Annotated in this window: 47 protein-coding genes and 1 pseudogene (2 of these 48 cut by a window edge); 23 read left to right on the top strand and 25 right to left on the bottom strand. The window is 48.8% G+C overall.

The annotated features are described in order from the left end of the window. Both MNODULE_RS19690 and MNODULE_RS19695 read right to left on the bottom strand, forming a co-directional pair. On the bottom strand, nt 1–1,142 hold the 5' portion of the coding sequence (locus tag MNODULE_RS19690) for an alkaline phosphatase PhoX (RefSeq protein ID WP_168062877.1). It extends 313 nt beyond the left edge of the window; the window shows 1,142 of its 1,455 coding nt (coding positions 1–1,142); it begins with the start codon at nt 1,140–1,142; the stop codon falls past the left edge of the window. 687 nt (nt 1,143–1,829) lie between these two features. Beyond that, nucleotides 1,830–3,773 (bottom strand): PhoX family protein, encoded by a 1,944-nt coding sequence (locus MNODULE_RS19695; protein WP_168062878.1) that lies wholly within the window; start codon nt 3,771–3,773, stop codon nt 1,830–1,832. 609 nt (nt 3,774–4,382) lie between these two features. On the opposite strand from MNODULE_RS19695, the gene MNODULE_RS19700 reads away from it, so the two are divergent. Next, nucleotides 4,383–4,751 carry a hypothetical protein gene (locus tag MNODULE_RS19700; protein ID WP_168062879.1) on the top strand — a complete coding sequence of 123 codons (369 nt, stop codon included), beginning with the start codon at nt 4,383–4,385 and terminating at the stop codon, nt 4,749–4,751. Then, nucleotides 4,717–5,700 carry a diguanylate cyclase gene (locus MNODULE_RS19705; RefSeq protein WP_168062880.1) on the top strand — a complete coding sequence of 328 codons (984 nt, stop codon included), beginning with the start codon at nt 4,717–4,719 and terminating at the stop codon, nt 5,698–5,700. Before MNODULE_RS19700 ends, MNODULE_RS19705 begins: the two co-directional genes overlap by 35 nt. A gap of 19 nt (nt 5,701–5,719) precedes the next feature. On the opposite strand, the gene MNODULE_RS19710 is transcribed toward MNODULE_RS19705, so the two are convergent. Continuing rightward, on the bottom strand, nt 5,720–8,296 hold the full coding sequence (locus MNODULE_RS19710; RefSeq protein ID WP_168062881.1) for an ATP-binding protein: 2,577 nt from the start codon (nt 8,294–8,296) through the stop codon (nt 5,720–5,722). Nucleotides 8,297–8,569: 273 nt separating this feature from the next. On the opposite strand from MNODULE_RS19710, the gene MNODULE_RS19715 reads away from it, so the two are divergent. The 9 genes and pseudogenes from MNODULE_RS19715 to MNODULE_RS19755 all read left to right on the top strand — a co-directional run. Continuing rightward, the gene (locus MNODULE_RS19715; RefSeq protein WP_168062882.1) at nt 8,570–8,842 is read left to right on the top strand and encodes a hypothetical protein; all 273 of its coding nucleotides are present in this window, start codon (nt 8,570–8,572) and stop codon (nt 8,840–8,842) included. A 223-nt stretch (nt 8,843–9,065) separates the two neighbouring features. After that, complete coding sequence (locus tag MNODULE_RS19720; protein WP_168062883.1) at nt 9,066–11,747, top strand: universal stress protein; 2,682 nt, start codon at nt 9,066–9,068, stop codon at nt 11,745–11,747. A 62-nt stretch (nt 11,748–11,809) separates the two neighbouring features. Then, complete coding sequence (locus MNODULE_RS19725; protein ID WP_168062884.1) at nt 11,810–13,207, top strand: radical SAM/SPASM domain-containing protein; 1,398 nt, start codon at nt 11,810–11,812, stop codon at nt 13,205–13,207. A gap of 24 nt (nt 13,208–13,231) precedes the next feature. Further along, a complete protein-coding gene (locus tag MNODULE_RS19730; protein WP_181071123.1) occupies nt 13,232–14,218 on the top strand; it encodes a PCP reductase family protein in 987 nt (328 codons plus the stop codon). 54 nt (nt 14,219–14,272) lie between these two features. Further along, entirely contained in the window at nt 14,273–14,737 is a 465-nt protein-coding gene (locus MNODULE_RS19735; RefSeq protein ID WP_168062886.1) for a hypothetical protein, read from the top strand. 156 nt (nt 14,738–14,893) lie between these two features. Further along, nucleotides 14,894–15,436, top strand: coding sequence for a hypothetical protein (locus MNODULE_RS19740; RefSeq protein WP_168062887.1), 543 nt, complete (start codon nt 14,894–14,896; stop codon nt 15,434–15,436). 400 nt (nt 15,437–15,836) lie between these two features. Further along, nucleotides 15,837–16,193: a PilZ domain-containing protein gene (locus MNODULE_RS19745; RefSeq protein WP_168062888.1), complete on the top strand. Its 357-nt coding sequence runs from the start codon at nt 15,837–15,839 to the stop codon at nt 16,191–16,193. Between the two features lie 106 nt (nt 16,194–16,299). After that, nucleotides 16,300–16,701, top strand: coding sequence for a hypothetical protein (locus MNODULE_RS19750; RefSeq protein ID WP_168062889.1), 402 nt, complete (start codon nt 16,300–16,302; stop codon nt 16,699–16,701). 33 nt (nt 16,702–16,734) lie between these two features. Beyond that, a pseudogene (locus tag MNODULE_RS19755) lies at nt 16,735–17,793 on the top strand (YifB family Mg chelatase-like AAA ATPase); the annotation flags it as partial. Here the strand turns inward: MNODULE_RS19755 and MNODULE_RS19760 are convergent. Both MNODULE_RS19760 and MNODULE_RS19765 read right to left on the bottom strand, forming a co-directional pair. Further along, a complete protein-coding gene (locus MNODULE_RS19760; protein WP_168062891.1) occupies nt 17,759–19,324 on the bottom strand; it encodes a recombinase family protein in 1,566 nt (521 codons plus the stop codon). The pseudogene MNODULE_RS19755 and the gene MNODULE_RS19760 overlap by 35 nt on opposite strands. Before the next feature lie 252 nt (nt 19,325–19,576). Then, nucleotides 19,577–20,500 carry a hypothetical protein gene (locus tag MNODULE_RS19765; RefSeq protein ID WP_168062892.1) on the bottom strand — a complete coding sequence of 308 codons (924 nt, stop codon included), beginning with the start codon at nt 20,498–20,500 and terminating at the stop codon, nt 19,577–19,579. A gap of 659 nt (nt 20,501–21,159) precedes the next feature. On the opposite strand from MNODULE_RS19765, the gene MNODULE_RS19770 reads away from it, so the two are divergent. Continuing rightward, nucleotides 21,160–21,981 (top strand): hypothetical protein, encoded by an 822-nt coding sequence (locus tag MNODULE_RS19770; protein WP_168062893.1) that lies wholly within the window; start codon nt 21,160–21,162, stop codon nt 21,979–21,981. A 123-nt stretch (nt 21,982–22,104) separates the two neighbouring features. Here MNODULE_RS19770 and MNODULE_RS19775 read toward each other — a convergent pair whose 3' ends face one another. The 9 genes from MNODULE_RS19775 to MNODULE_RS19815 form a co-directional block, all read right to left on the bottom strand. Then, nucleotides 22,105–22,554: a crossover junction endodeoxyribonuclease RuvC gene (locus MNODULE_RS19775; protein WP_168062894.1), complete on the bottom strand. Its 450-nt coding sequence runs from the start codon at nt 22,552–22,554 to the stop codon at nt 22,105–22,107. Nucleotides 22,555–22,641: 87 nt separating this feature from the next. After that, nucleotides 22,642–22,977, bottom strand: a complete 336-nt coding sequence (locus tag MNODULE_RS19780) for a helix-turn-helix transcriptional regulator (protein WP_168062895.1) — start codon at nt 22,975–22,977, stop codon at nt 22,642–22,644. 261 nt (nt 22,978–23,238) lie between these two features. Beyond that, a complete protein-coding gene (locus MNODULE_RS19785; RefSeq protein WP_168062896.1) occupies nt 23,239–23,490 on the bottom strand; it encodes a type II toxin-antitoxin system RelE family toxin in 252 nt (83 codons plus the stop codon). After that, a complete protein-coding gene (locus tag MNODULE_RS19790) occupies nt 23,472–23,678 on the bottom strand; it encodes a hypothetical protein (protein ID WP_168062897.1) in 207 nt (68 codons plus the stop codon). Before MNODULE_RS19790 ends, MNODULE_RS19785 begins: the two co-directional genes overlap by 19 nt. A 484-nt stretch (nt 23,679–24,162) precedes the next feature. After that, nucleotides 24,163–25,623 carry a hypothetical protein gene (locus MNODULE_RS19795; RefSeq protein WP_168062898.1) on the bottom strand — a complete coding sequence of 487 codons (1,461 nt, stop codon included), beginning with the start codon at nt 25,621–25,623 and terminating at the stop codon, nt 24,163–24,165. Between the two features lie 295 nt (nt 25,624–25,918). Continuing rightward, nucleotides 25,919–29,647 carry a fibronectin type III domain-containing protein gene (locus MNODULE_RS19800; RefSeq protein ID WP_168062899.1) on the bottom strand — a complete coding sequence of 1,243 codons (3,729 nt, stop codon included), beginning with the start codon at nt 29,645–29,647 and terminating at the stop codon, nt 25,919–25,921. Between the two features lie 66 nt (nt 29,648–29,713). Further along, on the bottom strand, nt 29,714–30,169 hold the full coding sequence (locus MNODULE_RS19805) for a hypothetical protein (protein WP_168062900.1): 456 nt from the start codon (nt 30,167–30,169) through the stop codon (nt 29,714–29,716). A 295-nt stretch (nt 30,170–30,464) separates the two neighbouring features. Beyond that, nucleotides 30,465–30,887, bottom strand: a complete 423-nt coding sequence (locus tag MNODULE_RS19810; RefSeq protein ID WP_168062901.1) for a hypothetical protein — start codon at nt 30,885–30,887, stop codon at nt 30,465–30,467. A gap of 26 nt (nt 30,888–30,913) precedes the next feature. Further along, nucleotides 30,914–32,059 carry a hypothetical protein gene (locus tag MNODULE_RS19815; RefSeq protein WP_168062902.1) on the bottom strand — a complete coding sequence of 382 codons (1,146 nt, stop codon included), beginning with the start codon at nt 32,057–32,059 and terminating at the stop codon, nt 30,914–30,916. Between the two features lie 114 nt (nt 32,060–32,173). On the opposite strand from MNODULE_RS19815, the gene MNODULE_RS19820 reads away from it, so the two are divergent. Then, on the top strand, nt 32,174–32,926 hold the full coding sequence (locus MNODULE_RS19820) for a recombinase family protein (protein WP_168062903.1): 753 nt from the start codon (nt 32,174–32,176) through the stop codon (nt 32,924–32,926). A gap of 30 nt (nt 32,927–32,956) precedes the next feature. Here the strand turns inward: MNODULE_RS19820 and MNODULE_RS19825 are convergent, their stop codons facing one another. From MNODULE_RS19825 to MNODULE_RS19840, 4 genes are all read right to left on the bottom strand, one after another. Further along, nucleotides 32,957–34,834 (bottom strand): EAL domain-containing protein, encoded by a 1,878-nt coding sequence (locus MNODULE_RS19825; RefSeq protein ID WP_168062904.1) that lies wholly within the window; start codon nt 34,832–34,834, stop codon nt 32,957–32,959. A 288-nt stretch (nt 34,835–35,122) separates the two neighbouring features. After that, the gene (locus MNODULE_RS19830; RefSeq protein WP_168062905.1) at nt 35,123–36,340 is read right to left on the bottom strand and encodes a hypothetical protein; all 1,218 of its coding nucleotides are present in this window, start codon (nt 36,338–36,340) and stop codon (nt 35,123–35,125) included. Between the two features lie 27 nt (nt 36,341–36,367). Continuing rightward, nucleotides 36,368–37,243 carry a hypothetical protein gene (locus MNODULE_RS19835; protein WP_168062906.1) on the bottom strand — a complete coding sequence of 292 codons (876 nt, stop codon included), beginning with the start codon at nt 37,241–37,243 and terminating at the stop codon, nt 36,368–36,370. A gap of 5 nt (nt 37,244–37,248) precedes the next feature. Then, the gene (locus MNODULE_RS19840; protein WP_168062907.1) at nt 37,249–37,644 is read right to left on the bottom strand and encodes a hypothetical protein; all 396 of its coding nucleotides are present in this window, start codon (nt 37,642–37,644) and stop codon (nt 37,249–37,251) included. Between the two features lie 457 nt (nt 37,645–38,101). Between MNODULE_RS19840 and MNODULE_RS19845 the strand changes: the two genes are divergently transcribed. Further along, complete coding sequence (locus MNODULE_RS19845; RefSeq protein ID WP_168062908.1) at nt 38,102–39,814, top strand: recombinase family protein; 1,713 nt, start codon at nt 38,102–38,104, stop codon at nt 39,812–39,814. A gap of 57 nt (nt 39,815–39,871) precedes the next feature. Here the strand turns inward: MNODULE_RS19845 and MNODULE_RS19850 are convergent, their stop codons facing one another. After that, the gene (locus MNODULE_RS19850; protein ID WP_168062909.1) at nt 39,872–40,648 is read right to left on the bottom strand and encodes a DUF5677 domain-containing protein; all 777 of its coding nucleotides are present in this window, start codon (nt 40,646–40,648) and stop codon (nt 39,872–39,874) included. An 879-nt stretch (nt 40,649–41,527) separates the two neighbouring features. Between MNODULE_RS19850 and MNODULE_RS19855 the strand changes: the two genes are divergently transcribed. The 3 genes from MNODULE_RS19855 to MNODULE_RS19865 are packed head-to-tail and all read left to right on the top strand — an operon-like array spanning nt 41,528 to nt 44,117. Next, nucleotides 41,528–41,809, top strand: coding sequence for a type II toxin-antitoxin system HigB family toxin (locus MNODULE_RS19855; RefSeq protein ID WP_168062910.1), 282 nt, complete (start codon nt 41,528–41,530; stop codon nt 41,807–41,809). 14 nt (nt 41,810–41,823) lie between these two features. Next, nucleotides 41,824–43,032, top strand: coding sequence for an ImmA/IrrE family metallo-endopeptidase (locus tag MNODULE_RS19860; protein WP_168062911.1), 1,209 nt, complete (start codon nt 41,824–41,826; stop codon nt 43,030–43,032). A gap of 2 nt (nt 43,033–43,034) precedes the next feature. Further along, nucleotides 43,035–44,117, top strand: a complete 1,083-nt coding sequence (locus MNODULE_RS19865) for a beta family protein (RefSeq protein ID WP_168062912.1) — start codon at nt 43,035–43,037, stop codon at nt 44,115–44,117. Here the strand turns inward: MNODULE_RS19865 and MNODULE_RS19870 are convergent. Continuing rightward, nucleotides 44,068–44,682 carry a sce7726 family protein gene (locus MNODULE_RS19870; RefSeq protein WP_168062913.1) on the bottom strand — a complete coding sequence of 205 codons (615 nt, stop codon included), beginning with the start codon at nt 44,680–44,682 and terminating at the stop codon, nt 44,068–44,070. The two genes, MNODULE_RS19865 and MNODULE_RS19870, sit on opposite strands and share 50 nt — an antisense overlap. Before the next feature lie 457 nt (nt 44,683–45,139). Between MNODULE_RS19870 and MNODULE_RS19875 the strand changes: the two genes are divergently transcribed. Beyond that, a complete protein-coding gene (locus MNODULE_RS19875; protein WP_168062914.1) occupies nt 45,140–45,937 on the top strand; it encodes a PD-(D/E)XK nuclease domain-containing protein in 798 nt (265 codons plus the stop codon). 26 nt (nt 45,938–45,963) lie between these two features. On the opposite strand, the gene MNODULE_RS19880 is transcribed toward MNODULE_RS19875, so the two are convergent. The 4 genes from MNODULE_RS19880 to MNODULE_RS19895 all read right to left on the bottom strand — a co-directional run bounded on the left by MNODULE_RS19880 (nt 45,964) and on the right by MNODULE_RS19895 (nt 49,668). Further along, on the bottom strand, nt 45,964–47,493 hold the full coding sequence (locus MNODULE_RS19880; RefSeq protein WP_168062915.1) for a DUF6119 family protein: 1,530 nt from the start codon (nt 47,491–47,493) through the stop codon (nt 45,964–45,966). 202 nt (nt 47,494–47,695) lie between these two features. Further along, nucleotides 47,696–47,851: a hypothetical protein gene (locus tag MNODULE_RS19885; protein WP_168062916.1), complete on the bottom strand. Its 156-nt coding sequence runs from the start codon at nt 47,849–47,851 to the stop codon at nt 47,696–47,698. A 150-nt stretch (nt 47,852–48,001) separates the two neighbouring features. Then, complete coding sequence (locus MNODULE_RS19890; protein WP_168062917.1) at nt 48,002–48,814, bottom strand: RecB family exonuclease; 813 nt, start codon at nt 48,812–48,814, stop codon at nt 48,002–48,004. Continuing rightward, nucleotides 48,811–49,668 carry an SWIM zinc finger family protein gene (locus tag MNODULE_RS19895; protein WP_168062918.1) on the bottom strand — a complete coding sequence of 286 codons (858 nt, stop codon included), beginning with the start codon at nt 49,666–49,668 and terminating at the stop codon, nt 48,811–48,813. Before MNODULE_RS19895 ends, MNODULE_RS19890 begins: the two co-directional genes overlap by 4 nt. Nucleotides 49,669–49,810: 142 nt before the next feature. On the opposite strand from MNODULE_RS19895, the gene MNODULE_RS19900 reads away from it, so the two are divergent. The 4 genes from MNODULE_RS19900 (at nt 49,811) to MNODULE_RS25145 (ending at nt 55,803) form a co-directional block, all read left to right on the top strand. Continuing rightward, complete coding sequence (locus tag MNODULE_RS19900; protein ID WP_168062919.1) at nt 49,811–50,992, top strand: type IV secretory system conjugative DNA transfer family protein; 1,182 nt, start codon at nt 49,811–49,813, stop codon at nt 50,990–50,992. Between the two features lie 339 nt (nt 50,993–51,331). Then, the gene (locus tag MNODULE_RS19905) at nt 51,332–51,853 is read left to right on the top strand and encodes a hypothetical protein (RefSeq protein ID WP_168062920.1); all 522 of its coding nucleotides are present in this window, start codon (nt 51,332–51,334) and stop codon (nt 51,851–51,853) included. Nucleotides 51,854–51,881: 28 nt separating this feature from the next. Further along, nucleotides 51,882–55,142 (top strand): type IV secretory system conjugative DNA transfer family protein, encoded by a 3,261-nt coding sequence (locus MNODULE_RS19910; protein ID WP_168062921.1) that lies wholly within the window; start codon nt 51,882–51,884, stop codon nt 55,140–55,142. A 394-nt stretch (nt 55,143–55,536) separates the two neighbouring features. Beyond that, on the top strand, nt 55,537–55,803 hold the full coding sequence (locus MNODULE_RS25145) for a response regulator transcription factor (protein WP_168062922.1): 267 nt from the start codon (nt 55,537–55,539) through the stop codon (nt 55,801–55,803). A gap of 60 nt (nt 55,804–55,863) precedes the next feature. Here MNODULE_RS25145 and MNODULE_RS19920 read toward each other — a convergent pair whose 3' ends face one another. Next, nucleotides 55,864–56,643: a DNA/RNA non-specific endonuclease gene (locus tag MNODULE_RS19920; protein WP_168062923.1), complete on the bottom strand. Its 780-nt coding sequence runs from the start codon at nt 56,641–56,643 to the stop codon at nt 55,864–55,866. 536 nt (nt 56,644–57,179) lie between these two features. On the opposite strand from MNODULE_RS19920, the gene MNODULE_RS19925 reads away from it, so the two are divergent. Then, a protein-coding gene (locus MNODULE_RS19925; RefSeq protein WP_168062924.1) for a hypothetical protein crosses the window boundary here: on the top strand, nt 57,180–57,671 show its 5' portion. Its footprint extends 645 nt past the window's final position; 492 of the gene's 1,137 nt are visible here — the first part of the coding sequence; it begins with the start codon at nt 57,180–57,182; its stop codon lies beyond the right edge, outside the window.

The following is a 57,671-nucleotide window of genomic DNA, read 5'->3' on the forward strand; positions in this document are numbered from 1 at the left end:
TCTCCCTCGACAAAACGATTGGCGATGACAATGGACGAAGGTAAATTCGGATCGGCATCGACTGCACAGACGACCTCGCCGTAGTTTGAGAAAGCTTCATTGTTGGTGTTGGCCCAACAGAAGCGAACCGCTTGGGGGTTGGCGGGATCGGTGAAGATCGGGTCCTGATGGAGATCCTCCGGCCGATAGTAGCCGGTGGCGCCGTTCGCATCGGCATCGGTTCTTGCCGTCGCCGCATTCACCGAGATCCAACGGCCCCGGCCGACCTCCGCTCCTTGGCCGAACTGATTGTTTGAAGCCAGAATTTGCATGGCCCGCACACTCCCTGAGACGAGCGGCGAGTCGCCCAGGTTGCCGATCGGACCCGATGAGGTGTGGAGGGTGGTCGGGATAAATTTGAAAATGGCGCCGCCGTCGCTGTCGGCGACGCCGGTGCCGGGCCGAAGCTCATCCCCTCCGATGACGACCCCGCTTGGGAGGACGATTAAACCTTCCCAGGCCATGGTCGGCAGCGCGGTCCGCTTGGCGATGTTGCCCGGATCACTCACCGAACCGGTGGCCCGATCGAGGACCGTCTGCTCCGTGGTGGTCAGCGGGTTGAGGATTTCGTACGCGCCTCCGTCGGTCGTCTCTTCCGTGGCGAGGATCGTTCCCCAGGGGGTGGTGCGGATCCCGTCGCAGCGGCTCATCCCGCGCAAGATGGTTTCGACTGTGCCGGTGCCGAGATGAATCCGCTGGACGGCCGGATTAAACTTTCCGTTGCTCAAAAGCGCTCTCCCCCCCTCGACGCAGGTGATCAAGTGGGTCGGATTGCTCTCCGGGTAAAAGGCCATCATATCGGTCAGGTTGGCGGCGTTTCGGGTCAAATATTCGACTTCCAAACCTTTCGCAAGCAATACCTGATCGGAGGCCGACTGGATCGACGTCCGGTAGGGACCGGTCGTTTCCGGGGCCGACTCTTCCAGCGGTTTCTTGAAACCGAACAGCTCTTTCGATTGGTCCTCCAGCATCCGTTCGACCCGGAGACCGAAATCTCTCTGCCGATGATCGTCGTCCGCATTTGCGATGCCGAGGCTGAGCGCGCAGAATGTCAGCGCCGGCAACACCAGCGCGGCCATCCATCTTTTATTCAAGATGAGCATATGATTTCCCCCTTTTTTTGTGTCATGGTGAGTGGTTGGTTTTGTAATTCCAAAATTGCTATAAACTCTTTCCAAAAGTGGTACGATCGGTTTTCAGTTTTCTCGGGTTGTTTCGGTCTCACTCTAGCCCGGCTTTGTTACGGCCCGATCAAGGAGGTGTAAATGAGATGTAAATCTTGGAAGAAAGGGGGGCTCGACAGAGAATCAAGCGTGAGAAGGGACTAAACGGCCGTTCGTCTGCACAGTCGCGGAAGAGAGACCGGATCACATTCTGATCCGGCTTCGTCCGCATTTTCTTCGTCTTTCAACTACAGGATTGAATTGACATCCCTTTTTTCTATGCTATTCATCCTGTGTTATGGAGGCCAAAGCACGGAACATATCCTTTCGCGCAATGAACCGGTCGTGATCCCGAATATTTCCGAATTCCCCTCTTTCCGCAACCGCGTCCATTTTTTCCGGACCGATTCCGCTTCCTCCGCAAGCGAAAGCGAAAAAACGCGCTGAAGCGGATCTTCTCCGAAAAACCGGAAAAGGGTGAAGCGGGCCATTTTCTCCGCTCCATTCCTTCTCCTTGCCGACGGATACGCCCTTCGGTCTGAAGGTGAAAAGGGAGGAAGCTGCTTGTCGGCTCCCTCCCTTTCACTTTTATGTCATCCTTTCTCTTGGCGGTTGCCTCTCTCCGGATCAGGAGCCGATAATGCCGCCGTCCTTGCGGGTGATCACGATCGTCGCGTCGCGCGGCACGGTCTCGCCGTCCGGGACGGGATTGTTCACCGGAAAGTTGGTGACGTTCGGGTTCCCATTGCCGGGATGTTGAATGTTGACGAACATCGTGCGCCGGTCCGGCGTCATGGCGATGCCGGTGACCTCGTCGCCGGCGACCCCTTCGAACAGACGGCGGATTTCGCCGGTGCGCGTGTCGGCCACTACCATCTGGTTGTTCAGCCCGTTCGGCTGACCGCCGTCGGTCTGGATGAACAACCGGCCGTCGGGATCGGCCATCACACCGTCCGGATCGGTGAAGACATGCTCGGTGCCGCGGGTGTCCTTGGCCAATAGGAAGATGTCCCACTCGAACGTCAGGCCGACGTGTTTGTCGCCGTCGGTGATCTTGATGATGTGGCCGTCGGGGTTCGGCGCCACCGGATTGGGGGCGTTGGGGGTGGCGCGGGAGGAGTTGTTGGTGAGGGTGCAGAAGATGTCGCCGTTGGGCCCCACCGTGATCCATTCGGGCCGGTCCATCGGCGTGGCGCCGAGGACGTCGCCGGCCATTCGGACGAAGGTCAGCACCTCGCCCTGATCGGCAAACTGCGCCGCCAGCGCCGGATTGTCGATGGTCAGCTCCAGCCACTCGCCGGTGCCGTCTTCGTTGAAGCGGGCGACGTAGAGCTTGCCGTGATCGAGCGGGCTCTTGCCGAGCGCGCGCATCGATTTCCAGTTGCCGTCGGAGACAAACTTGTAGATGTAGTCGAACGCCTCGTCGTCCCCCATGTAGACGACCGCCCGGCCGCCACGGCCTTCGACCGTCGTCGCGCCTTCATGTTTCATCCGTCCGAGCGCGGTGCGTTTGACCGGCTTTTGGGTGGCGTCCATCGGATCGATTTCAACGACCCAGCCGAAGCGGTTTTCTTCGTTCGTGTAATCGGGGTCCGACAGATCGAAGCGCCGGTCGAACAGATGCCAGCCGTAGTCGAATCCGTTGGCGCTGAAGCCGTAGCGTTGCTGCGCCGGCGTCGGCACCCAAGCGTTGGCGGCGCCGAAGTAGCCGTTGAAGTTCTCCTCGCAGGTGAGATAGGTTCCCCAAAAGGTGACGCCGTTGGCGCAGTTGTTCGCCGTCCCCAACGGAATATTCCCATTGGGGGTCTGCAACAGCGGATGGCCGGCCGCCGGACCGCTGAAGGCCATCGGCGTGTTAATGTGAATCCGGCGCGCGTTCTTGCTTTTCACTGTTTGCCAGGCGCCGTTTTTTTTCTTGATCTTGACGATTGCGACGCCGTGGGCGTGTTGGGACACCCGAACGTCTTCCAGGCTCTCCGGCATCGGCTTGCCGAAGACGTGGATATTGATGCCGAACTCGAGGTTGATGGCGAGCATGCCGAGCCGGTTGCCTCTCCCCGGTCTTCCTTGGGAAAGCGGGAAAAAGCGGTCGCGATCTTCGTCTTCCTCGACGTCGCAATCTTTGTCGTCCCGATCGATCGGAAAATAGGTCATGCCGTCATGACCGATTCCGATCTGTTGTTCCTGGTCGGCCGAGGTCGGGGGCCACTTGAATTCGGGTCCGCCCGGCACGATCGGGTCGCCCCAGGGGATCAGCACCTGGAATTGGTATTCCGGCGAAATACGCGGCCAGATGCCGCCCCCCCCCGCGACCGGAACGGGGGTGAAGCCGAGGAGGGGGCCGCCCCCGCCGCCGCCCGGCTTTCCACCCAGGCCAAAGGACTGGGCAGCGCCGACGCCGCCGAAGAAGGCGGTTGCGGCCAGCGCCAAGCCGCCGGTCAATACGCTTCGGCGCGAGATTCGCGCCTTCAAGATCTCTTCAAAAGGACGATGACCCGAGCGATTGCTGACCCCTTCGTCGCAATTTTTTGTTGTTGGAACGGAAGGTTTTCCCCCCTTATGTCCGCTCATTAGACGTTCCTCCTTATTTCATTTGCGTTGATGTTTGTGATGGATCGGGCTTTTTCTGGATGTAGCGAGCGCGCCATCCTAATGGCTTTTTGTTTTCAGATCGCTCAAGGTTTTGTTAAGTATTCGTAAATTTAGCGGAGAGAGATCGCGTCATTATTGAGGATGGGGATGTATACGGCCGGAGACGACTGTTTTTGGGCCGTCTATCGGAGGATGGCGAGAGAATAACCGGCGGGCGCACCTGGCGTGATTTCAGGTCTGCACTGCCTTCCGGACAAATTTGGGAGTAAAAAAGGCTGTTGTTAAATTCCAAGTTTTTTTGAAGCCGGGAAGCCGCTATGCGGATTTTCTTGAGGGCGGGGTGGAGACAGGGATAGACTTTTCGGAGATAAAAAGATAAAAACGAAGCAAGAACAGAAATATGAAAAAAACAAATACGAGCGGATCTCCCTCGGAGGGCTGGTTCAGTTCGGAAGGGTCCATGCTTGCAGGCAATAGACTCAACATGAAATTCTCCTTAATTGACGATCATGAACAGAGTATTCACATTGGCCGGCTGAGGTGGCGGGGTTTCGCTGTGCTGAAGATCAAAATGAAGATAGAGAATCGATGCCTTTAAAAATGCAAATGCCATTCCGAGATATTGCTCGGCTGCTGTTTTCGGAATACTCCAAGGGGTGGTATGTTTTGAAGGTTTTCAGGATCGGTACATCGAGAAGGGATGCAATCCCGTGCAAAACGCGAAAAACATTTCACGAAAATGAAGCGGCGCGTCGTCCGCCATTCGAAAGAGCCATGAAAAATGAGATTTGGATCACATTCCGGGATGTTTTCAGGAGGGATGAACGATTGTTCCGTCGCCTGTTTATCCCGCTGACCTCGGCGAATGATTTAATTGACATCCCTTTTTTCTATGCTATTCTCGCCCTAAGGAGGACAAAGCATGGAAGAGAAGGTTCCGCGCGTTCTCGTCATTGAAGACAGCCCTTTTGAGCTCGACCAAATCAAGGCCGCATTGGAAGCGGTCGGCTATCAGGTTCTCTTTGCCAATACCGGCATTCAGGGGCTGAAGCTGGCCCGAGAGGTCCTCCCGGATCTCATTCTCCTCGATATGGTTCTTCCCGACATGAACGGGCGCGAAACCTGCCGCCACCTCCGGGGGCAAGAGGAACTCCGGGGCATTCCGATTATCATCGTCACGGTCAAGGGAAAAACGGAGGACAAGGTGTTGGGTCTGGGAGAGGGAGCGACCGATTATGTGACGAAGCCGTTCGATCCGATGGAGTTGCAGGCGCGGGTCGCCGCCGCCCTTCGAATGAAACGCCTTCAGGATGAGCTGATCGAGAAAAACAAAGAGCTGGCCGGAAAGAACCAGGAATATCAAGTCCTGCTCAAGCAGGTCCAGACCCTGGCGATTACCGATCCGGTCACCGGCCTCTTCAACCGGCGTTACGTTCAGGAGGTGCTCAACCAGGAGTTCTCCCGCGCGCAGCGGTACTGTACCCCCTTCTCTTGTTTGTTGATTGATGTTGATGAGTTCAAACAGGTCAACGACAAATTCGGCCATGAAGCGGGAGACAAGGTGCTGGAAGAGTTGGGGAAGATCATTCAAATGGAGATCAGAAAGGTTGATCTGGCGGCCCGGTATGGGGGGGATGAGCTCGCCGTTCTATTGCCTGAATCGCTCCGGGACGATGCCGCCCAGGTCGCCCAGCGGATCTTGGAACGGGTCGGCGGCACGACGTTTCCGATTCTCGGAAAGAAACACCGGGTCACCGTCAGCATCGGGGTGGCCGGCTTTCCCGATCCGGAGCTGCGCGATGCGCGCCAGGCGATCCTGGCCGCCGACTTTGCCCTCTACCGGGCGAAGCGCGCGGGAGGAAATCGAGTGGAGACGATGACCGTCGCCGAGATGGAGTCGGCGTAGACGCCTTCCCGGAGCGGGATTACCCTTTTCCTTCGAGGCGGTACGGCAGGAAGAGGGTGAAGGTCGATCCCTCTCCTGCCCTGCTCTCGACCCGAATCTCCCCTTGAAGCAGTCCGGCCAATTCCTTGACGATCGCCAGTCCCAATCCCACCCCCCCGAACTCGCGTGTGCTGGCGCCGTCGACCTGATGGAAGGTGTCAAAGATCTTCGGCAATTCTTCTTCTGGAATACCAATCCCTGTATCCTGAATCCAAATCGCGATGCCCCCTCTTTCCGGATGGTCTTCCGTTCCGATGGTGATTTTTCCTTGTTGAGTGAACTTCACGGCGTTGGCAAGAAGATTCGTCAAGATCTGCCCGACCCGTATCCCGTCCGATTCGATATTCGGGGTTGGATCGGCGAGGCGCCATTGGAGAACGAGTCGTTTCTCCTCCAGAAGCGGTTGAATGCCGGAGGCGGTCTCTCGGAGCAATAGAATGATGTCGAGAGACGACGGTTCGATCGCCAACTTTCCCGCCTCGATCCGGGTCAGATCCAACAGGTCGTCCACCAATAAGAGGAGACCCTCCGCATTTCGGGTCACCCCTTCCATTGCAGGCCGGAGGGCCGGATCGAAAGGTCCATATGTTCCGTCGAGAGTCAAAGAGGTATAACCGATAATGGCATGAAGCGGGGTCCGGAGCTCGTGAGAGACGTTGGAGAGAAATTGCGTCTTCAGGCGGCTCGCCTCTTCAGCCTGAGCGGTTTTCTGTTGCAGCGCCCGCTTGTGAAGGACGATTTCGTTGGCCAACATCACCAGATCTTGGTGTTGGGCGGCAACTTCTTGTTGGAGGAGCTCTCGCGTTTGTTTTATCGCGATGAGATTCCCGACGCGGGTCCGAAGCGCTTCGACGGGAAAAGGCTTAATTAAATATTCCTGCGCCCCTTGCCGCAACATCCGGACGCTCAATTCATCGTCGGCTTTGGCGGTCAGAACAATGATCGGGACCATATCCATCTCCGAGTGAGCGCGTATTTCACGGATCATTCGGTCACCGCTCATCTCCGGCATCATGATGTCACTGAGAATGAGGTCGGGCTTGTGGGCCAGCGCTTTTTCCAGCCCTTCCTGTCCGTTCAAGGCATTTACGACCCGATAATGCGGGGTCAATGACTCCGTGATAAAGCGATTCACCGCCGGATTGTCTTCAACGACGAGAACCAGGGGGAGGGTTGTCTCGACCCCTTCGTTCGCCGTAGCGGATGGGGGTTGAGCCGATTGCATGTCCTGTGCGGGGCGTTTTCGTTGGGTTTCCAGATCGATGAATGGTTGTGACAGCGGGAAGGGAATCTCAGCGGCCGGTCCACTCGTTGATCTCTTTTCCTCTCCAGGCGAGGCGACAAGGGGAAGGGTGATATCGAATTGCGCGCCTCCAATGGGGGCATCGCCGACCGTAATCCTGCCGCCGTGCAGCGCGACAAACTCGTTGGCAATGGAGAGTCCTAAACCGGTGCCGCCGAACCGGCGTGTGGCGCTTTCATCTCCCTGCCGGAACGGCTCAAAGATCACCTGACGCAGTTCGGGACGCACACCGGGGCCGCTGTCCTGGACGGAGAGGCGGGCGTCTCCTTCTTCGATGCGAAGAAGGCAGCGTACCTTTCCTCCGGTCGGGGTGAATTTAAAAGCATTGGAAAGAAGGTTTAAGAGGACGCGCTGAATCTTTTCCGGGTCGATCCGGGCGGGAGCCGATTCGGCGGTTTCAACGGTATAGGCGATCTGTCGCTCCGTCGCGAATAATTCGAAGTGAGCCGCGGTGAAGCGGACCAGTTGCGCCAGGTCGGTTTCGATCGCGTTGGCCGTCATTTTCCCGGCCTCGATCTTCGAGAGATCGAGGAGGTCGTTGACATGTTTGAGCAGCAGCCGGGCGTTGCAGTCGATCGTTTCCAGATTCTGCCGCTCGTTTGTTGTCAATCGATCGGATTCGAGAAGCCGTTGGGCCGGTCCGAGGACGAGCGTGAGGGGGGTTCGCAATTTGTGGCTGATGTTGGCGAAGAATTGCGTTTTCAATCGGTCCTGCTCTTTGAGCTGGGTATAAAGCTCGGCCAGCTCCGCGTGGGTGCTCTCCAATTTGATCCGGCGTTCTTCGGAGATCTTTGCCGATTGAACAAGCGCGAGGGTTTTGGGAATCAGGAGGGGAAGGATGACGGCGGTTGCAACCGAAGCGATCGCCGTCATCAATTTAATATTTCCGGCAAACCAATAGACCGGCGTCCAGAGAGTGGTCCAGACCTCCATGAAATGGGTGGCGCCGCAGGTGATGATAAAAAGTCCGAATGCCAGAAGGACCCAGTGAAAGGGGATGTCTCGTCGCGCCCGATAGACAAGATAGGTCAAGGTGGCTGAAATGGCGACATAAGCCAATCCGATGAGTGAATCAGAAAAGACATGAAGCAGAACGAGACCCGGTTTTTCAAGGTAGCAGTAAAGGTGGGGTAAAAAGCCCTCTGAAGCGAATAAGTTCTTGAACCATCCCGGCCAGAGGAACAGCAACGGGAGCGTTACAATGAATGCCGGGAGCCCATACCATAACAAGGGGAATCTCATTGCTTTGATCATTCCACCTCCTCTAGATGGTCTGAGATGAGTTCTTCGCCGGAAAATTCTCTTGTGGAATAATCTTCTCCTATATTGACCCATTGTCAATCCAACTTTTTGCGTATTTTTCTAAGAACAAGTTCAATGCCGCTTTTTAAGAGACAGGGACTTTGATTGTGGAATGGAGGGGTCGGAGACACGTTTTATCCCCCCTTAAACTCAAGGGACACGCTTAGGTTGGGTGGATAGTTCTCGATTGACAGGTCAACTCTTTTTGTCTATGATACGACCACTATGGCGGAAGAAATTGAGAAACGGCTCGATTGTCTCGAATCGGAAGTCCTTCGGTTGCAGCACCAGCTTCAAACCCTTCAATCGGAAGTAAAACTCTTTTTAAAGCGCTACCTTGCTGCCTGTCCTTCCTGTAAAAAGGAATTCGACCTGCTCGTCAACCATTACAGTATCGGCCTCTTCGATAACCTCGTCTATGTCAAATGCCCCCACTGCAATAAATCGATGCCGGTGGTCGATAAAGAAGGGGGCGGCGTCGGGGTGGTTTCAGAATAAAAGCCATTCCGTCGCTCGGGTGATTTCCTCCGAATTTTCGCCAGTGTAAGTGGGATCCGTTGTTCTTTCCGCGCTTACTGTCAATAGAAAAAAAGTTGTTTTTAAAAAAAGAGGGTGCTATAATGCAGCCACTTTTGATAGGATGCCTGAATATTCGGCATGATCCGCTTCGATCTTCATCAAAGATAACCGGGGCTTGCAATCAAGGGGGGAGGCTTCTCATATGTATCGGTCGATCTATATCCCTGTCGATAACTCAGACTATTCCAACACGGCCATCGATATCGGGGTAATGTTGGCGAAGCAATTTGGGGCGAAGGTCATCGGAAGCCACGCCTATGCCGCCAAGCTCCACGATAAACGATTCAAACAGATGGAGGCGGGCCTTCCCGAGGAATACCATGACGAGAACGAACTGGAGCGGCAGCGAAAGATCCACGACTCCCTGATTACCCGCGGACTGGAAATCATCACCGATTCCTACCTTGATATCGTCGACGAAAAATGCAAAGAGGGAAACATCCCGATGGAGCGGGTCTCGCTCGAAGGAAAGAACTACAAGGTCCTGGTCGATGACATCGTGAAGAACGGCTACGACCTGGTGATCCTCGGCGCCCTCGGCGTCGGCGCCGTCCGGGAGAGCATGATCGGGAGCGTGACCGAGCGAACGATCCGCCGGGTCCGCAAGTCGGATGTTTTCGTCGTCAAAGAGACGAAGCCGCCCGAGCCGGGAAAAATGGGAAAGATCGTCGTGGCGGTCGATGGAAGCCACTTCTCTTTCGCCGGCTTCAAAACGGCCCTTGATCTCGCCAAAGCCTATCAGCTTCAGATCGACGTCGTCTCGGCCTTCGATCCCTATTATCACTATGCCGTTTTTAACTCGATCTCCGGCGTTCTCTCCGAAGAGGCGGGAAAAGTCTTCCGGTTCAAAGAACAGGAAAAACTCCACGAAGAGGTGATCGACTCCGGTCTCGCGAAGATCTATCAGTCCCATCTTGAAATCTGTCTGAAGATCGCCGAGGCGGAGGGGGTGACGGTCAAAACCTCGCTCCTCGACGGCAAGCCGTTCGAGAAGGTCCTTCAGTATGTGAAGAAAGAGAAGCCGTGGCTTTTGGTGGTCGGCCGGATCGGTGTCCACTCCGATGAAGATATGGATGTCGGGAGCAACTCGGAGAACCTGATCCGGATGGCCCCCTGCAACGTCCTCGTCTCGAACCAGAAATATATTCCGCCGATCGATGCCATCGCCGAGTATACCGTCGCCTGGACCGAAGAGGCTTCCAAGCGGATGGAGAAGGTTCCCATCTTTGCCCGCGGGGTCGCCAAGACCGCCGTCTATCGGTATGCGATCGAGAAAGGCTTCACGATCATCAGCAACTCGGTCGTCGATGCGGCGATGGGGGATATCCTGCCGAAGTCGGCGATCGAAGCGATGAAGAATTTGGGCCGGGTCCTTGATGAGAAGGGGATCGACCGGAACAAGATGACGGCGGCCGAAGGGGTTTCCCAAACCCTCGAAGGGAACGGTCTTGCCGGGATGATGACCCAAATCGTCGGCGACCGCGACGCCGAGCGCGCCGCGAGCTACGACGAGAAGGCGAAGATGGACTTCTACATCTGCGGCGGCTGCGGCTACACCGCCAAGGGGGAGAAGCCGGTCCGATGCCCGATCTGCAGCGCCGAAGGGAGCGCTTTCCAGTTCCTCGATAAATCGATCTTCGAAGCGGCGGCCAAAGCCGAGGGGGGATTGGTCCAAGAGGTCGGCTATGACGGCGTTCCGCTCAACTGGACGGAAGATGCCAAGAACATCATCCGCAAGGTTCCGGCCGGTTTCGAGCGCCGCCGCGCAAAGGCGAAGGCGGAAAAGATGGCCCGGAAGATGGGCTTCCAGACGATCACAAAAGAATTTGCTGTTCGTATGATCGAAGGGAATCAAGATGAGGACCAGGCAATCGAGATGAGCGCCAAGGCGATCGCCGAGGCGGTTCTCCCGCAGGGTGCGCTAAAAGTTGAAGAAAAGGCCCCCGAAGTAAAGGCGCCGCAGTTCACCTGGACGGCCGAGGCGCAGGAGCGGTTGGCGCGGGTTCCGGTCGGCTTCATGCGCGACGGCACCCGGCAACACATTGAAAATTACGCCTTCAGCCAGGCGATCTCCGAGATCACGCTCGAAGTGGCGGAGGCGGGAATTAAAAAGGCGACCGAGGAGATGGAGTCGGTCCTCTCCGGCGCGACCAGCCTCGAAGAGATCAAAAAACGGATTGCGACCATGACGAAAGGAGAACCGGCCGCGGAAGAGAACTTCCACTTCTGCGGAATGTGCGGCCATGTGGTCCGGCAGGTTCCGTCGCAGTGCCCCGTCTGCGAGGCCAAGGCATCCCGATTCATCTTTATGAAAAAAGAGCTTGATTACTTCGTCTGTACCCTTTGCAGCCAGGTTGCCTCCCCGCAGATTCCCGACCATTGTACCCTCTGCGGGGCCCCGGGGGAATACTACAAAAAACTGGAGCGCAAAGAGAGCGGCCTCGACAAGGTGCTTGCCCCCATCACCTGGACCGATGCGGCGAATACGAAGCTTCTGGAGATTCCGGAAGGACTGATCCGCGAGATGACCCGCTGGCGGATCGAGGTGGATGCCCGTAAGAAAGGAATTCGCGAGATCAGCCCCGCAACGATCGATGCAAAATACAGCGAATGGGCGCAACTTTCCCGGAAGGTGGAGCGACACCATACCTGGGAGGCCGAAGCGGAGAACCGAATCGCCCGCATCCCCTCCTTCGTCCGTGGAACGGTCATTAAGGAGATCGAATCGTACGCGAATGAGAAGGGAATCGGCCGGATCACCATCGAGATTCTCGATCAAGTCACCGAGCGATGGGCGGAGGCGATGCGGTCTCAGGGTTTTTAGTTTTATCTGGAGGGGCATCGGATGCGGTGCCCCTCCGTTTTTCTTCACACCGAGATTTTTCAATGGCAAATCAAGCGTACTCCGTTTCATGGAACCTGACCCAGCGCTGCAATCTCTTCTGCACCCACTGCTACATGAGCGCCTTTCCCCACGCCGATATCTCGCACGACTTCACAACCGAAGAGTGCTTCAAGGTCATCGACGACATGGCGAAGGTCAACCCGAATCTCTTCCTGATCCTGACCGGAGGGGAGCCGCTTGTCCGGAAAGACATCTTCGACATCGCCTCGTATGCTTCCGATAAAGGCTTTACCTGTGTTCTCGGCACCAACGGCGTCTTGCTCGGCGAGCGGGAGGCAAGACGGATGCGGGAGAGCGGACTGCAAGGGGCCTCGATCAGCCTCGATTCGGTCGATCCGCAGCGGCACGACAACTTCCGTCAGTTGGCCGGATCGTGGAAGTCGGCGCTCCGCGGCATTGAGCATCTCAAAGCGGAGGGGCTCGATTTCTCCCTGCACATGAGTGTGATGTCGTGGAACGTCTCCGAAATTCCGCCGATGATCGAGCTGGCGCGCAACATCGGGGCGAAGGTCCTCAACTTTTTCTTTCTCGTCCAGACCGGCCGCGGCGAAAACCTGATCGATATCCGTCCCAGCCAGTATCGGGAGATCCTGACCTATCTCGCGCGGGCGCAGGGGGTCGGTGCCAAGGAAAACAATCCGAACCTCTTCCAAAATTTCGATGACCCCTGGACCTCCTCCGCCGGGCAGATGGGCGATCTGATCCTTCGGGCCAAATGCGCCCCGCATTTCCGCAAGATTATTTATGAGCTCGATCCGAATTCTCCCTTGTTAAAAAATTATGCGCAGGGGAGCTGCCCCGCCGGCAAGCATTATTGCCGGATCACACCGGAAGGGGACATCACCCCCTGCCCGTATATGCCGGTCTCGGCGGGGAATCTTCGGAAGCAGACCTTTGATGAAATATGGAATACCTCTCCCGTTCTCAACGATCTGCGCGAGCCTCAGCTCGGCGGGCGATGCGGGGAGTGCGAGTTCTCTCAGATTTGCGGCGGCTGCCGCTGCCGGGCGTATGCCGTGAACGGAAGTTACCTGGCGGAAGATCCCGCCTGCGACTATCAGCCGGGGCAGTATGGGGGAAAACGGATCGCGCTTCCGGCGGAGCAGACCTTCGGGTTCGAGGCGAAGTTTACGCTGAACTGGTCGATCGCGGCGAAAGAGCGCCTCAACCGGCTCCCTTCCTTCGCAAGGGGAATGGTGGCGAGCAGCGTGGAGCGGTATGCGACCGAGCGCCGGATCGATCTGATCACCCCGGAGGTGATGCAGAAGGTCAAGGAGGAGGCCGAAGTCCGTCTCGGGAGGAGTTTTAAATTCTCCGAATTCACCCGAACGGTTCCGGAGAAGACATCGGCCATTGGAAAAGATCTCTTCCCCGGTTAATTTTAAGAATTGAGGTTAATGATCATGGGAAATGCAAACGAAAACGAAATTACCTGGACGCCGGACGCGGAAGCGCGCCTGAAAAAGGCGCCTTTCTTTCTGCGCGGGATGGTCCGCAAGCTCTCCGAGAAAAAAGCGCGGGAGCTCGGAATCACCACCATCACCGAAGAGGTCCTCGCCGGGTTTAAAGATAAGATGATGAACCCGATGGCCGGCGCCGGAACCGGCGCGGCTCATAAGGCGGCGGGGGTCGAAACGAAGCCGCTCGCCTGGACCCGCGAAGCGCAGGAGCGTCTTGAGACAGTTCCGGAGTTCATGCGGGCGATGATCAAACAGATTGCAGAGGAAGTCGCGCTGGAGCGGGGGCATCTCGAAGTCGACCTGGCCCTTTTGGAAAAAGCGGAGGCGTTGGGAGATGAGCCTCAGGAAGAAGCACAGCCGGAGCTTCCTTGGACCGATGCGGCGAAGGTCCGCCTCGATCAGAAGATCGCAGAATCTCCCGAGATGGCCCGCGATTTCGTCCGGACGATGTTGAAGAACGACGCGGAAGATTTGGCGCGGGAGTTGGGGATCGCGCGGATCGACATGGCGGCGCTGACCCAGATTTGGGATGCCCCGCGAGCCGACGTGACCTGGACCGAAGAGGCCCACAAGCGGCTGATGACCTCGCCTGATTTTGTCCGAAGCGGAATCAAGAAAGCGGCCGAGCGCCGCGCCCGCAAGATGGGGGTCACCACCGTGACTTCGGAGCTGTTGACCAAGTTCCGCAATGAGGCGATGATGAAAGCGATGAAGCGGCTTCGCGCTTTCGGCTACGACGAGATGACCTTCGACGCCTTCGAAGACGCCAAAGAGAAGATCCGCCGTCTCAAAGACAATACCGAGGCGGCGAAGCGGCTGGACGACATTAAAGATTACATGGGAAAACGGGGGAAGGTCGGCCTCATCGATGAAGAAATGCTTCAGAAGATGAAGGACTACCTCAAAGACCCGACAAAAAAGGAGATGTAATGTCGTGGGGCGTTTGTCGCCTCACTCCTCACCCCTCACGTTACTTCGGTGTAAATGAATTTCTTCGCTGTCCTGAATCACTGGCTTCATCTGATCTCCGTCGTCATCTGGGTGGGCGGAGCGGCTTTTCTGGTTTTTGTCGCCGCGCCCCTGCTCAAAACGGGAGACCCCTCTTACGATTTCCTGAAAGGGGTCAACCATCGATTCCGTCGCATCGTCGGTCCGCTTCTCTTCATCTTGGTCGTCACCGGCGGGATCAATTTCGGGGTCCGGAGTAAAGGGTATGAATTCGTCCCTCCCGGTTATATCTCTGCGCTGGGGGTGAAGGTCTTTCTGTTCGCCGCGATTGCCTCGATTTATTTCTTCGGTATTCTTCGTTCTCGTTATAAAGATGAGCAGGATGAGAAACCGAGAGAGAATCAACCGGCCCTTCCCGAATTTGTAAACACCCGATTGACGCTGATCATCGGACTCATCATTATCTTCCTCGCCTCGATGTTAAGGCAGTGGAAGTTTTAGAGTGTGGCGTCGCGCCGATTCCGCCGCTCTGTCCCGCCCGCCGAGTTTTCCGAGCGCTTCTTCTCTCTTTATATATAAAAGGTGTTTATGGTTGACCGGTTTCGGGTGAATCGGGGAGGCTTCAAACCGCTCTGGAGGGGAGCCTTCTGTGCGGGAATGCTGCTTTTGATTCTCCGTCCGCCTGATCTGCATGCGATTCATTTCGTCATCAACAGCAGTGAGCGTATTCAGCGGGAGCATGGCCCGCTGAAACTGGGGATGGCGCTTCCCGATTTTCTCCAAGCGGTCAAGAGCAAGGAGGCGGCGGTAGAAATCGGACAGTTTGAGGAGGAAAAACGCTTCCATGCCGATCCCGCTCTTTTTGCGCCGGCCGCTTCCGATGTCCTCGCCGACTTTTTCAAGGGGCAGCTCTTTCGGATTGAGATCAACTACCGTCCTGTCGATAAGGGGTCGAGCGCCGTCGACGAGCTGAAAGCGCAGATCACCGCGCGTTATGGGCCTCCGCGAATCAATTCCCTTCCAGGGGCCGATTTATTCTTCTGGGATGACGGTAAGACCCGCCTGATTTTGGAGAGGGATGAATTGGAGGAGGGGATCGGTTATTCGACCACCTATCTCGATAATGATCTTTTTCATCAAGCAAGCCACGAACGGGTGAGGAAAGAGACCGATGGAAAGTCATCCTATGGACGCAAATGAGGCTCCCTTTTTCTTGACTGGAAGGGTTTCCCCGCGTTTTCCACAGAATATGTGTATAAACTGTGGATAAAATTGTTCCGATCGTCATGTTTAGCGCGTCTTTCCGGACCGGAATCAAGATTGCTCAAGAATTAGGCACTTACTTCTATATATATATCAATGGTTTGTATCTATTTGTGAGGATGGTCGGCTTTATGGCGTCAAGGCCGCCGTGTCAGGTTTTAAGATAAAGCACTATATGTTGAAAAGCGGGGGAAAAGAATACCATATATGGTTTTGGAAGAATTCCGAAGAGATCCATCCGCTTCAAAATGGTTCGAGAAAATGAAGCGAAGGATTTCTTGCCTTGTTGAAGGCAAAGGTTGTGAAATCCATTTAGATATGGTATAAGGTCAAAATTATGGAGAAGCGCCGTCATTCACGCATTCCTTTTTTCGGCAAAGCAAAGATCTCCACGGCCACCCGACCGGTCGAGGTCATGATCAGCAACATCAGCCTCGGCGGTCTCCTCTTCCATTCCAAAAAAGACTTTGAACTCGGCAAGGAGATGGTCATTCAGATCAAAGGAACCCATCGAGGAAAAGAGTTCGAGGAAAAGGTGACGGGGAGAATCGTGGCGGTTCACCGAGGCAGCGCCGGCAATTCCTTTGGGCTTCAATTCGGCGCCTATCTTGACGAGTCGCGCCAGCCGTTCCTCCTTGCCTCCGTGACGGGAAGCCGAAAGAAAGGAATCACCTCTTTTTTAAGGGATAACTGATCCTTGAGATCCCGGAGACTGCCCGATCGCCATGCGGATCGGTCTTGCACGGTTCTTCTCTTGCGTCGTCGGGGACGGTAAGAGACCTCTTCATAGGAATCGAACCATGTATCAGAGATGGTTTTCTCTTCTCTTATTTTTCCTCGTTGTCGGCTGTGCTCCGATGGCGGCCCGGGTCGCCCTTCCCCAATCGACTGTTCCCTATGACCGCGCCTGGCAGGTCGCCCTCAACACCAGCCTGAACTATTACGACCGGATCGCCGTCGAGGATAAAGAGGGGGGATTTTTTCAGACCGCCTGGAATATTGAAAAGAGCGGTTTGAACATCGGAATCCCGGTGAGACGCAACCGTTTGATCGGCCATGTCGCCAGCAAATCTCCTTTTCGTCTCCATCTTATCCTGGAGGTGGAAGCCTTCTCGATGGAACTGGGGCGATGGGTAAAAGAGACGAATGACCCGCTCCTGACACAGATCTCCCAAGACATGAGCTCCAAGCTTCAATTCTGACGTGCCCGCTCGACCCCACCGAAGGGTCCGATCATGCTCTCGAAGGTCTTCAGCGCCGTCCTGTATGGAATCGAGGCCCAGCCGATCGACGTGGAGGTCGATCTCTCCCAGGGCCTCCCTCTGCTGAATATTGTCGGCCTTCCCGACCTCGCGGTTAAAGAGAGCAAAGACCGCGTCCGTTCCGCCGTCAAGAACACCGGTTTCCACTTTCCCATCAAGAAAATCACAATCAACTTGGCCCCGGCCGATCTTAAGAAAGAAGGCGCCGCCTTCGATCTGCCGATGGCGCTCGGCATTCTCGCCGCCGACGGGGTGCTGAAAGAAGACCGACTCGGCGATTACCTGATCGTCGGAGAGTTGTCGCTCGACGGGCGGGTCAAGGAGATCAAGGGGGCATTGGCGATGGCGATTTTGGCGAAGCGGGCCGGAAAGCGCGGCCTGCTCGTGCCCGCGAAGAACGGCGCCGAAGCGGCGGTCGTCTCAGGAATTGAAGTCCTAGGGGTCGAGACGCTTCCGCAGGTGGTCGAATTCCTCAACGGCCAGCTTGCCTTCTCGCCGGTCGAAACCCCGCTTTCCCCCCTTTTTGCCGAGCAGGCGATCTATGCCGAGGATTTCTCCGAGGTCCGGGGACAGACGCACGCAAAGCGGGCGCTGGAGATCGCGGCGGCGGGCGGGCACAACATTTTGATGGTCGGCCCCCCCGGCTCCGGAAAAACGATGCTCGCGAAGCGGTTCCCGACGATCCTTCCGAACATGAGCTTCGAGGAGTCGCTTGAAACCACGCTGGTTCACAGCATCTTCGGTCTTCTTACCGAGAAGCCGTTGATCGTCGCCCGCCCCTTCCGCTCTCCGCACCATACCGTTTCCGACGCCGGCCTGATCGGCGGCGGGCAACTCCCGCGGCCCGGCGAAGTGAGCCTGGCCCACAACGGGGTTCTTTTTTTGGATGAGCTGCCGGAGTTTAAGCGCAACGTCTTGGAGGTATTACGGCAGCCCTTGGAGGAAGGAAGGGTCACGATCGCGCGCGCGAGCGCATCGTTGACTTACCCTTCGCAATTCATGTTGGTTGCTGCCATGAATCCTTGTGATTGCGTTGCCTTGGTGCCATGATTTCAGAAGAGGAAGGGAGGTAGCAGAGGTTGATGGTTACGTCCTCTTTTCCGATGATGATCTTTTCGGTAATGTTTTCTACGATTTTTCGCTTCTCTTCCTGAACTAACTCAGGCCAGCGGGTATAGAGGTCTTTAGCTTCATTGAGGATTTGGTCGCTTGAGAGGCATTGGATCTTCAAGAAATCGATTTCTCCCTGAAGGGTAGGAATCTGATCGTCGAGTTGCTTGAGCCGTTCTTCCAGGGGCCTATATTTATTCCCAAAGCCTTCGGTGGGGATCTCTCCCTTAAAGCGGAGTTCGAACAGGGTATCAATGTCCCGTTTGATTTTCCGGTGTTCTTCTTCGAGAACCCGCATTAACTCTTCTTTTCCTTTAATCGTCTTATCCGCCGTATCAAGGTAACCGGTAATCTCCTGGGGAGAGAAAAAGAAGGTTTTTAGTTGTTCTTGAAACACTCCTTCCATGTCTACGATGCTGATCTTGTTGCGGCACTTGGGACAAACGTATTTGGGGGTGTTCGAGGGAACGCGCAGCTTCGCGCCGCAGTCACAGAAGGCAATCCCGGAGAACAGATGAATCGCAGGACGAGAGGGAGGCTTCCGCGAACTTCTTTGATCTTTGAGGATGCCATTGCACTGGTTCCAGATTTCTTCTGAAACGATCGGCTCCACTTGGGTATAAATCCAATGCTCTTTGGGTTTTAAGACCCAATGCTTCTTCTGACCGAGACTCTTGGTATAGTTCGAGCGCCGAAGACCTTTTGCGGTCGGGTCTTCAAGGAGGCGCGTCACGGTAGTGTCGGAAAACTTGGAGCCGTTCCGCGTCCGGTGTCCGGCTTCATTGAGGAGCCTGGCCACGACTTTTTTCCGCCGATGTTCCAGGAAAAGCTCGTACATCAGTTTCAAGACCGGCGCTTCCTTGGGATTGGGCACAAGCTGCCGGTCCTTCCAGTGATAGCCAAAGGGTGCCGCTCCACCGATAGATTTCCCCAGTTTTGCTCTGATGGGAACGGATGCCGCAACCCGGTCTGCAATTTCTTCACGCTCCCATTGGGCCATTGCGGCGATGATCGTATAAAAGAGCCGTCCGACAGGGGTGGTGGTATCGACTGATTCTTGGAGGGAGATCAGGTCCGCGCCATACTCCCGGAAAATATCCGAGAGCTCTAGAAGCTCACGGGTATTGCGTGCGAGACGAGCAATTTTAGAAAAGATGACGCCTGTGACGTGACCCATTTTTATATCATTGAGCATCCGCTGAGCTTCGGGGTGGGAGATCACCGATTTCCCGCTTACGGCCTCAAGGTGGTAGACTTCTTTAATTTCCCATCCTTTGGCTTCGGCATAGAAGCGTGCCCGCTTCTCGTGATGTTCCGGACTTTCACCTTTTGCTTGGTCTTCAGTCGAAACACGGATCCATATGCCGACGCACTTCCCTTTTGAAGAGTCTTCATCGGTTTTCTTCGGACCGGCATTCTTCGGAGCCGGACTGACTGGATGTTTGCGTTCCATCGCGGTGCCTCCTTTTCTTCATCATCAGCTTTTCCATACTCCTTTCTTTTATCCGGGTCAAGAATTTTCTGAGGTGTGTTGCCTAAGTACCATAAACCTGAAGGGAGGAGGTATAAATGGATTGGTTAAGTGTAGTAAAAGCTACTGAACGTAGATAGCAGAAATATACAGAAAATAATTGGTTGCTCTCATGCCCCTTCATCAAAAGGAAAGGGCAGGCCGTTGATGGCCTGCCTTGTGAAAAAGAAAGAACTAGAGTTTTCCCGCCAGCAATGTCCCTGCAAACCGCTCCGTCTCGATCCGGTGGAGCGGGGCGAGGTGTTGGGCCGCGTGAGTGAAGGCGTTGATGACGCCGAAGCGGGTGGGGTCGGGTTCGATTTGGTAGCTGCTTACTACCTCGTCGGTGAACTTCTGTGAGAGCTTCCGCTCTGCGGCGAGTTTACGGATTATAGCAACCGGGTCGGGAATCGGCTCTTTCCTGGTCTTGAGAAACGTGTCCAAAATGGAACTCGCCACTTCAAAAGCGTTGCTGATCCCCTCGGCCATCCGGCTGTTTAACTCAGCGATGGTGAAGTGAATATGGGGATGGCGGAAGCTTTTCTCCTGCGAGACGACAAGGTCATTGGTACAGGCTTTCCTGAATACAAAAGGTTCCACCGAGACGCTCCCCTGGCCGACTTCCGAGTTTCCGATCATGATGCCGGCCTTAAGACCCGATTCCGGTATTGAGATATCCTCGCTCACGAGCTTCAAATAGAGATGCGTTTCTTCGAGGACAAAACTCTTTACAGAAACTGCCGCCTGTTCCAGTAACACCTGCACGGTCTCGGCAATTTGGGCGTTGTTGTAGGCTACATACTCGCCCGAGAGAAAGGCTCTGACCCACTTCCCTTTTCCACGCAAGAGGTAGGAGGCTTCCTTCATTCTCTCTAGATCGAAGTTCACTACGATCGCCTTCATCTGGCCAGGTAAACGGCGGTAATAATCCACCGGTATTCCGAGCTTCTGACACATCTGCGTTGTCGCCAAATCCGAAAGTGAATAGCACCTGCTGTCTCCATTCAGCACTTCTAATCGGCCTTCTAGAGACACCCACAATTGTTGGCCTGTTGCCTTGTGGTCCCATTTGTTTTGGTCATCCTGAATGATCTTTTCTTCGACGGTTTTCCAGTCCATGTGCTTCCTCCTTTGTTGAAGAACTAAAAGGAGTGTAAAAGCAATGGAAATTAGTTGAAAGGGAGGGGAATTTCACAAACCGGAAGGAGACGAAGGTTTAAAATGGTACAGGAGAACATAACCGGAAATTAAGCCCTGTATTTTTTATCTTCGCTATATCAGAATCTCTTTATCATTTTTTGAATTTCTATAGCAATAGGTTTAATACTAAATTAGGATAATTTATATCTCGGATTTGTTTTCAATGAAAAACAGTTGATTTTTAGCAAAATGGTATGGTATTGGTGTTGCGTAACTAGGAATATATTGTTAGCTGTATGTGGATAAGTTGTATTGCGTGAGATCCTCGCCTTGTGTTTTAATGCTTGTAGCAGGTTAATCCAAGTATCCTAATGGAAGTGTTCTGAAATAAGGAGGATCTGCAATGAGCTATACGGTCGTAGTTCTGCTAGTTACAGGTTTGATCATTGCCGTTGCGGTCGTTCGGGCTGTACGCCGGGAGTTAAGATCGATTATCGAGGTATATAGAAGCGAATCTAGAAAAGTCGATGAGGAACAACAGGAAAAGCCCATGTTTAAGGTGTACAAATTTACACACCGTTCTTAAGATCAATCAGGCCTATTCGTAACGACGAATAGGCCTTTTTTGTGGGTATGTGATGTTACACTTACTTTTTACTGCGGTAATCGCGGCATTTGTTGAAGCCGTATTAAAACTCCTCCTGGATCATTTATTCGGAATAGAAAAACTAAGTCTTATTACGTTAATTATTATGTTCTTTTCTTTATATTTTTTGATTTTTTTAATTCATTTGTATGTAAAAAGAAACCGAGATAAACTGAAAAAGTTAAGAGGTCGTTTTGGCCATTGGCTTGTAGGAAAATTTCATAAGGTAATTTATCTTCCTGCAGACCGAGAATCCGAAACATATAAGAAATTAATCACAGAGAAAATAAAAGAGAGTAAAAGAGTCTATCTTCGCCTACTAAGCGGGTATACGATGGTATGGGATGATCGTGAAAACTACGTTTTTAAGGCGCTTCAAGGGCTTAGTCGGGAGCAGTTACGACGAAAAGATGTGCGGATTCAGTTTCTGTCTCGTGAAGCACCGGAATTTGAGCCACGCGGTAGGTGGTATGTAGAAAAGATGCGGAGAGACGATGTGCGGTATCGATGTGATAATTTTGACCATTATAAGGAACGATGTGCGGAGATTGAGGCGAATATAAGAATGGATTTGCCAGAGATCAAATTAGAATTTTATAACAGGGCTCCGCTTTGGCGTTTATTCATTTTTGATGACAATATGTTTGTCTCTAATTATTATGCTCCCGACGGCGAGCGAGAGGAAGGGCATATGAATACCGCGGTTGAATTATCGAGAGAAGAAGGTGGAACATATAATCCTATCTATGTCGGACTGATGAGAGAATTCCAGAGTCTTGGAAGAAGTAAACCCATGTTAACCAGTACAAACTAAAGATGTTTCTCATACTGAGAAATATTGCCATAAAGATTATGACGTGAATCCCGGGGTCTCCCCGCTTAGAGTTTCCGAAATTTTCTGGTTATGGTAGCTTTACAAGCTTAAAAAATCTGAAGGTCATTGTTTTAAAGTTGTTACCGGGATTTTTTCATAAAACGCAAGTCCGAGAACCACCGCATCAAATACACTCATCCTCGGATCTTCGCTCATATAGCATTTTCGCTCGGGCGGAAGATACGGCCCAAGCTCCGGGAACCGCGTGGCAATCGCTGTCGCGATCTCGTGTTTCGTCCGAGCGCCACCCTCAGAGAACGCCTTTTGTATATTGATCCTGGAAACGGTTTTGATCTTGATCTTCCTTCTCGTGGCAAGTTTAAGAACCTCGAATATCAATTCCCGAACCCTCCCACAACGCCGGGAGCCTCTCGCGGTATAATCCTCGACCGCAATCATGTCCGGCCGATAGCGATCAATTAACCGTTCAATCTCCTCCAGGCATTCGGAATTCTTATCCCCGCGGCATTCCTTAATTCCCCAATCAACAAGCCTATCCGGTCCCTTCAGCACGGCAAATCCAAATCCCCTGCTATAAGGATCAATCCCCAAAACACGAATCGGTTTTCGAAACGTGGGATTCATCAACTGTTGGTATTGTTATTTTTCCTCGATGAGAAGTGACCGGAGGATCTCCAGTTTTCGGATTGTTTTTAGATCAAGCGCTCTTTTGCTCAGCTTTTTCACGGCCGCTCGCACGCGCTTTAGTGTTGCGCGTTCTACATCTTCATGGATCCCTTCGAAGAGTTCCTGTGTCGAGGCGCGGAAGATTATTTGGTATGCAATAACGGTTTGCAGGTTGGGTAAGCGGGAGAAATGCTCGTACCTCGAAACTTTTGCGCCATTTCGGCAGCCCAAGAGAAGCGCCATTTCATTCTGCGTCAACCCCGCGCGTTTGCGGTAGGTACGTAAATAATTTGGTATTTCGTGGGACATTTAAAAATTTCTATGTCAGATGAAAGATGTAAATAGTGTAGTCGAACGGAGTGAAATCAAAAGAAGAGAGGATTTGCTCGAAACGACAATTTTTTGAAAAGAAAAAGAAGCAGCACCCGTGTTGCCTCTTTATTATGCCACAGGAACAAAGAGAAAAAACGCTGTGGAGATCAGTAAGAGCCGGGCATCACGCTCATGCAGAATAAAAAAAGCCAACCTTGTTTCGGTTGGCTTGTCTTTTTCAAAGGAAATGATTCCTTGTTATTTGTATACGTCTCCTCGGGGACCCATCGTCATAATTACGGCTGTGTTATCTATAATACGAAACACAATGCGATAGCGTCCTACCCTGATTCTAAAAATATCTTTTGCTCCCTTGATCGGTTTGCGATCTACCGGAAGTCCTTCAGATAGTTTTTTCAGCGCCTGGTCGATTAACAGCTGGTAATCTTTGGGGATGCGTCGGTATTCTTTTACCGCCAGCTTCGAAAACTCTATTTCAAGTTTTTCCATTTCACGGTTTCTCCCCTTTTATATTCCTCCGTTCCTTTTTTGACTGCGCGTTTTTCTTTTGCAGTTAGGGGAGACGTATCAAACTGAACGAACGTTTTCCAGAAAACTTCGGCCAATTTTTTTTCTGGTAGCGTTTTCAGTAAATTTACGAGGGACTCCTCGGGTATAGGTAATGTCTTGGTACTCATGGGTGGTATTCCTCCGTTAGTAATAGTAACTTCACGAAATCTTTTGAAGGAGCGGTGCGAACCCTTCTCAAAGAACTATGTTTAGCATAGGAAGAACAAGAAGATCTGTCAAGATAGGCCGGTCGCCTCTCCACCATGATAGCAGAGAGAAGGAATACGGTCGATATGGATCTTGATGGCCTGGCCGAAGGGATGTTGCATTTATCCGCCGTCTCGTAGAAATCCTGAAAGAGAAAACGCGGCAATGGAAGGCAGACGAGAAGGACACGGAAGATGAAGCCCCATATGAGACGAGACCGTTGGGCGTCAAGGGCACGCTCTCACGGAAAGAGGTCTACGACCGGCTCTGAGAGCATGGCTCCCCGTGTTGGTATGTCCCCCCAAAGTCCCTGAAGTCCCCGAAGTCCCTCTCGTCGGGGAAAAACCGCGCTGCTCTTCGGTTTTCACACGGGGACATTAGAGGGACTTCGGGGACATCGCGGTTTCAACGTCCCTCTCCAAAATTTGGCTTAAAATCAGGTTTTTCCGCTTCTCCGGGGACTTCAGGGACTTCGGGGACTTCATCCGCGGATGGGAAGAGCAGGTTAGAAGGGGCTAGAGCGCCGGCATCTTGCGGAATAGCCTCCTCCTTCGGAGCAAGGCCGTATTTCTGATAAAGCCGATCGAGCTTCGGTTGCTCTTCAAGAAGCGAGATCACGAAAACGCCCTCGCTCTTCTGCGTTTTCAAGTGAAGCTTTCTTCGAATAACAGATCCGATCCACTTGTTGGTGATCTTCCGTTCATACTCCCCTCCGTAGCGGTCGGTAAACCATGCGGCGATCTCCTTTATGGCGATCCGGGCGGTATTCGAGGCGGTGGCGAGGTCGCGGATCACCTCCAGCACCTGGGCCTCGGTGTCCATCCCCCGATCGGTAATGATCTCGCGATTGTATTGGCGGGCGATTTCCCGAAGCTCCTCCCTGGCTTTATTGTTCTCGATAATGCTCAGGAGGGGTACGAAGATCTGGTTTAGGCGCGGCTCGATGCTCCGGTCAACGAGGGCCTCGTCGGTGCAGTGCTTCCCCCAGTTCCGAAACCGGAAGAGGAGGAGTTTGTTGCGAAGATGAAGCGCCTCCTCCTTGAAATGGTCGGGGAGATTGATAGGAATATCCTCCCGAAGCCGGCGCGTGCCCATCTCCTCGGTGATAAAGCGGCTCTCCAAGGCGCGATCATCAAAAAAGCCCCGTGTGGCCACAAGCTTGGGGCCGAAGACGTGGTAAGCCCTCGGGTTGAATTCCTTGGTTACCGACACTTCGCTTCGAAGAACGGGAAATCCCTTTACGTTTCCGTTATTGAGGATCTTCACGATCTCCGTCTTCTCATCGGAGAAGCGGAAATCCCCTTCATCGATGATCAAGGTGCCCCTGAAAGCATCGAGGATGCGGAAAATCGGTGAGACGGTCGAAGCCCCAGACGCGAAGATCGGCTTGTAGCAAAGCGAGCCGATGGTAAGGAGTGCGCGGGTTTTTCCGCTCCCGTAGTCCCCCCGGAGGCGGAGATAGGGAAGCTCATTGAAGCTGTCATAGATCCAGGAAAAGAGGACATAGTAGCTTGCGATCTTTTCGAAAAGAGGCGAAACGTCGATATACCGGTGGATAAAACATTGAATCTCTCCGAGAAGCTCGGCCTCGGTGCCGTACTCCTCGGCGTCCGAAGGAAACAGAACGACATCGTTTTTTACAAGGTTGTTCTGCGGCGAATACGGAACCAGGCGATGGGACGGATCGAGGTCGAGGGCTTGCATATACCGATGCGAGTGGCCGTCCCATAGAATAAGGCCGGTCTGCTGCTCCTTGGGCCGGTAGACCATCTCCACAAGAATACCGCTCCGGAAGACCCGCGAGACGGTCGGGATGGTCTTCTGGTTTTTGAGATTTGACTCGACTTCGTTTTTGATAGGGTCCATGTTGCTGAGGTGACCCTATCGTCTTCTAAGGGATAAATGAAGACTGGAGAAAGTTCCGGAACAGGAAAATTACCGCCCGTCTGATGATGTTTCCTTTTCACCAAGGTGGCCGAAGAAAGGAATGCCGAGAATCTGCTGATCCTCCGAGACAAAGCTCTTGCGAGCCGGTATCTGGCAAACTGGGAGTCCCATCGAAAACATGCGGAGCGGTATGTAAGAAAGCAAACGGGAACGAAATAAATTATGTTATCGCTTGCAGAAAGGAGAACCTCACGTCTATTTAGAACTTATTTTATTACAGACCGCATAGGGTAGTATCAGACACTGGAAAGTCCGCCTCTGCTGCATAGAGGCTTGTCGAATTAAAGTGACTTGAATTCGCGCCAAAAATACGCAGGTAGAACGTCCCTGGCGCGGTTGTGGTGAAAACAACCTTTTCGCCCACCCCGGCCCCATTTCTTGATGCGCAAAGGAAATGCGGAGCCGAGTTGCTGCTGGAAGGCCCATATACCTCCAATTCGTAATCAAGGCCGGAAGGAACCGCCAAAATAAACCGAATCCTTGTTCCAGAACTTATGGTTCCCACTCTAAACCAATCAACATCCGTACTCGTGGAAATAACACCGAAGCAAGCCTTGCCTGACACTAAAGGACTTGCTGAGGGTGAACCATTATTAACTTCAACTTCAAAACACGAGAAATTTGCGGTAACCGAAGCATCTGCCGTAACAGTAACCGTGCATGTTGCTCCGCTTATGTTCGGGCACCCATCCCAACGAGAAAAGATTGTTCCGCTCGCGGGAAGACCAGCAGGACTCGCGGTCAACGTAACCGTTGTATTGTCATGGTATGTTAATGTGCATGTGGACGAACAACTCGTCGTCCCTTCACGACTCGCGGGCGATAAACTGATCGCTCCGGTCCCATTTACAGTGAGTCTAAGCGAGCGCGTGCCGATTGCTGGTGGCATGGTAAACGTCTGAGTGTCGCCGAACGTGGTTCCACCGGCAGTATTTGCAGCGACTACCCGGAATCGATATGTTGTGTTCGGGGAAAGATTCGTTATGTTTTCTGAGAAAGAAATATTACTTGCTCCGCTTGTGATACCGGGACGCGCTGGCGTAGAGTTACCATAGGGCGGGGCGGTATTCGTTCCCCAGTCAAAGAATGCTCCTGTAGATACGCCATTGCCGTTGATAGTCGCGTTGAGTGTGGCGGAGTTAGAAGTGATGTTCGTGGCGCTATTGGTAATGGCTGTCGGTAGTATAGGGGGAAGCGCGTTGGTTGTAGCGCATGCTTCGTTGCTCGGTAGAGAATCCCCTGCGGCATTTGATGCTTTTATTCGATAACAGTAGGTCGTGCTGGCTGATAGTCCCGTGTTTTCGAAAGAAACCCCGGTGTCATTGCTTGCACCAACAATGGTGATTTCAGAGAATGCTGATGTCCCTATTCTCCGTTCAACTTTGAATCCCGTTTCATTGCCTGAATTGTCCTTCCAGGCGAGAATAATCCTGTCTGAGGACAGCACAGTTACGGAAAGTTCGGTAGGTGCCGCAGGGAGCGGTGTTGGCGTAGGCACACTAAGAGTAACCGTTAAGGTATCGCTTGCGGTATTCCCAGCAGCGTCGCGGGCTGTAATAGTGATGACATTGTCACCGGTTTGGAGCGTAATATTTGAGACAGACCAGTTCGTTGTACCGGAAGCTGTGCCGGAACCTCCTCGGCTGTTAACCCAAGAAACCTGAGTTACTCCCACATTGTCCGAGGCGGTTCCAGACAAAGTAACTGTACTTGACGTAGTATTGTAGGTAGAAGCTGTTGTAGGAGTGGTGATTGCTATACTTGGGGAGGATTGATCGGAAGGAGTGTGAGGAGATACTGAATCTGTAACCGTGATATTAATATGAGCAGATTGGCCGTTAAATTTTGTTGTAACTTTAGTTACACCAGCCTTTTTTGCTTCGAATATAATTCCGGGATGTGAGCGTTTCTCAATGATAGAGGAATCATCGTTGATCCAGTTAATAGTCGGAATCAAAGAGGTAATATCATGTTCTATGCCGGCAATATACTTTCCTATCGCTTTAAATTCAATTGAATTCCCTACTTCTACATCTATATTTCCAGAGAAGGAAGCCGAAAGGACTACTTTTGAAATTGGAGAGATAGGAAAATCGCCAGTTTCGAGAACAGATGCAAAAACAGTAATAGACGTTGGAAGGCGGCGATCGATCTCTTCGCATACCGCATTAATAGAGCATTCGGTATGAATCGTCGAGTGATCATATGTCCTTGATGTACGAGTAACATTGGTTATAAAGGTCAGAGCATTTTTCCCTTCCTCTAGATTTAAATCGGGAAGATGACTAAGTTGATCTTTTGCAACTGGAACGAAATCTACGCGCTTGATGGGATTAGCTGGAATCTGAACAATAGGGGTATGGACATGGTCAAATCTACTTCCTGTTATATCTTCTTCATGATCTTTATTTTCTGTGTCGGCTGTGAACAAATAATAAGCAGTATCAAGCCTTCGTTCTGTAATACCATACCGGTTTAAGGAGGAAAGAAAGCCAGATCCTTTAATAAGGTTATCTGGTCCCGAATCTTCAATTCCGGGATATTTCCAAGAGGGGCCTGTTTCAGGGCAAAAAGCGTTATCTTTAAAACTAGGATGTACTCCGTCATTCGGCGTAGCGAGCATAAAGAGATTTTTAACTTTGCCACGCAAGCTTCTGACAGGATTTGTATTCTCAATTGCATATCTTGCAACCATGCCGCCCATGCTATGGGCAATAATGTCAAAAGTCCCTTCTATATTAAGACTAATAATAAATTTACTAAGCTCATGGGCGTTATATACAATCGGTTCGGTCCAAGGATAGTCATAGAAAATAATGTTTTTATAATACGGGCTATTTACAAAGAAGGGAATTAAGTCAGTTTCTTCTTGGAAAAAAAGTGAGCTCGAACATACTCCATGAATGATCAGCAAATTTCGTCCTGAACTATCCGTCTGAAAATTACTATTTGTCTCCTCTTTGTAGATTTTAAAGTTTCGTACTTGAAGCGCGGATATTTGTGAACTATTTGCTATGGTAAAGCGGACTTTTTTAATAAAATTTGCAAATGACCCCTCTAAAACAAAAGCATTATTTAAGCGCTCTACCTTCGTAACCCCTTTGGGGTCGTCTATTTTTGCCTTGCACCACAGAGATCCTTCAACATTAACAAAATGACGGTGGGGTGAAGTTGCAGGGTCGCAAGGACTGTAGTATAGATCGTAGTCGCTTGGTATGGTTCCAGAATATGTAATCGTAATTCGTATTGGTATTGCTGGAGCAAAGTGATTTTCGAGACCCACAGAATTGGCAATTTGCGTTTTATTCGAAGGATCTGAGTTTTCTGAAACGGCAGATATTCCTAAAACAGAAATATCATCAGGGAGATAATTGGGGTTTTTGATCTGTAAAATTTTAACTGTTGAATCTTGCGATAGTACTCCCTGTGATACCTCGATTTTAGATCCAAAAAATGACTTGCCAGGATCAGTTATCTCTAGGATCCCGCCTGCATTTGCAGAGATAAAATTTGACGCAATAATCTCTTCTGTTTCAACCGAGACATTATAAGTCTGAGTGCTTTTAGCTTTTCCATCGCTAACTTCTAAAGTGACAATTTTACTTCCTCCTTGTGACGAGCTTGGAATCCAAGAGATTGTTCCCGTCATGGAGTTGATTTCCATTCCATCGGGGGCCGCTGCAAGAGAATATGTTAGCGAATCTCCGTCGATATCAGTAGCAAAAGCTTTATAAATATAAGCTGTATTCACTTTTGCAAAAATTTCTGGAGCAGACACAATTTCTGGTGTTAAATTTGTGTTTGTTTCGTTATTGTTATCTTTTCCTCCTTTTCCGCTCCCACAACCAAAAAAAATCCCAAATAGAAAAAAAACAATATACGGTTTTAGAAAACTACCGAATAAGTCAGTCCAACGTCGTGTATGCCGATTTTTTAAGTCCAATTTATCTTAGCCTTAAGATAAAAGTACCCAATATGTGAACCTACTAATCTCAAAAATATTTTCTGCTTAAACCTCAGATTTTGAGATTAATATGGCTTTAACGGAAGAGTAGAGTAGATCAATACATAAACCTATAATATAAGCTGCGAGTATGGTGGGTATTAAAAACCGAGCGCGATATTCCGTCAAAAGATCAAGCTCTATGATGAATCTTAAATACAGCAGTATAGGAACTATTAAAGCAAGCGTGAACCACTTTCTATAGTAAAGAAGAAAAAATGGTAAAAACCATATCACTACAAAATATACTAAGAAGTAGACTAAAAGAAAAAGTGGCCACAGTTTCTCAAAGCCTTCAAGGCCATAACCGGGTGCTAAATTAAAATATGAAATTACAGCAATGATTATGCTGAAGCTTGAGAATCCTCTCCTGAAGATTCCAAATCCTGTTAATTGGTATCCTAAATCCAATAAACCAATTACAACTCCAATCCAAATCCATTTTTTATTGCTTTTATACATAATTAGTGATCTTAAAACTATGCTGAAACAGTGCAAAGTGGGAAGACGAAATAGGAATAATTTCAATCGCGTCTTTGTTATCAGTTAGTGAGCAACTAATTAGTAAAAACTACCTGCATGCTAGCAAGATAAATCGGATGTGTCAAGGTAAAATACCCGAAATGAATGCGACCCTATGATTGTCAGCGTGAAGGCATTTTGTTTACCTTCTTTTATTAGGGAAGTGCTGTGTAGGTGATAGGTACGTCCCAACTTGCAACTACCCCGACATTTACATTGAGGGCCGGAGTTAAATTTACTTCTGTTCCACCTTCTTTATTAATCTCGTCTTAAACTCCTCAGTAAGCTTTGTTGCTGCCTCTTGGTTACCTGTGCCAAAATTTCCAAGGACCATTGTCATTATTTCGAGCGTTTTTCCGTCTTCGGAAACCTGAATACTCAGTGTCGACGAATTCATGGAGCCGACGAGAATCATCCCGGCACCCGAGCTGCCTGAGCTTAAACTGATACGTCTTAGAGAGTGGTTCAGTTCAGATACTCCCATCCCCATATCCTTGCCTATCTCGGCAATGAGGTCGAAAATCCTCTCATCCGATCGCGGAAGAGAAAACGTATTCGTTCCCTGGAAGCGCTCCTGGGGACTCAATACGCCAATAATTGAACAGCCAGCAAAAAGAAGAATATTAAGAAAAGAAAGTACTGTCAGGACTCGTTTCATTATGGTCTCCTTTGCGATGTTAAGATTCACCGTTTAAATACTGCCGTAACCGGCGCGCCATCTACCTTGAAATGGAATTCCAAGGTTGAGCCTGAAACCGTGTAGCCTATCGGGGGAACAAAGTCGAACAATACTTCGAGCGAGCAGTCCTGGTTAAATCCTGGCGTGAGAGTTATCCCGGTCCCGCCTATCCAAACGCCTTCTGAGTTTCTCCGGGAGCCATCTATCCGATACTCTCCTTCTTCTGCGCAGGGAAGTAGAGGGTTGTTCATTCGGTACTGATTATTATCCGTAAGGGATAGCGTAATACCAATAAGTGATCGATCAAATCCGTTGTACGATTGGTATTTCCAGGTTCCGTAAAGCGCAGGATCAAGTCCACAGCTTTCGGGCGTTGCAGCCATTACCTCGACTTGTTCTCTAAAAATAGAAACACTTGGATCGAAGGAGACAATTCGGTATGCAATATGCCCTCCAAGTACAGTGGAAGGGGTAATCGATGCATCGGCTAATCGGCTTGTGAGATAGTCGCCGAGTGCGGAATTAAAACCCGTTATAGGATCAACAACAAAAATAGTGGAAGGCGACGTATGGGTTTGGTTGTAAATGACAAGGAGGCGTGGAGATTCTCTTACGAAAGAATCAGTCAAAGCTCCTGTCACCGTAGAAACGCTCCTACAATACAATGTATCAAAGCGAGACAAGGGTTCCGCCATATAACTCTTGGCGCGGTGGATGAGGTTCTCGAAGTCGTGCTGGGCGTAGTCATTGTGTAGCGGCATTTCGATGGTAACTGCTACTGTGGCGCTGTTTGCTATGGACAGAGGGTCGTCAAAATATACAACGGGGGCGAACTGCCCAACAGAATCCTTGAATAAGGCAATGATTTTTTTATTGCTTTCAAAGGTGGAGCCATACGTTACCGATATTCCTGAAAGAGGCATCTTGGCCTCATCGGTTACCTGAACCGAAATGTTTTCTCCATCCGCATTACTGATGGTTGCAAAGCCATTTGTATCAGTAATGACCGTCTTGGCTCTTGGAATCGGAGACCCGGATGATCCCGAGGATGGGGATCCACCGCCGCCACCTCCGCCGCAGCCAATTAATGACATTGTAAGAGCGCTTCCAAAAATGACGCCCCATATCCGTTGTTTTGTCTTGTTTTTCATTTTTACCTCCAAGCCTTGACGTCTATTCCATAAAAATTAGACTAAAACCATAGCTTGAGCCTCTCTTTACAAAGCGGGGCTAAACCCTTTGTAAAAGGAGGTTCACCATGACGCATGAGAGAAAAAAACCGAAAAATCGTAGCCTACTGCCGAATTTCAACTTTAGAGCAGAAGAAAGGCTATGGAATAGATATTCAAATCCGGGATGTTACCATCTATGGCGAACGGCACGGCTTTTTGGTGGAGCGGTTCTATAAAGATGAGGGGGAGAGCGGGGCTAAAGAAGATCGGAAAGAATTGCGTCGACTCTTGAAACATTGCAGGACCGGAGGAATCAGCACCGTCATTCTCCCTTCCCTGGATCGACTCTCCCGCGAGGTGAGGATTGCGGAAAACCTCTTCTACGAATTCAAAAAGCTGGGCATCAAGGTCCTGATCGCCGACATGCCCCAATACAACGGGGAGCGGAAGGACATTCTTATCCGTCAGATATTGGAGGCCGTTGCTGAAGAGAATAGGCGGGATATTATCGAGCGCCTTTGGAAAGGGCGCCAGGAACGTATCAGAAAGGGATTATTCCCTGGAGGCAATGTGCCTTATGGTTATATACGAACAGGAGGAAGTCTTGCCATCAATTTTGAGGAGGCTGAGGTGGTGAGGAGAATCTATGCTTCAGCGGAGGTTTGGAAAAGTGGAAGGGCCATTGCTAATGAGCTAAATTCTAGCGGCGTCCTTCGAAGAAATGGCAAGCGCTGGACTCAGCGGCAAGTTGCAAAGATTCTTGAGCGGAGGAAATTTTATGGTGAAGGAGTGGTCCGATACGGGATCGTGGAAGGTATCAGCCGAAGAATGGCACTTCTTAATTAATAATGAAATAAATATGTATTAGAAGTATGATCAGAGAGACCAGCCCCTTAACGGTGCTGTGTCTTTGAACCACTCACTAAGTTCATGGGAAGGGATAGGACGGCTGATAAAGTATCCCTGTGCAGAGTCACAGCCCAGAGCGACCAGTTTGTCTAATATCGACTGACTTTCCACTCCTTCGGCGATGACCTTGAGGCCCAAATTATGGGAGAGTTCGATGGTGGAACGAACAATGATCTCATCTTCCTTGTCGGTTGCCATCTCCTTTACAAATGATTTGTCGATCTTAATTTGGTTGACTGGCAATCGTTTCAGATACCCTAAAGACGAATACCCGGTTCCGAAGTCATCGATAGAAAGCTGAACCCCAATTTTGTTAAGCCGCGTTAAGACCTCCATCGCATGAAAAGGATTGACCATCAGGGCGCTTTCGGTAAGTTCCAGCTCTAGCAGGGAGGCAGCAACACCTGAGGTCTTCAAGAATTCCGCAATCTGACCTGGAAGGTGTGTATCTTCTAGATTGCGAGCGGACAAATTGACCGCCATGTTGAATAACTTTCCCTCCTGACGCCAAAGCTTCGATTGATGAAGCGCTGCTTTGATCACCCAGAGGGTCAATGGCTTAATCAGCCCGGAATGCTCTGCAATCGAAATAAATTGATCCGGTGAGACTATGCCATATTCAGGATGCTGCCAGCGGACCAGTGCCTCTACCCCCGTGATCCGCCCCGTTTTGAGGTGGATCTTGGGTTGATAGAGCAGGAATAGCTGATTACTCTCGATTGCATTGCGTAACTCTCCAAGGAGGGCCAGGCGGCGCGGGCTGTGTCGATCGATTTCCGCTGAGTAGAAGGCATATCCTTTCTTATTCTCTTTGGCGACATACATGGCGATATCCGCTCGTTGAATCAGGCTGTCGGGATTCTCCCCATGGTTGGGTGAGAGCGCGATGCCAATGCTCGGCTCAATAATAATCGGCATCCCTTCGATTAAAAAAGGTTTCTCCATGACTTTGAGGATTTTGCTTGCAATGAAAGAGGCATCTTTTGTATTGACGTGGGGAAGGAGGACTCCAAATTCGTCTCCGCCTAGCCGAGCGACAAGGTGAGTTTCTTGTAAGACCTCGCGCAGACGCGGCCCGATCTGTTTTAATAAAAGATCGCCCCGCTGATGTCCCAGCGTATCATTGATCTCCCTAAAGCGATCCAGATCAATCAGTAGCAGGCCGGCCGCTTTACCGTCATGTGGAGTGACCATGATCGCCTGCTGCAGCCGATCTCGTAGAAGGGTTCGGTTAGGAAGATCTGTCAGCGTATCGTAGTAAGCCATATGATGGATTGTTGCCGCTGCTTTGTTCCGCTCACGTCGCACTTCGGCTTCGCGAAGCTCCCGGTCTACTGCGGGGACAAGCCGCTTTAGATTACCTTTGATGATATAATCGTTCGCCCCTGCTTTCATGGCTGTCACTGCCATATCTTCATCAATTGTCCCAGATACGAAGAGAAACGGAATGTCACTTCCTGTCTCTCGCAAAAGTGCGAGTGCATCCGTTCCCTTAAACTGAGGCATCGTATAATCGGAGAAAACGATGTCCCAATTCCGATTTTTCAGCGCAGCCTCCATTGTTTCCCACGTATCAACCCGCTCATGCACGGGGTTATAGTTCCCCTTCTTCAATTCTTGTAGAAGCAACTCGGTGTCTTCTTCAGAGTCTTCCACGATGAGTGCACTAATTTGACGGACTGGTGTCATGTTGAACCTCTTATGCTGCTCTTCTATTTTTGTTAACTTCTTGACTGTTACGTAAAGAAGGACGAAAAAATCGCGGAGTATGCCCGAAATACTTATTTGTTCGTTCTCTACATTCGTCAGTAATTGATTATTATTTAAAATATACCACCAAAGCACTCTATCAGATGCTCCATTTCTTTTTAAGGCAATGGTGCTGTCCAGGACCTAATTATTATAAGCTGGTATTTTTTACTTGACTTGATTGTAGGATCCGTATATACCGGAGACAGGCAAACCACCTCTACCTTATCTATTTGTGCGTGTTCCAGAAACGAAAAAACCGGATTTTTTCGATCCGGCTTTTTTCGTGGATTCACAAGGGTTTTTGCCGTTTAGCCCCGCTTTGTAAAGCGGGGCTAAACGTTGAAAAGCTATTAATTGAAGAACAAAACGAAGTAGTAAAGATTACTCCTTCTTAGATGTTTTGCGACTTGCCGAGGAGCGTCCAGAAAGTTTCGCTGTGAAGAGATTATAAATCAAATAATGAATCTCTATTTGTTTTGAAATATCGTTCGGAAGCGTAAAACGACAGCTTATGTAATGTGCTTCATTATTACGTAATGATCCTGCTATCATGCTTGGATTTTTATTGATTGAATCTTTCATACTTTGTATTACCTGACCGAAGTCGGAATTACGAGAAAATAACACTGCAACTCCAAAACTATCGCGCCACGTCAACCTCTCTAGAAGCTGACTCGTAACAGTTTCAATTGTTGCCGGTCCTTCCCAAAACTTACATTCCGCGATGAAGACCTCACCTTGAGATATTCTGAGATGAATATCTATTTTCCCAATTCCTTGAAAAGCTTCACCCAGTGCAGCTCCTTCGAAAACGGCGTTAAGACTACATAATATTAGGTCCCTTAAATCTTCTTCATTCATAGAGGCAAAAGCACTTGGAGTTCTTTCGAATTGCCTACACTGATTATCGATCAATTCAATTATTGCATTAAATTTATCCCGCTCTAGAATTGGACGTTCCTGACGCTTAGGAGTAGGTGGAAGGACTGGTCGAACTTCTTGACGAATCTTAATTGCGGTCGGTATTACTGAGGCAAGATCGGTCTTCTTTCTCAAAGGGATACCAGTTTTTTCTGCTAAAGAATCTAAACTCTGGTGCTTGTTAACTACTGTCTGTTTTTTTGCATGCACTATTTTAGAAACGGCTTGTGGAAAATTATGGTTTTCTTTTCTAATATCTTCATTCCACCAATCAATTTGCTGGATAATGATGCTTTGTCCGCGCTTTACTCGTTCTGTATCTGGAGAAACTTGCAAGCTTAACAAGCCATTATCGTGATTATATTCTATGTCTGTTATGTTGTAGCTGGGGCTCGATGTGCTGCTAGTGAACTTGTCCTGAGTTATCACTCGGAGAGTACCGGAGGGAACGACGGGAATATTAAGTCTTACTTGGGAACCAGGTTTTTCTGAAACCTCTTCAAGAAAAACTTCTCTTGATGAGTCGAGTTCAATTGGCTCCATCCCATACTTTTGGATCAAATAAGCTGCCCATTCTTGCACATCTAAGCCAAAGACTTTTGCATCGGAAGTATTATTAACTTCCTTATTTAGAGCTTCCAGAGCAACCCTATAATAGTCACTTATTCCAGGTAACATAATGAACCTATAACTATGGATATTATCTCAAACAATTCGTCCGCCCAAAAGTGAAAAAATAGATAATGTACAGCGAAGAGCCATAAGTGCATCTTCCCGAGTTATATCAATTTTGGGAAAGTCTTCATGACGGCCGAGATGGGTAAAGCCGCTCACTGATGAGATCAGAGAGTTCAGTTTTTCACTCTTTCTTCCACCGCCTAACCGGTTTGATAATTTCTGGAAATTGTCTTTTTTGCTGTCGGATTGACCTACATCTCCAGCTGCTGCCTCAAATGCTTGACGACAGTTCTGAAGCGTACCAGGCCAGTCGCCCCGAAAAAACCGACTTTGAGCCTCGCGTAATAATTCAATGGCACGTTGGAGGTCTGGGTCGGAAGAAAATGTTTCCATCGGGAGCTCGAATAGTTCAATCGCTAACCATTTCATAGACGATAGAAGTTTGATCCATTCCGATTGTGGAATTTTATGCGCTATAGGAAAGGAGCCACCAGCAGAGAATCGTGTCTCTTGGGGAGCACCTAATATATATACCGGTTCTCCTGTATTTAGTTCGACAGATTCAATCGGGGCAATAAGAACACGGGAATAAATCATAAATTGCAGGTCCTTGCCGCTCCTCTCTTGTTCGAGAGAATATAAGATGTCTGGGGTTAAGGGAATGAGAATTCTCCCATTGCCCTTCTCTCCTGCTTTGATTGTGGCTCTATATGCAGGGGCATTATACTGCTGGTAATGGAATCCATCAACAAGTGTGCTATCCCCGCTTGTTTTAACGGTTATCCATGCCTCCAAAAGAGCGATTTCTTTACCGCCTCTGTTATATATAGTGCATTCTAATGAGAGAGATCGATAATGAGGAGCTCTCGCTTCTATCTCTCCAATCTGGAGTTCCAAATTCATTCCAGCTATTCCTTTTTAAAATCTTCCGGCGACAAAACGCCCTTCCTATAAAGCGCCTCCAGAATCTTCGAGCTTTTCTGGCTCTCGGCACCCAAAGATTCCACAAGCTTGGTCTGGAGCGCAACACTGTATTCAATGAGTACCTCGTGCTGCGCCAGATGGTGGACGATCTGCATGATCACACTCACCAGTGTCTCGACGGCTTCTTCGGGATCTTCCTTGTGAAGGTTAATGACCTCCTCGACAAAAGGGCGTAGCTTCTCATACCAAACATCTGGTTTCTCCCGCAGCATTTCCTCAACCATAGCGGAATAGCGGGTATCAATATCGCCCGATACCTTTTCACCCATGTGAAGTTTTCGTATCTGCTCTTGTAATGCGTTCCAGTCGATCTCACTCATTGGTATCTCCGTGGATGGGAGCATATATCAGGGATATGGGAAAATGCAAGGGAGGTTGAGATAGCGTTGATAGAGTGGTAAGGGGAAACTTCTCTCTTGATCATATCAAATTGCAATAAAATGTTGAAAAAGAGCCAACTTGTCTTTGAGGATAGGTCATCCCTCCTTGGAGTATTGATCGGTGACTATATCCTTTCAGATATGAAGCCGAGCGACGAGACCATCGAACAATTTCGGAAGGCCTATTTCGAGGAATTCCAGGAGGAAATCTCTAAAGAAGAGGCGTATGCAAAATTTTTGAGATTAACGAATTTCTTGCGAGTGATCCTGAAGCCAAAGCCGACACAAGAAGAGCCTGCCGTTGACCAACCATCCACTGATGATATACTGAACCACAATTCCTAAATCTGTCCTTTGGGAGGAAGAATCCCATTTTTCCAAAAGGACATGTTATGTAATGTCATCCTACCTGTTCTATTGCCGGAAGTCCTCTGAATCTGAGGAACGGCAGGTCCTTTCCATCGATGCTCAAATCGTAGAACTTACCAGGCTAGCCCGGAACCTCCAATTGCGGGATTTTGAGGTTCTGACGGAAGCGCGGTCGGCCAAGTCGCCTGGGCGACCAGTTTTTAATGCCATGATGGAAAAGGTTTCCCGCGGTGGAGTCAAAGCGATCTTGTGCTGGAAACTAGATCGGCTTGCCAGAAATACAAAAGACGGCGGTGAAATAGTTTGGGCGCTGGATCGAGGTGATATTCAAGAGATCATTACCCCCCATACAACATATCGCAATAACAGCAATGACAAGTTTCACATGCAACTTGAATTTGGCATGGCGAAAAAATATGTCGATGACCTCAGTGATAACGTCAAGCGAGGCAACCGAGCAAAACTCGAAAGGGGCTGGCTGCCTGGTCTTGCGCCCCTTGGTTATCTAAATGAACCCAGAGAGAGAACGATTGTAAAAGATCAGGAACGATTTCCCGTCGTTCGTAAAATGTGGGACCTTCTCCTCCAAGGAACAAGACCATCAGCGATCTGCAAGATAGCGAATGAAGAATGGGGTCTCAAAACAAGGACGTTTAGGAAACAGGAAGGAGGGCCATTACCATTAACTACGATATATAGGATATTTAGCAATCCCTTCTACTATGGTCTCATTGAACGAGAAGAAGGTATTTTCCAAGGCCGGCAGGAACCCATGATTACCGAAGAGGAATATTGGAAAGCCCAGGAGATTTTGGGGAGAAGAGGAAGACCAAGACCCAAGGGTCACCACTTTTCCTACACCGGACTCATCCGATGCGGAACATGTGGATTCATGATTACAGCGGAGGAAAAATGTAATCGCTACGGCTCTCATTACGTTTATTACCGGTGTACTAAGAAGAATCGGAGGGTTGCCTGTCGGGAGCCACATATAAATCTTTTGAATCTGGAGATGCAGATTGGAGGGCAATTAGAAAGGATCTTCGTACCTCAACCACTCCTTGATATAGCATTGAACTACTTACGACAAGAGGAACAAGAAGAAGAGCAGCAGTCCCTCCATATTAGGAAGTCTCTTGAAAAGGCATTCCATGACTGTGAAAGGAAACTTCAGAATCTTAATCATATGAGGCTCAAAGACCTAATCAATGATGATGAATATACCAAAGAAAAAAGGCTTATTCTTGAAGAGAAAATCCGATTGGAAAAGGGTCTAGAAAATCAATCAGGATATTATAAGCAGGCACGAGAGCGTACCGAAAAGACGCTCATCTATGCGCATGAGGCAAGAGAAAAATTTGAAAATGGTACTCTAGAGGAAAAGAGAACAATTCTTCAAGAATTTGGCTCGAACCTTTTACTCAGGGACAAAAAGCTCATAATTGAAGCGGAAAAACCGTTGATAATTCTTGAAGAGGGCCTGTCGGGGTTTCAAAGCAAAAATTATCCGATCGAACCCCAAATAAATGGCTTAAATCAAAGCGCAATCGGGCATGTAGATCCTGTTGTTCGTACTGGGTGCACCCGGCGAGAGGACGTTCGAACTTTTTCCAAGAAATTGGGAAATAGCGGCAGGCAAAAACAGCTTATGAAAAAACTGGTGAGAACGATCTTTGAATTTTATAAGAGCTCGCTTGTAAAGAAAGATTTACCTGGGATGTCTGATAGGGATGCAGTATAAGGATACGGTATCCTCTAATCTCGTTCTAGGATGGGAAATATCATCGCGAAGAGAAAATTATTTATCTTTAGTTTTTTCTATTTCTTGAACAAATCGTTTATCTAGATCTTTTAATTTATTTTTTAATTTCCAATCAAGCTGTTTATCTACCTCGTCTATTACTGCTCCAAAAAAATCGAAAGTAGCTACGAGAGTTTGCTCTATAAGGTTATCGTCGGGCCTAATCTTAACGACAAAGACCCCGTCCTCCAGCGCTATATACTCGTTAATACTACGGGCGTTATTATGTCCGATCATACACTGTAATTTATATATAGTTTTATAGGCAGCTCCTCTGCCGACCGCTTCTGCCATTTTTGAGATACTCTTATCTGACCATCCAAGATGCTTTTGATAGTTATGTTTTTTCATAACTCTTTTATACTCTGCTTCTATATCAGCAATAGTTAGCGGATCCCTATTCCCAGACTGGAGTTCGTTGTTCAAGAATTCTAATCCCTTATCGGTAGTGACAACACAATCATACATCTCCTTCCTTTGTACCCAATCATGCTCCAAATAGCGAATTAATCTTTGATCGGTTTCGTCTTGTAAGATGTATGAAGTTATAATCATTAACTCAAATAACATTCTCGTTAGTACCAATGCATCTTCACCATAACCCTGCTCTGAAAGTAAGAGAATGGCCTCATGTGTTTTATAAGCTTTCCCAAGGGCAAAGATTGCAAAGAAATCCTTATCGCTCTCACCCTTGATATCCTCTTGAAGTCTGGCATCAACAAGTTTGTGGAGCTCTCTATTTAACTCAGCTAAAATTCTATTTTGTTCTTTCAAGTAAAAAGTATCCTAGAGGTTTGGGCTATGTCTTGAGATAGATGCCTCTATAATATAAAGTTTTAAGCTCATTCACAAGGTCGCTAACCCGTGTAGCATCCCCCATGAAAATATCCGATGAACATCTCGAAGAGTTCCGTAAGGCATATGAAAAGGAGTTCAATGAAGAGATCACCCATGAACAGGCATTTCAGAAGTTTACGCGACTCGCGAATTTCTTAAGAGCGATCATGAAGCCTTCTTCTCGGGAGCCTGTACCTCAAGAGCCGGCGCCTGAGCCATCCCAGGAACCTGTTCCCGTATCCTTACCGAGTACCACCGTGCAAGGCAAGGAACCTTGCCAGTGTGAAAAGGTTCGAACCCCGCTGGGGTTCAAATGAAAAATTACTCATTTGAACAAAAAACTCATACGTAGGAGATTTGGACAAAAAGAAAAACCGCTTAACAGAGCGGTTTTTCTTTACCATATTTTGGTGAGCTGTCTAGGATGGGTAGTGCACCCGGCGAGAGGACGTTCGAACCTTTTCCAAGAAATTGAGAAATAGTGGCAGACAAAAACAGCTTATGAAAAAGCTGGTGCGGAAGGTCTTTGAGTTTTATATGAGCTCTGCGTTACAGAAAGATGGAATTTCTTGAAGTGCAATCTTCTCGGTCATTCTATCCCACCCACAGATATCTCCAAAGACTGCAGAACATGCTCGATCTGACACAAAATCCCCCCTTATGGATAAAGATCCTCAAAATAGAATCTATGTAGGGCGTTTTAAATATATTGAATCCATGTTTAAATTTAGAAGCCATGGAACCTCTTGACAGAACATAAAATAGAGAATATAATTCCCAAAATGGGAACAAAATATAGGTCATGCTATTTTAAGAATGAAAGTCATCGGCAGAACAAAACTGGAAGATTTTAAGAAAGGCTACCCGGATGCCTGTTCTCAAATTGATTCCTGGGTCGCTGAAGCCCAAGAAGCAGAGTGGAAGACACCCAGGGATATCAAGCAGCGATATGCCAGCGCAAGTTTTTTAAAGGAAAACCATGTCATTTTTAATATAAAAGGCAATAAATATAGGTTAAATGTGAAAGTTGATTATGAAAATAAAATAGTCTTAATAAAAAATGTCGGTACTCACAATGAGTACATGAAGTGGAAATAGTTAGGAAGGCAATCATGAATAAAATTAAAGTAATTAAAACTGAAAAAGATTATAAGGAAGCTTTGGAACTTGTCGAAGTCCTTATGGACAATAATCCAAGCCCAGAATCGGAGGAAGGTGAGAAGTTAAATCTTCTTGCTACTCTTATTGAAGATTACGAAACAACCGTTATCCCCCAATCTTTGCCTGACCCCGTTGATGCAATTTTGTTTCGGATGGAACAAGCAAATCTAAAGCCGGCTGACTTAATCCCCTATATCGGAAGTAGAAGCAAGGTGTCAGAGGTCCTCTCTCGAAAGCGCCCCCTCACTCTTTCTATGATGCGGGCTCTTGAAGCTGGCTTGGGAATTCCTGCGAAAGTTCTATTGAGAGAATCTGATGAATTTAGGGATCCAGAACAGATTACTTGGAAAAACTTTCCTATCAAAGAGATGGAGAAAAGAGGGTATTTTGATAAAAAGTCATTAAAGGGCAGGGATATAAATGATCTCATGGAGAGTTTTTTTAAGCCCATAGGACCGCCGGCCACTATTCTCGGACTTTTAAGAAAATCAAACTATATTAGAGCTTCACGTCCAATGGATAAACAGGCCCTTGCTGCATGGTCAGGGTACATTCTAAAACGGGGTAAGGAAATCGCATATCCTACAATTTTTAAACAGAATAAGATTAACGTGAGTTTCATGCAACAGCTTGCGAAGCTAAGTGCGGATTCGAAGGGGTCAGTTCTAGTGTTTGATGTCTTGAAAGATATTGGAATTGGTCTAGTTGTTGAGCCACACTTCCCTAAAACATACTTAGATGGTGCGGTATTTATGACAGACAGAAAACATCCTGTTATTGGTTTAACCATTAGACATGACCGTCTTGATAACTTTTGGTTTACGCTAATGCATGAGTTAGCACATTTAGCATTGCATTTCGATCAAGATATAAATTTATTCTATGATGATCTAGATAATGAGGACTCAAGTGGCGTTGAGATAGAAGCGGATCAACTAGCGAGAGAAGCTTTAGTCCCAGAGAGTGTATGGGAAAATAGTCCCGCGAAACTTATTCCTTCACCTATTGCGGCTGAAAGCTTAGCAAAAGAATTACATATTCATCCAGCAGTAGTTGCTGGCAAAATGAGACGAGAAGGTGACCAGTATCAATACTTGAATACGATCATCAGTCAAGCAAAGGTTAGAAAGTATTTTCCCGAAATAAATTGGAGCAAATAATTATGTTTGGCACAAAACATTACGTCCCAATTTTGAAATGGAAGGCAGCAGAACAAACGGCTCTTGAAAAGCTGGGTGCCAATGAGAAAAAATTTATCTCGCCATTGATTCAGTTCGTGATGCCACAACCAAAACGTCCTAAAGAGGGAGAGAAGGAGAAAACGCCCGAGGAGCAACTGGAGGAAGTAACAATTAAATTTAATGAAAAATTACCTGGAATCCCAAATGAGATTCTGAGTTCCTGGGGAAGTTCTCCGGCTTTTGTTGATTTTAGTTTAATCTATACTCCATCTCTAAGGATTGAAAGTCTCAAACGGGTTTTAACGGATGGGGAACGTTTAGGGCTTTTTCTAATTCCTGTTGTCAATTTGAGTTCCGATCATGAATTCAAAAAAGCAGCAAGTGTATTTTTCAAGAAATACCGCCGTGGGCTGTGCCTGCGACTGGTCCATGCTGACTTTAATATTCCTGGAAAGCTTGCTGAGGAAATTCAGAAATTTTTGACGGCAGTCAATTTGTTTGAAAAAGAGATTGATTTATTAATCGACTTAAAAACCGGAGTTGATGCGCCACCCGCTCTCATTGATCTTAGTCGAAAAGTTCCCAATCTATTAAAATGGAGGACGTTTACCGTTGCTAGCGGAGCATTCCCACTTGATTTGAGAGATTGTGAAATTGGTGAAAATTATATTGATCGTTTAGATTGGGAAAATTGGATAAATTTGATAAATTCTAAAAAGTTAGAAAGATCTCCTTCTTTTTCTGACTATACGATTCAACATCCTGTTTATAAAGAATCGCTCCTTTTCTTTTCTCCAAGCGCGAGTATAAGGTATACCCTAGAAGACAAATGGCTTGTAATGCGAGGACAAAAAGGAAAATCTAAGCAATATTTAGCTAATGCTCGACTGCTATCACAGCATTCTCAATTTTTCGGGCCAGATTTTAGTTTTGGGGATGCATTTATTTTTGAAAAAGGAAAAGACTTGAAATCAAAAAAGACCGGGAATGCTACAAACTGGTTAGTTGCTGGCATTAATCACCATCTGGTGTGCACAATATCTCAGATCGCCAATTTGCCCTAGCACATAAATACTCAGTTACTTTGGATTTTAAGGTCCGTTTGTCTAATGCTTCAGCCAATCTCTCATATATTACTTTTCGTGCTTTTGAGCGTACTCCTTTTGCTCGGCCGCTTTCTTCCAAGATATTAAGCGCCTCATTTCGCCACAACAATGTAGCAACGGCAAAGTTAGTCTGATAAGGATTCTGTTCTGCTTCACGTATATTGCAGAATAGGACCTCACCCGAGGGGATAATTTTGGCGATTGTTATACCCCACCATTCAGGGACAATTTTAATCGCCTCATGAAGGTGGCTTTTCCCCACTACTAACGTAATCCGGTCAAAAACTGAATTGTAATAACGCATCTGGCTCGGTAAACGATACAAAGTATCTATGTCGCTTTTTAATTCATAACCATGAATTGAGCCATTAATCACCGCAATATCAACACGGGCGGCACCGTGAGTAACACCCAACTCCTCAATTATCTTAGCTTGATGATCGTCTTTATGAATGTTCCTTAGGCTTTCTTTTAAAGCCGTACGGATCAGTTGGTCACTTGTGAGTGTGGAACTAGAATACATGATCACTCAAAATAGCTAATTTACATCGTGTCAGTAGTGTAATTTTTGAATTCTAACATGGCATTCAAGTTCTTGTATATCTAATTCTAGTAGAAATTATTAACGAACTGAAGATCAGAGTTTTGACTAAAATGCTCATGTTAAACCATTTTAATGGAGAGGAATTTTGCATATATGGCAAAGAACTGGAGCAATGCACTCGGCTGGGAGGAGGTTCGAACTTTTCCTCGGAACAGTAGAGATGTAGGCAAGCAAAAAGAGCTTGTCCGAAAGATCTTTGAATTTTATATATGAACAGGGAGTTAGAGAAAGATGTGCCGTAGATCCCCGATAAGGATACTCTATCCCTTGGCGGACCTCAGTTCTAGAATGGAGAAGTTGCCGAGAAGATAATTTACATTAGACATGCCGTATTCTTTTCTTTAAAATGAAAGGTCAACTTAACTAAGGGATGAATATGAAATGGACAAAGGATTCAGCATCAAAAGAGTTGGGGAGATTAATTTCAGAAATACCTGTCCTACATAAGGCCAGAGCTTTTTCTGCAGAGCATGTTAGGTGGCACCAAAAGGTCGTTGGGTTTCTTGAAGAAGTATTCGGACAGGATTCGCGTTTTTTTGAATCATTTACAAACCTAACATGGAGACGAGAGGGACGTTTTTTAGTAGGTGGCCCGGCTGATCCGACTGGAAGTCTTAATCCGCAAGCGGCCATCGAGAGAGAACATCAAAAAGCTTACCTTCAACAACTGGATACCGCTTGTGGGATATTACTCGCAACTCAAGATGAGTTGAAAAGAAAAGAATTAAAAGAAGTTTATAGGGGAAAAGATACCGGTCCTGAAGCAAGTTCTATTTTGAAGATTATTAACTTGGCAGAATATAAGCTACGTAAAACGATAAGGAATATTCCGAACTCTGAAAAGGAAATTCAGGATGCTTTTGAGAACCTTCTTATAGGCGCTGACATTTCTTACTCACGAGAAACAGACAGTATAGAATACTCATCAAAGACCTACACACCCGACTTCACCGTGGAGAAGGCAGATTTAGCAATAGAAATTAAACTATCGAATAAGAAGGAGAGAGAAAAAGAAATAATTGCTGAAATCAACGATGACATACTCGCCTATAAGACTAAGTATGGGAACATGATCTTTGCCGTTTATGATACCGGGTTCATAAGAGATGTAGAGCGGTTTTCAAAGAACTTTGAGGATCAAGAGGGAGTTGTGATTAAAGTTGTGAAACACTAGAGATCTTATCTAAGCTATGACATCAGCTAATTTATTTTTCGTGGGCTGGTCTTTTCTGGATTCTCTCTCCTTTGGCTAATGTAAACTATCGGTTTGTAGCCAGCATTTAGCACAGTTTTCTTCCAGTCAACCAACTTCATATGAAAGATTAAGGATCGAGAGTCAGACAGCTTCTCAATAGGTGTTCTCCGATCGAAAATTAACCAAAGACAAATAGTATTAACTTTTTTGGCCTCATCATTTATTTTAATCCTGCTTTGGTTATTTTGTAGGAGCTTTACCACGTTTATTGCTTGATCGATATTATAGTTCATCTTCTTAGGGCTGCCGATTTTCACAAAAATAAGTGCTCCATCTTTATATAGATCTAAATGCTCGACTTTATATTTTTTATCTATGGTATCGATGACTCGGTCACAATTTATATAACCGTCGTTTGCCATCCTTTTGTTAAAATCTACTTCTTCTGTTTCTGAAACAGTTTCCATTTTTACTGTTTCTATTTTATCTACTTCACTCCTTAAAAAATCTATGTAGGATTGATTGAATTGGTACCATTTACCATCTATGAGGCAAAATCGATCTTTCTCATCGACAAAATCTAAAAATTCTTTAATAGGTTTTGAAAAGTTGCGACCCAATTCATTATGAACCTTTACTTTGATGAAATCGATTTGTTCTTTTAGGTTTATACTATTGTCGACAATAAACTCCCGAAGTTTTTCTATGGTTAGTTCCCCTTTTTGGGTATGAGAATCTCGTGCTCCCCGGATGTAGATACTGTATTGATAATGATCTGAAAATATAAAATCTATTCCCGATAATGAGATATCGTCAACGTTTACCCCTGATGTTCCATCTCCAGCGGGTATAAGAGCATTAGCAAGAATTCCATCGAGCCCTTGTGCCTTTTGTGGATCCTGAACCATAACTACCTTAGGTAACTTTATTTTTGTCGGTTGATTTAGGGTCTCTTCGATATTATTTACGAACCCTGGTAATTCATCTGGCGTCATTTCTATACTGAATTGGGCGGAATGCCCAAAGCTTGCCGTTTTACCCCACACGGTGGCATCAACTGTCTTTGCTTTGATATAGTGCATTGATTCACCACTATCAAAGTCGATTCCACTTCCGTCCTGATATGTTGTGATAATTTTATTTTTCCTGCTCTTATAGAATTTAGAGTTTTTTATTTTTAGATTTGATTCATCTATTATTCGTTCGGCGAGGTTTAAACCAAAATCGAGGTCACAGAAAGTTTTCAGGTAGAAATGAGATTTTCCTAAACTGATGGCATAAGTAATAGAAGGGTTATAAACTAAAAGGGTCGAAAAATATATCTGATTTTTCGGTAATTCTATACCGCCAAAGAAATCTTTATATACGTGAGCCCACCAGATATCAATTTCATCCGGCTTATTTGAAAAGTAAAAATCGAGCGTAAACCCATCAATAGTTTTGCTGCCTGTATTTGTTAATCCAACCGACTTAAGTTTTATGACTAACGTATCCTTTTGTCCGGCTGCAATCTTATACAAATTGAATTTAGCCATTTGGGGTATCCCGAGTAGGGGCTTGGTTATGAGATATTGAAAATCAGTTGGAATAGTGTTTGAACTCGACTATATCATTGTTAGGTAAATAAGTCTAAGAAATATGTGTATGAATACTATGATTAAATATTACTTATAAGGAATTTAAATAAAAAAGACTCTGACCTTGCGGCAGAGTCTTTTTGTGTTCCAGAGAGGTACGTTATGTTTTGCTTTTTTCCTTTATTTCTTCTGTACCTTTCGGTTGTAATTTTGAGCGCAAAATCTCATCCACGATTTTGGTCATGGGTTTTTTCTTCTCTTTTCCAAGCCGGTACAAAATAGGAATGAGATCCTTGGCAATTTCTGGGCTGTACATTCTGAGACCTCCTTATGATAGAGATTTAAGGTGCTGATCTCAGATTATTCTGAAGCGAGCAAAGTACAAGGAAGGATATATTGCTCAAGAGAATGATTTCTTAGAAGTGTTTCAGAAAAAAGAGCCAGAATCTCTTCTGGCTCTTGTAGATCAAGATGCAAACTCGATATGCATTAAAGTGTCCTCAGTTTTCTTTGTATCACCTGTACATATAGGCAGGTAATCGCAGTACCCGCACCACTTCCCCGGCCGCTTGTAGAACTGGCCGGCGGCGATCTCCTGCGCTACATAATGAACCTTTTCGAGATACTCGATGACCATCTCCGGCTTTCTCTCGCTTAGGTGCCACTCAATCCGTGGCTCCTTGGTTTTGACCAATACGCAGAGAGCGGTTTGCTCCGCCTCCGGTTCGGCAAGCTGATAAGTGGTCAGCTGATCCGAGAGAATCACCTCGTGCTCGTCATAGGCGGAAGCAGCGGTTTTGAAATCAACCACCGTCTTCTTGCTGTCCATTTCAGTAATGAGGTCGATCACGCCGACAAGGGGTAAAGGAAGGCTCGTGATGTTTAGCTCGAAGACCTTCTCTGTCCCGCTTATCTTCCCCAATCGGGAAAGCTCCTCCTTCTGGAATTTCTCAAGGAGACTCCAGCCGATCGCATGAAGCTTCTCCCATGATTCCTTCTGGCTGTATCGCAGTTCCACCTCCTTGAACGCATTCCAAGCTTCTAGGAACCATTTCACCGGATCACCTTGGTTCCGAAGAAGATGCTCCAGTGCCTTATGAATAATCTGACCGAAAACCAGACTTGCGGCCGGAATCCTTGGCCTTATATTCTCGACATAATAGAGGCGGTACTGTTCCGGACAGTGAAGATATTTGTTGATCCGGGAATACGAGAGATAGGCTCTCTGTTTCGGAGTAACTTGCTCTTCACGTTCTTTGAGGATCGTATCGACTGTCATTTTGCCCTCCCTGATGTGGAAGCCTTTTCAACAGGCATGACCTTCTCAATATCCAGATACTTTCCGTCCTTGCTCGGTTTTGTGATCACCCGGCATGAGAGATCCAATTTCATGCCTTCCGAGATGTGGGGCGCAAGATACGGAAACCCAGCAGTGACAAGGTGCTCGGCCAACTGCTTGCGACCGCCAAAGAGCTTCACGTTCTTTCCATTTATGTCGATGCTAATGAAAAGCCGCCGGCCCCATTTACTTGGCATTCCCCCAATCGTGAGCATCTTGGCGAGAACCGGACCGCTGATGCTATTTGCCTTGGCAGGTTCTTCCTTTGCGGCTTCCTGGTTATTCTGTTTCGGCTTGCCTTTGAGAAAACGCTCTACGATCTCTGATTGAATCTGGAGAGCGTTCTCGGCACGGACGACAATCTCCTTGCCCGGCATCTTCTCTACGGAGCACGAAAACTCTACGGAGAGAGAATCGATACGCCCATCCGGGCTCACGCTCCTTTTAATGAGCATGGTAGAAGAGCCGGGGTTTGTCGGAGGAACGCTCGCCTGCTTAGGTAAGAGGGGTTGTACTTCGGTTGGCTGCGTTCCATTTGATTTTGGAGGCGTACCGTTTTTTTTCTCCCACTGTGTCTGGACTGCGAGGATATGTTTGCACTGCCATGCCGGATCGGACTTGTGGGACTCAAAATCAGGGCAGGTGCAGGTAGAGGTTTCGGATGTGCCGCTGACCTGATATGACATTCCGGGGTGAGCCGGAGAGTAGACCCTGAATCCTCCCTCGGTTTTGGAGATGATGAACGTCTCCCGCTCCGATCGCTCCTTTCTTTTCTCAAACTGTTCCGTGGTCATTGTCTTCCTCCTGGTTGGATTGTTAATGAAAGAACCAGTCTCAGTGTAGAAGGGAGGTGGAATGGTGAAAGGAAGGAAGATCTGTAGAAAAGAGCCGGAAAGACCGTCTTGAAGATGAATTGAATACTCTGAAGATGATGGGATGGCCAGAGAACCGGATAACCCGATTGTTTATTTCGCAAAGACTGATTTTAGGAATGAAGAAAAGAAGTTCGGCATCAAGCGATACGACCGGCGCGCGCATATGTATGTGATCGGTAAGACAGGAACCGGTAAGTCAACGTTGCTGGAGACGATGATCCTCCAGGATATCGAGTCCGGACAGGGGTTGGCGCTTCTTGATCCACATGGAGACTTGGTCGAGAAAATCGCCGCGAAAATTCCTGAGAGGCGAAAGGACGACCTCATCTACTTTAATGTGCCTGATGACACAAGGACGTTCGCCTTTAATCCTCTGGAGCGGGTCGATCCCCAGAAGCGGTCCCTTGCCGCTGCGGGTCTGCTTGAAGCGTTTAAGAAACTCTGGTCTGATTCGTGGGGGCCGCGGCTGGAGCATATTCTCCGAAACGCGCTCCTCGCGCTGTATGACCAGCCGGAGGCGACGCTCTCAGATGTTCTAAGGTTACTGGAGGACGACGCCTTCCGGAGGAACGCCGCGTTGCGGATTCATAACGCGCAGGTAAGAGCATTCTGGCTTAGGGAATATGAGGCCTATCCTTCCCGGTTTCGGGTGGAAGCAATCGCTCCGATCCAGAACAAGGTCGGGGCGTTTCTCTCTGATCCAAGGCTTCATCGCATTTTGGTTCAACCAAGAAGCTCATTTAACCTGAGAAATGTGATGGATGAGGGGAAGATCTTGCTCGTCAACCTCTCGAAAGGAAAGATCGGGGAGGATACGGCGGCGCTCCTCGGGGCCTTGCTTGTTACGAGCATCGGTCTTGCGGCATTGAGCAGGGCGGAGATCCCGGAGCAGGAGCGGAGAGACTTCTATCTCTACCTCGATGAGTTTCAGAGTTTTACCACATTGAGTCTTGCGAAGATGTTATCCGAACTGAGGAAGTACCGCATGGGGATGGTGCTTGCTCACCAATACCTTTCTCAGCTTGATGAGCAAATCCGGGACGCCGTTCTCGGGAATGTCGGGACCCTCATTTCCTTTAGGGTAGGGATGTCCGATGCTGAAATACTCGCCAAAGAGTTTTATCCGACCTTTTCCGCTGGTGATTTAATCAGACTCTCCAATCACCATGTTTATCTCAAGTTGATGATCGATGGAATGCCGAGCGAGCCGTTTAGTGCGAAGACCATCATATCTCTGAAATGAGGACTTGAATGTTTTTTCCCTCTCAGGCCTGTAGGGTTAAGGGGTTCATTCCTAGGAATATACTCATAATAATTTCTAGTAAATACTTCTAATTGACTTTGGGTAGCTTACCGCTTAATATCCAGCCACTTAATTTAGTATTACCTCCCATCAATGCCTCACAGCTAATGAGGACGGGTATGCAAACCCGAGTTCGGTATTCAATCATTCTCGCCTTGTTGCACTTCCTTTCGAGTTCCTTCCGCATATTCATTGATTTCCTCATAGGAACCTAGCAAAAGAATTCCCGTCAACCAGCTTACTAGCCTAAAACAATCAATCACACCTGGGAGGGACATCATGGCGAAGGAATATTTTGTTATTTCCCATTGGTCGACTCTTATTGAAAATTTTAACGTAGCACCAACCAAGTTTTATGAACAGGTCGAGATGGAGATCCGAAAACGGGAGATCCCGGAGATCCATCTCGCCACCTCCGAGATGAAGGAAGGAGGCATCTTTTCAACAAAACGTCTGTATTTCACGGTGGAACGAAAACGGTATTGCCTCGATATCTGCGGCGCTCCGTTTGGAACCGGGTTCTTTGTCTCCTCGTGGCTGTCGTTTTCTTTGACATTTCTGCAGAGCATTCTCTTGCCGTTCTCCGTGATTCCAATCCTGGGGAAGATACTTGCTCCGGCCATCGGGGATATAACCCTCTATCAGCAGGACACCACACGCATGTTTCAGCAATCGGTGCACAATGCTGTCTTAGATGTGATTGATGGGATCACGAAGACACAGGGACTCAAAGCCCTTTCGGAGGGAGAGCGAAAGCCGGTCATGTCGGAGTTCTACCAACCCAGATCCTTGCGGCGTTAATGTGATTCTGGCGCGGAGTATCCGTTAAATGAGAAGGGAAGCCGTCTCGACAAGGGTAAGGGAGGAGCCTGCCCTCCTTCCGAACCTCACCGAAGAGCAAACAGAGCGCTTCTATGCATGGGAGAAGAGGGGCCGGGGCTGGCAGCTCTGGCCGTATCCGGTCGACATCGAGCCGCCGTATGTTCCCTTCTTCCAGGCTTCCCGAGCAGAAGAACCGACCGATGATGGCCGCCGGCCCTCAGACGCGCCGAAGCAAGCCGCCTACATTTGCTCGGCCGGAGCGATTCTCTTTTTTTTATTATCTCTGAGTCTATTTAATCCAACCCTCTTCGTTTTGGCGATCGGCCTTTCCGTCTGGCCAGCCATTTATTTCTCACAAAAGAACAAAGAGGCTGTAAGCGGCCATGTAGATCTTCTCGAAACGCCGGATGAAGAGGAGATTGACTTCCCCGCCCCTTCCATGATGGAGAAGGGGGATCTTTGTTTCGTTCAGATCGTTGCTCCCCCGGAAACGGATATCGGCAAAGAAACCTCGGAGCGGCTTCTCCTCGCCATGAAGTACAACCAATCCCCCGTGGCCTTTGAGATAGTGGGAACGGAAAAGGAGATCCTCTTCCAATTGGCGTGTCACAAGGAGGATAAAGAGCAGCTTTTAGCGCAGCTTCAGGCATACTTTTCCGAAGCCCACTGTCTTGAAGGGGAGGATGCGATCGGGCGTGCTCTCAAGACCGCCTTCCAAGAGGAGGATACGGAGGGGAAGGGTGTCATCGTCGACTTTGGCCTCAATAACGAATTCATGCAGCCGGTTGGGACGGTACGGGATTTTCGCGCTGATCCTTTATCAGCGTTCTTTGGCGTCATCTCTCGCCTGCGTTCTCAGGAAGTTGGAATCTTTCAAGTGCTCATAAAGCCGGTGCGAGAGGATTGGGCGGAAAGTATTAGGTGGTCGGTCACCGATTGGGAGGGAAAGCCATTCTTCCTTGATGCCCCTGAGATGACGAAGCGGGCGGCCGAGAAGACGGCAAGTCCCCTCTTTGCCGCGATTGTTCGGGCCTCCGGTTTCTCAAAGGATAGAGATCAAGCGTTCGCCATCGTGAAGCGCCTGGGAGCAGGACTGGAGCAGTTTTCTCTTCCCGGTAGCAATTCCTTTATTCCCCTCTCGAACGAAGGGTACGATTTCGACGACCATCTGGAGGACCTCATCCTCCGGCAGAGCCATCGGTCGGGGATGCTCTTGAATTCCGAGGAGCTGGTCTCGTTTGCCCATCTTCCCTCCGCTTCGGTTAGGTCCGAAAAACTCACCCGGTGGAGCAAGAAGAGCAAAGCGGCTCCTCCGATGGTGGCTCATCATGCGCTTACCCTGGGAGAAAACATCCATGGCGGGGAGCGAAAGGTTGTGGGCATCGCTCCGGATCAGCGCACGCGCCATACGTATGTCATCGGCGCTTCAGGCACTGGGAAGAGCACGCTGCTCCTCAATATGATCACTCAGGATATCAAGAACGGAGAGGGGGTCGCTGTCTTGGATCCCCACGGGGACTTGATCGATCAGATTCTCGGATATGTGCCCAATGAGCGGCTCCCCGATGTGATCCTCTTTGATCCCTCGGATGCGGAATATCCGGTCGGCTTTAACATCCTCTCGGCCCATTCGGAATTGGAGAAAAATCTTCTCTCCTCGGATTTGGTCGCCGTGTTTCGGCGGCTCTCCACCTCGTGGGGAGATCAGATGACCTCGGTTTTGGGGAATGCCATTCTTGCCTTCCTGGAGAGCAAGAACGGAGGGACGCTTTCGGATCTTAGACGCTTTCTTATTGAACCTGCTTTCCGGAAAAACTTCCTCCATACAGTAACCGATCCCGAAGTTGCCTATTACTGGGAGAGGGAGTATCCCCTGCTTGCTGGCAAGCCCCAGGCGCCGTTGCTTACCCGGCTTGATACCTTCCTCCGACCGAAACTGATCCGGCATATGGTCTCGCAAAAGGAGAATAAGGTTGATTTCAGGAAGATCATGGACGGAGGAAAGATCTTCCTTGCGAAGTTTTCCCAGGGCGCGGTTGGAGAGGAGAACTCGTATCTTTTGGGTACCCTTCTGGTTTCCAAGCTTCACCAAATTGCGATGAGCCGTCAGGAGGTAAAGGAGTCGGCCCGCAGGAACTTCTACCTTTACATCGATGAATTCCAGAACTTCATTACCCCCTCGATGGCGGCGATTCTCTCCGGGGCGCGGAAATACCATCTTGGCTTGATTCTCGCTCACCAGGAGTTGCGGCAACTGTGGAGCAAGGACGCGGAGGTGGCAAGTGCGGTGATTGCGAACCCTTGCACCCGGATCTGCTTCCGTTTGGGAGAATTTGACGCCGAAAAACTTGAAGACGGATTTACCTCCTTTGATGCGAAAGACCTCCAGAACCTCGGCGTTGGAGAGGCGATCTGCCGCGTTGAGCGGGCGGAGTATGATTTTAACCTGAAAACATTCCCTATGGTTGCTGTCGATCCGGATGTGGCGGAAAAGAAACGGGAGCGCATTCTCACCTTATCACGAGAGAAATACGCTTTGCGGCGGGAGGAAGTGGAGGCCGCGCTTGCGGCCGGCAGAGCGCAAGTAGCGCAGTCCCCTGTCATTCCCGAAGAAGGTTGTCGGGTGGAAGAGCCGGTAAAAAAAGAGAGCGTTAAAAAGGAAAAGAAAGAGCCTGTGATCTCACGACCCTACATTGAGCAGGCGGAGGAACCGGTCCGTAAGCGGACACTGCCGGAGGACCCCGCGCCGCTCGGTCGCGGCGGGCAGCAGCACAAATATCTTCAGCAACTGATCAAGAAAATCGCGGAGCACAAGGGATATCGGGCGACAATAGAGAAGCAAGTTCTGGATGGAGCGGGGAGCATCGATGTTGCTTTAGAGAGGGAAGGTAAAAAGATCGCCTGTGAGATCTCGATTACGACAAACGGAGAGCAGGAATTAGGGAATGTCGAGAAGTGCCTCGCGGCGGGGTATGACTCCGTGATTCTTGTTTCTTCCGAGAAGAGGAACCTCAACAAGATAAAGGAATATATATCCGGGCGGTTGGAAAAAGGGAGCCTTGAGCGGGTCCTCTTCCTTCACACGGAAGAGGTTATTCTCTATCTTGATGAACTTGATGCTCAATCGGCAAGCAAAGAGGAAACGGTGAGAGGCTACAAAGTAAAGGTAAATTACCAGTCGGTCGAGGAGACGCAAAAGCAAACCCGCCGGCAGGCCGTGGCGCAGGTGATCATGCAGGCAATGAAGCGGATGAAGGAGGAGAAGTGACCTAATTGCCATAGATCGTAAATGGTTTGACCGCATGAAAACGTTCATTAAAAGAAAACGGGACAAAGGAGTCTCATGCGACGCTTGACGATAACCATTGTTTTTGCCCTATTCCTGCTCATTTCTTTATTAGGTTTATTGGCGGAAGCGCATCGTTCCGGCTGTCATCGCTGGCATTCCTGTCCCTCTGATCGGGGGACATATGTCTGCGGCGATTTGGGGTATTGCTCCCAATGTCCAGACAATCAGTACTGTCAAAACGGCCGACCAAGACCAACGAAGCAAGAGAAAGAAGAACCCAAAGAACGGATTTGTGTTAAAGAAGAAATGACAGGACGAATTGTATGCGGTGAGCCGGTTCAATGACTTGATCAGAATCAGGGCACACAAATCAATGAAGGCTAAAAAAGCAGCCCAAACCGATAAAAGAGTCGATCGGCGATCAATCAGGGCAAGAAGCATCACCGAACGGGAGGCGGCCGTGCTGCGGCTCGTCGCGCTCGGTTACGAAAACAGGGAAATCGCCGAAGAACTCGGTATAACGGTAAAGACGGTGGGAACCCATCGCTTTAAAATCATGAACAAACTCGCCTTTCGAAACGTCGCGGATTTAATACGCTACGCGATTGCGATGGGAATCGCTCCAATTGAGATCGAATAAATGGAGGTTCAATTATCCCGACAATTCAAAAAGGGATTGGGTTCTGTGTTTTACCAGGAACTACCAGAGGGCGGGCTGAATCATCGTTTCGATGAGGTCTTCCACGCTGTCTTCGAGCTCGGAGAGAAAATCAAGACCTGTCTGGGCCTCCACCGTGTCCACATTCGTGATGTAGTTGGGAAGGTCTATTGTTTGGAGCCGCTCATTCGGCATGATGAAGGCGATCACTTCCACGAGAACCGGATCGAAAACTATTTTGTAGAAATGATTGGGCACGGAAACCCCATTGGGACCGATATGTGCGTGCCCCTCGGGGCCATAGATCGGACCGGTAAAGATGTACAAGGCACCCCGCTGCCTCGTCCAGTCTCGGACCCTCTCTTCTAGGACGGCCCAAATCCCCCGGTTAAAGCCTGGGCCGACTTGCGGGGCCATATTGGAGAGAAAGAAGCTTTCGCTCATCGCTTGAGCATCCCATGACATGTCCGCTGCGGGAGCCAGGTGTCCTCGGTCATATCCGCTGTTTCTGTAATCTTTGAGTTCGGACCGATCTCCCGGTGACAGATCCGGATCTGCCCGAAAGTCGTCGGAGCGAGGATGGTTTCCGTCAAGCTTCTCCTTGGTCAGGAGGTAGGTAACCCAAAGAGCAACTTTTTTCTCGGAGTTATGGGAGAGGACATAGCCCATTCTGCACAACAGGGTGGGCTTCGGTGCGGGAATGCCGTACTTAAGATGCTCTTCGCAGCCTTCTATACCTTCCACGCCATCTGGACCCGCCGCGTAGACAGGAGTCGCGCAGAGAAGGATGAAGAGAATAATGACAAGAAACGTTTTCTTCATGATCGGGGGTGATAAGAGTGGACCGCGCTTTTTGGAGAACGATATACCAGAATACCGGAGAGATCAAGCTCTGTATTTATGGCGTTCTGCCTGCGTGTGCTCCGAATGATCCCTGTGGTTTCAATCATTGGGACGTGGTAAAGAGATCTCTGGGGTTAGATGCTGGAGAGTGCACAGATGGAGCTACCCATTAATGTGTGATCGATTTTCCTTTAATTATATAAAGCTCTGGATCCTTTTTCCCTGAAGTCTGCGGTTGAAGGGAATCTATAAATAGAGTAGATTACAAATATATAAGCAATATCAATCTGCATATCTGGATTTTAAGACGGCCCACAACATCGTCCGACGGACAGATGTTGCATTCATTGTCGAGGAAAAAGAGGATCTCGTCTTTCATCCCGATTTTCAGGTATCAATATTAAAGAGCACGATCTAAGAGCCTTACGGGTGCGAAGTCTAATTGTGCCGAGCGCTGAAAAACCGGCGGCTGAGCGGCAAACCGTTAGGCGCCCCCAATTTCAGTGTGAGCCCCAATGTCAACACGGGAAAGCGCAAATAACCGCGAGTTTACCATTGTAATGCGGGGACCATCAGCGGTTGTATTTCGGCAAAATGAGAATCTCATCATAAAGAATTTTCCTTGTGTGTCTGGTCTAGTAAATATGGTTTATACCTCACGCTGGATAAAGAAGAGTGAGACAGTCATAGTCCCGGGCCAGCTTTGGATTGAGATAAAAGGCCACGGCTACGATCTTGAAGAATCACTGGTTTCGTTTGCCAATGCTGGATTGGCGCTCCTTCCTATACTTGCAGTGAGTGCTAATACTGCGATCGGAGAACCTGAGATTGAGGTAGCTTTTGACAGCACACCGAATGTGAGCGAGCATGATTACTTCCAAAACTATGTCCCACCAGAATCGGGTGTGGTGCACTTCGCACGATATATTGACGTAAAGACTAGTGCGGCGTTGCTGGATGCGATTAATCGACACTCAGAATCGGAACGTCTCCGACGCGCGGCCAAT

It is taken from the genome of Candidatus Manganitrophus noduliformans (assembly GCF_012184425.1).
Lineage (GTDB): Bacteria > Nitrospirota > Nitrospiria > SBBL01 > Manganitrophaceae > Manganitrophus > Manganitrophus noduliformans.

Excerpts from the sequence above, each read along its gene's own strand:
- MNODULE_RS19770 (WP_168062893.1), top strand. The coding sequence starts at position 21,160 with ATGTTACACTTACTTTTTACTGCGGTAATCGCGGCATTTGTTGAAGCC.
- MNODULE_RS19905 (WP_168062920.1), top strand. The coding sequence starts at position 51,332 with ATGGCGAAGGAATATTTTGTTATTTCCCATTGGTCGACTCTTATTGAA.
- MNODULE_RS19845 (WP_168062908.1), top strand. The coding sequence starts at position 38,102 with ATGTCATCCTACCTGTTCTATTGCCGGAAGTCCTCTGAATCTGAGGAA.
- MNODULE_RS19910 (WP_168062921.1), top strand. The coding sequence starts at position 51,882 with ATGAGAAGGGAAGCCGTCTCGACAAGGGTAAGGGAGGAGCCTGCCCTC.
- MNODULE_RS19715 (WP_168062882.1), top strand. The coding sequence starts at position 8,570 with ATGGCGGAAGAAATTGAGAAACGGCTCGATTGTCTCGAATCGGAAGTC.
- MNODULE_RS19890 (WP_168062917.1), bottom strand. The coding sequence starts at position 48,814 with ATGACAGTCGATACGATCCTCAAAGAACGTGAAGAGCAAGTTACTCCG.
- MNODULE_RS19725 (WP_168062884.1), top strand. The coding sequence starts at position 11,810 with ATGGCAAATCAAGCGTACTCCGTTTCATGGAACCTGACCCAGCGCTGC.
- MNODULE_RS19695 (WP_168062878.1), bottom strand. The coding sequence starts at position 3,773 with ATGAGCGGACATAAGGGGGGAAAACCTTCCGTTCCAACAACAAAAAAT.
- MNODULE_RS19875 (WP_168062914.1), top strand. The coding sequence starts at position 45,140 with ATGAAATGGACAAAGGATTCAGCATCAAAAGAGTTGGGGAGATTAATT.
- MNODULE_RS19750 (WP_168062889.1), top strand. The coding sequence starts at position 16,300 with ATGTATCAGAGATGGTTTTCTCTTCTCTTATTTTTCCTCGTTGTCGGC.
- MNODULE_RS19880 (WP_168062915.1), bottom strand. The coding sequence starts at position 47,493 with ATGGCTAAATTCAATTTGTATAAGATTGCAGCCGGACAAAAGGATACG.
- MNODULE_RS19815 (WP_168062902.1), bottom strand. The coding sequence starts at position 32,059 with ATGAAAAACAAGACAAAACAACGGATATGGGGCGTCATTTTTGGAAGC.
- MNODULE_RS19710 (WP_168062881.1), bottom strand. The coding sequence starts at position 8,296 with ATGATCAAAGCAATGAGATTCCCCTTGTTATGGTATGGGCTCCCGGCA.
- MNODULE_RS19830 (WP_168062905.1), bottom strand. The coding sequence starts at position 36,340 with ATGTTACCTGGAATAAGTGACTATTATAGGGTTGCTCTGGAAGCTCTA.
- MNODULE_RS19810 (WP_168062901.1), bottom strand. The coding sequence starts at position 30,887 with ATGAAACGAGTCCTGACAGTACTTTCTTTTCTTAATATTCTTCTTTTT.
- MNODULE_RS25145 (WP_168062922.1), top strand. The coding sequence starts at position 55,537 with ATGAAGGCTAAAAAAGCAGCCCAAACCGATAAAAGAGTCGATCGGCGA.
- MNODULE_RS19795 (WP_168062898.1), bottom strand. The coding sequence starts at position 25,623 with ATGGACCCTATCAAAAACGAAGTCGAGTCAAATCTCAAAAACCAGAAG.
- MNODULE_RS19805 (WP_168062900.1), bottom strand. The coding sequence starts at position 30,169 with ATGTATAAAAGCAATAAAAAATGGATTTGGATTGGAGTTGTAATTGGT.
- MNODULE_RS19790 (WP_168062897.1), bottom strand. The coding sequence starts at position 23,678 with ATGAGTACCAAGACATTACCTATACCCGAGGAGTCCCTCGTAAATTTA.
- MNODULE_RS19730 (WP_181071123.1), top strand. The coding sequence starts at position 13,232 with ATGGGAAATGCAAACGAAAACGAAATTACCTGGACGCCGGACGCGGAA.
- MNODULE_RS19780 (WP_168062895.1), bottom strand. The coding sequence starts at position 22,977 with ATGTCCCACGAAATACCAAATTATTTACGTACCTACCGCAAACGCGCG.
- MNODULE_RS19745 (WP_168062888.1), top strand. The coding sequence starts at position 15,837 with ATGGAGAAGCGCCGTCATTCACGCATTCCTTTTTTCGGCAAAGCAAAG.
- MNODULE_RS19700 (WP_168062879.1), top strand. The coding sequence starts at position 4,383 with ATGCCTTTAAAAATGCAAATGCCATTCCGAGATATTGCTCGGCTGCTG.
- MNODULE_RS19740 (WP_168062887.1), top strand. The coding sequence starts at position 14,894 with ATGCTGCTTTTGATTCTCCGTCCGCCTGATCTGCATGCGATTCATTTC.
- MNODULE_RS19840 (WP_168062907.1), bottom strand. The coding sequence starts at position 37,644 with ATGAGTGAGATCGACTGGAACGCATTACAAGAGCAGATACGAAAACTT.
- MNODULE_RS19765 (WP_168062892.1), bottom strand. The coding sequence starts at position 20,500 with ATGGACTGGAAAACCGTCGAAGAAAAGATCATTCAGGATGACCAAAAC.
- MNODULE_RS19820 (WP_168062903.1), top strand. The coding sequence starts at position 32,174 with ATGAGAGAAAAAAACCGAAAAATCGTAGCCTACTGCCGAATTTCAACT.
- MNODULE_RS19895 (WP_168062918.1), bottom strand. The coding sequence starts at position 49,668 with ATGACCACGGAACAGTTTGAGAAAAGAAAGGAGCGATCGGAGCGGGAG.
- MNODULE_RS19860 (WP_168062911.1), top strand. The coding sequence starts at position 41,824 with ATGAATAAAATTAAAGTAATTAAAACTGAAAAAGATTATAAGGAAGCT.
- MNODULE_RS19705 (WP_168062880.1), top strand. The coding sequence starts at position 4,717 with ATGGAAGAGAAGGTTCCGCGCGTTCTCGTCATTGAAGACAGCCCTTTT.
- MNODULE_RS19870 (WP_168062913.1), bottom strand. The coding sequence starts at position 44,682 with ATGTATTCTAGTTCCACACTCACAAGTGACCAACTGATCCGTACGGCT.
- MNODULE_RS19760 (WP_168062891.1), bottom strand. The coding sequence starts at position 19,324 with ATGGAACGCAAACATCCAGTCAGTCCGGCTCCGAAGAATGCCGGTCCG.
- MNODULE_RS19835 (WP_168062906.1), bottom strand. The coding sequence starts at position 37,243 with ATGAATTTGGAACTCCAGATTGGAGAGATAGAAGCGAGAGCTCCTCAT.
- MNODULE_RS19785 (WP_168062896.1), bottom strand. The coding sequence starts at position 23,490 with ATGGAAAAACTTGAAATAGAGTTTTCGAAGCTGGCGGTAAAAGAATAC.
- MNODULE_RS19885 (WP_168062916.1), bottom strand. The coding sequence starts at position 47,851 with ATGTACAGCCCAGAAATTGCCAAGGATCTCATTCCTATTTTGTACCGG.
- MNODULE_RS19865 (WP_168062912.1), top strand. The coding sequence starts at position 43,035 with ATGTTTGGCACAAAACATTACGTCCCAATTTTGAAATGGAAGGCAGCA.
- MNODULE_RS19855 (WP_168062910.1), top strand. The coding sequence starts at position 41,528 with ATGAAAGTCATCGGCAGAACAAAACTGGAAGATTTTAAGAAAGGCTAC.
- MNODULE_RS19920 (WP_168062923.1), bottom strand. The coding sequence starts at position 56,643 with ATGAAGAAAACGTTTCTTGTCATTATTCTCTTCATCCTTCTCTGCGCG.
- MNODULE_RS19900 (WP_168062919.1), top strand. The coding sequence starts at position 49,811 with ATGGCCAGAGAACCGGATAACCCGATTGTTTATTTCGCAAAGACTGAT.
- MNODULE_RS19735 (WP_168062886.1), top strand. The coding sequence starts at position 14,273 with ATGAATTTCTTCGCTGTCCTGAATCACTGGCTTCATCTGATCTCCGTC.
- MNODULE_RS19720 (WP_168062883.1), top strand. The coding sequence starts at position 9,066 with ATGTATCGGTCGATCTATATCCCTGTCGATAACTCAGACTATTCCAAC.